Genomic DNA, 52689 nt, shown 5'->3' on the forward strand with positions numbered 1-52689 from the left:
GCAGGGGGGACCCTGTGGGAGAGTAGGACGCCGCCGAACAATCATTCACAAAGAACCCCCATCCGGGAAACCGGATGGGGGTTCTTTGCATTTCCAGACAATCTCAACAATCCGCCCGGGTTATGTCCACCCGCAGGTGGTGCTAGGACCACCTCGCAATTGGGGTGGCATGGCCAGTGCCTGGAGCGGGTCGTTCGTGAACACTTGTGGAGGACGATCGAGACCGGCATCAGGAGTTTCCGTGGCAACAGCGAGTCGAACGAGCGGCGCGACGGTGCGCGCGCAGACCGAGGCGGCCCTCGCGGCGGGCGGCCAGGGGCTGGCGCGGCTGGCTCTCCTGGCGGTGGGTGCGGTGCCGGGTCTGGCGGTGCCGGTGGGGGCGGCGCTGGCTGCGGGCGGGGCCACGGCCGCGGTCTTCCAGGACACCTATTACCCGGGGGTCCTGTTCGGCCTCGCGGTGGCGGCCGTCGCCGGTGTCCTCGTGGCGGCCCCGTTCGTGCGCCGTACGGCGCATCGGACGCGCCAGCAGCTGGAGCGCTGGTACGGCATCCGCCTGCCGGCCGTGTACCAGCCGCGGCCCGCGCTGGAGTTGGACGAGCGCGGACACTGGTGGACGGGTTACTCGTACCACCGCTCCCGGACGGTCGCGAAGTACGCGCAGCTGCTGCACTGGGGCGCCCGGGACCGGACCACCCGGTCGGAGGTGGCCTGGCTGGTCGTCAGTCCCGTCCTGGTGATGGCGCTGGCGGGCCCGCTGGCCGTGCTGATGCTGTTGGGCGCGGCCTACACCGTGACGGGGCCGCTGCCCGTGGACGGGATCGGGCCGCTGCCCTCGCGCGTGGTGTCGGTCCTGCTGAGCGCCGTGCTCGGGCTCGGCATGGTCGCGGTCGTGGTGTTCGTGGCGCCGTACGCGGTGCGCGGGTACGCCGAGATGGCCCGTCGGGTGCTGGACCAGGACGGCCGGGCGACGCACGCCCAGCTGACCAGGCGGGTGGCCGAGCTGACCGAGACCAGGGCGGACGCGGTCGGCGACCAAGCGGCGGAGCTGCGGCGGATCGAGCGGGACCTGCACGACGGTGCGCAGGCGCGGCTGGTCGCGATAGGGATGACGCTGGGCACGATCGAGCACCTGATGGACACCGACCAGGCGGCCGCCCGGGAACTGCTCTCCGAGGCGCGGCAGTCCTCGGCCCGGGCGCTCCAGGAGCTGCGGGACCTGGTCCGCGGCATTCACCCGCCGGTGCTCGCCGAGCGTGGACTGGGCGACGCCGTGCGTGCCCTGGCGCTGGACAGCGCCCTGCCGACCGACGTGTGCGTGAGCCTGCCGGACCGTCCGCCGGCGCCGGTGGAGGCGGCGGCCTACTTCAGCATCTGCGAACTGCTGGCCAACGCGGCCAAGCACTCGGGGGCGGAGCAGGTGTGGGTGGACATCCTGTACCGGGCCGGGCTACTGCGGATCACGGTGACGGACGACGGGGTGGGCGTGGCGGATCCGTCCCGGGGCACCGGCCTGCGCGGGATCGAGCGGCGATTGGGTACCTTCGACGGTGTCCTCGCCATCGACAGCACGTCGGGCGGTCCGACCACCATCACCTTGGAGCTGCCGTGCGAGTTGTCCTCGCCGAGGACCTCTACCTCCTTCGCGAAGGCCTGATCCGGCTGCTGGAAGCGCACGGTTTCACCATCGCCGCGGCCGTGGAGACGGGCCCCGAACTGCTGGAGGCGTTGCTGACCCACCGGCCGGACGTGGCCGTGGTCGACGTCCGGTTGCCCCCGACGCTCACCGACGAGGGGCTGCAGGCGGCGCTGAAGGCCCGCAAGGAGATCCAGGGCTTGCCGGTGCTGGTGCTGTCGCAGCACGTCCAGCAGCTGTACGCGCGGGAGTTGCTGGCCGACGGCACCGGCGGGATCGGCTACCTGCTGAAGGACCGGGTGTTCAACGCCGACCAGTTCATCGACGCGGTCCGCCGGGTGGCGGCCGGCGGGACGGCGATGGACCCGGACGTGATCGCGAAGCTGATGCAGACCACCTCTCGCCGGCCCGGCCCGTTGCTGCGGCTGTCCCCGCGCGAGCGCGAGGTGCTGGAGCTGATGGCCGAGGGCTGCTCCAACTCGGCGATCGCCGCCCGCCTGGCGGTCAGCGACGGCGCGGTGGCCAAGCACATCGCCAACATCTTCACCAAGCTCGAACTGGCCCCCGCCGAGGACGCCAACCGCCGGGTGCTCGCGGTGCTGACCTACCTCAACGGCACGGCAGGGCCGAAGGGCTGACGATCCGCCCAGTCCACGGCGGGCGGGTCGTCAGCCCCGGACGGTGACACACCAGGCTGCGGAAACGCTGAAACAGGTGTACGAGTAAACTCCGGTGGGCCGAGCCCGGAGGTCGCTCAGCCGTCCGGCGCCCCGACAAGCGGGAACCGGCAGCCGAGGCAGCGTACGGCAGCAGCCGACATCCAGGGGTTGATAGACGTAATGGCACGCCCAACGCTCACCAAGGCCCATCGGGGCCTGCTCGGCCTGGTCGCGGCCGGCGCCTGCATCATCTCGGGCATCGGCTTCGCGGGCTCGTACAACGCGGTGCGCGAACTGGCGCAGGAGAAGGGCTTCGGGGCCTTCTCCTACGCCTTCCCGATCGGCGTCGACGCCGGCATCGTCGTGCTCCTCTCGCTCGACCTGGTACTGACCTGGCTGCGGATCCCCTTCCCGATGCTGCGGCAGACCGCTTGGGTGCTGACCGTCGCCACCATCGCCTTCAACGCGGCCGCCTCCTGGGGCGATCCGCTCGGCATGGGGATGCACGCCGTCATCCCGGTGCTCTTCGTGGTCGTGGTCGAGGCCTCCCGGCACGCGGTCGGCCGGATCGCGGCGATCACGGCCGACCGGCACATGGACTCGGTCCGGGTGATGCGCTGGCTGCTCTCCCCGGTGCCGACGTTCAAGCTCTGGCGCCGGATGAAGCTCTGGGAGCTGCGCTCCTACGACGAGGTCGTCCGGCTGGAGCAGAACCGCCTGGTCTACCGGGCGCAGCTGCGCTTCCGGTACGGCCGCGGCTGGCGCCGCTCGGCGCCGATCCAGGCCCTGCTGCCGCTCAAGCTGGCCAAGTACGGGGTGCCGCTGGACCCGACGCTGTTCGACCGCCTGGACGAGGAGGCGCGCGAGCGCGAGGCCCGGGAGGCGCTGGCGGAGAAGGAGGCCCTGGAGCTCCAGCGGCAGGACGGCCGCGCCGCCACGGCCATCGCCCCGGTCGAGGCCGCCGCTTCCGTGGCCCCCGTGGCCCCCGTGGCCCCCGTGGCCCCCGTCGCCGCCGTCCCCGCTGCGGCCCGCCCGGAGCCGGCCCGGCAGCCGCAGCACCTCCAGCAGCCCCAGCCCGAACCGGCCGCGGTCCCGGCCGCGGCCCCGGCCGCCGTCGCGCCGATGTCCGCCGAGGTGGCCGCGCCGATGCTGGCGAAGCTGGCGGCCGTCCGGCTGCGGGCCGCACAGGAGCCGGACGGCGTGGCGGAGGTGGCCCCGCAGCCGCACCGCGAGGAGCTGAACGTGTGGACCGAGCGCCCGGTGCGCACCACGGGCCACCCGTCCGACGCCGCCCCCGGCGGGCGGGTGCCCGGCCAGGCCTCGCCGTGGTTCAAGCCCCCTCGTCCGGTCGCCGAGGAGCCGGCCCTCCCGCAGCAGCCCCAGGCCCAGGCCGCTCAGGAGACGGGGCCCGCCGCCGAGCCGCAGCCCCGCCAGCCCGGGCAGCCCGTTCCGGCTGGGCAGCCCGTCGTGCAGGTCGAGCAGTCCGTTCCGGCCGAGCGATCCGCCCACGGCGAGGAGTCCGCGCACCGCCCGGCTCCGTCCCGGCTGGACCCGGACCTGGCCTACGACGCCCTGGTCAGCTACATGGACAACCACGAGCACCAGCCCGACCCGCAGCGCCTCGCCGAGTGGCTGACCAAGCAGTACGGCGTCACCGGCAACCGCCCGGACGGCTCGGTCCACCCCAAGGACGTCGCCGAGCTCTACCCGCAGCTGCGCGACCGCTACGCCGCCGCCGGGAGGGACTGACCGGGCCGCCTCCGCCGAACGCTCCTCCGTCCACCGCTCGGTCGGCCATTGACGCCCGATCCGGCCGGAGCTACCTTCGCCTCAACAAACTGTTGAAGCGCTGGTTCGGCATGGAGGAGTGCGGATGTCGCAGGTCGAGGTCGACGGTAACGGACCGACGGGCGGGGCCTCCTTCTCCGCCGCCGCCCGCGCCGCCGTGGAGGCGCTGCTCGCCCCGGTCGACGCCGACCTGGCGCGCCGCTACCCCGGCGACACCGGGACCAGGCAGCCGGTGCACACCGTCTACGTCCCGGCCGACGCCTTCGCCGCCGACACCGTACGGGAGTGGGGCCGCCAGGCCCTGGAGGCCTTCGACACCCACGCCGGCACCCCCGCCGAGCTGGCCCGCGCCCTCGGCGTGGCCGACGACGAACTGCTCGCCGACGTGCACGCCCGGGTCCGCGCCAAGCTGGAGCGCGAGCCGGTCGAGGACCTGCGGATCGACTTCGAGGACGGCTACGGCCCCCGCCCGGACGCCGAGGAGGACGCCGCGGCCGTCCGTGCCGCCGAACTGGTCGCCGCCGCCGTGGCCGAGGGCGCCGCGCCGCCGTACCTCGGCATCCGGATCAAGTGCATGGAGGCGGCCGTCCGCGACCGCGGCATCCGCACCCTGGAGCTGTTCCTGGCCACCCTGCTGGCCAGCGGCGGCGGCGGCCTGCCGGACGGCCTGGTCCTCACCCTGCCCAAGGTGACCTACGCCGAACAGGTCACCGCGCTGGTCCGGCTGCTGGAGGACTTCGAGCGCCGCGCCGGACTGCCCGCGGGCCGGATCGGCTTCGAGATCCAGATCGAGACCACCCAGGCCATCCTCGGCCCGGACGGCCGGGCCACCGTGGCCCGGATGATCGAGGCCGCCGAGGGCCGCGCCACCGGGCTGCACTACGGCACCTTCGACTACAGCGCCTCCTGCGGCGTCAGTGCGGCCCACCAGAGCATGGACCACCCGGTCGCCGACCACGCGAAGGCGGTCATGCAGGTGGCCGCGGCCGGCACCGGCGTCCGGCTCTCCGACGGCTCGACCAACGTCATCCCGACCGGCTCCACCGACCAGGTGCACGCCGCCTGGAAGCTCCACCACGACCTGGTCCGCCGCTCGCTGGCCCGCGCCTACTACCAGGGCTGGGACATGCACCCGGCGCACCTGCCGACCCGTTACGTCGCGGTGTACTCCTTCTACCGCGAGGGCCTGGCGGCCGCCGCCGCCCGGCTGGCCGCGTACGTCGCCAAGGCGGGCGGCGACGTGATGGACGAGCCGGCCACCGCCCGGGCGCTCAGCGGCTACCTGCTGCGCGGCCTGGACTGCGGCGCCGTCGACCCGGCCGAGGTCACCGCGCTGACCGGCCTGGACCGCGCCCGGCTGGACGCCCTGGCCGGGCGCTGACCCCGCGTCCGTCCGACCAGGGCCTAGGCTGGCGGTGCCGCCCCGGACACCCGGGGTGCGCGCCGCCAGCCGTCGCCGTTCCCGGGAGAACCACCGCGCCATGTCCGCCACGCCGGAACCGACCGCCAGGCCGTACCTCACCATCCGGCGGGCCGGCAGCCACGAGACCGAGATCAAGAAGTCCCGGTTCATCTGCCACCTCGCCCGGGTCGCCGACGAGGAGGAGGCACAGGCGTTCATCGCCGGCATCCGCAAGCAGTACTGGGACGCGCGGCACAACTGCACCGCCTTCGTGGTCGGTGACGAGCAGCGCCGCGAGCGTTCCAGCGACGACGGCGAGCCCGGCGGCACCGCCGGGGTGCCGATGCTGGAGGTGCTGCGCCGGCGCGGTCTGACCGACACGGCCGCCGTGGTGACCAGGTACTTCGGCGGCATCAAGCTCGGCGCGGGCGGCCTGGTGCGGGCGTACGGGAACGCGGTGTCCGAGGCGGTGGACGAGATCGGACTGCTGGAGCGGCGGCCGGTGGCACTGCTCGCGGTGACGGCCGACCACGTGCGCGCCGGGCGGGTGGAGAACGACCTGCGGGCGGCCGGGTACACGGTGAGCGACCTGGCGTACGAGCCGGCCGGGGTGCGGATCGAGGTGGGCGTACCGCAGCCGGAGGTGCCGGCCTTCCACACCTGGCTGGCCGAGGCGACCGGCGGTACCGCCGTTGCGGTTCCGGCCGGCCGGACGTACGTCGAGGTGCCGGTCTGACGCCGGAGCAGGCGGGCGGCGGCGCTTTCGGCCACGTATTCGGTCAGATCGAGGCCGATCCGTTTCGGAGCCTCACGGGGCCTGCCTAGCCTGGTCCGGTCGTCGAGCAGGAAGCCGCCCCGAGATGCCCGTCGTCCAGACCGTCACCCTGCCGCCGGGCGCCAGCACCGGCTGGCACTACCACCCGGGCCGGGTGGACGTGGTGGTGCTGTCCGGGACGCTGACCCGGACCCTGCACGACGGCCGGGTCGAGGTCAGCCGGGCCGGGGACTCACTCGTCGAGGAGGCCGGACCGGTCCACGTCCACGTGGGGCGCAACCTCGGGGACGAGCCGGTGGTGCTGATCGCGAGCTACGCGGCCCCGGCCGACTGCCCGTTGGCGGTGCCGGTCGCGGAGCCCGCGTGGAGCCGCAGCGGCGCCGGGCCCGCCGAGGCCTGACCCGGGCCGCTCCGGCGCCGCCGCCCGCCGTCCCGGCGGCGAGGGCGTGTCGTGCCCAGCAGCCACGCCACGCGGTGCGTGGCTTGAGTAGATTCACCCGAACGTATTGACGTGGCCCGGAGTTGGAACTTCCGCTCCGGGCCGTGGCGTTTCCTGGGCAAGGATCCGGCCGAACCGGACGAATAACCCATCGATGGAGGACACCGGACCCCACCCCGCACCACGGAGGTATGCGCATGACCTCAGACCGCTTTTCGTCGCCCGCCGGCTCCGACCTGACCGGCCCCGCGACGCCCTACCGGATGACCGTCACCACCACCCTCCCGCACCGCGAGGCCGTCGCCCTGGCCGACGAGCAGCTCGCCGCCTGGCTGAAACAGGAAGGCTGTGAGGAGCCCCCGCCGGCCCCCCGCACCTTCGCCGGACCGCCCCCGACCGGACAGACCCCGACGGGGACGGCCCCAACCGGACCGAAGCCGCCCGGACCGAAGCCGCCCGGACCGAAGCCGCCCGAACCCGCGCGGTCCGGACCGAAGCCGCCCGGACCGAAGCCGCCCGAACCCGCGCGGTCCGGACCGAAGCCGCCCGGATCGACCCCCGCCGCCGAGCGCCTGCGCCTGGGCGACCGCGTCCTGCTCGACCGCGACCAGGGCCCGCTGCGCGGTGGCCCGGCCGCCGGCCGCTACGACCGCCGACGCCTGCGCACCCCGACCCCGCACGGCACCCAGCAGCTCACCCTGACCGTGGCCACCGGGGCCGACGGCCCCACCTGGGTCCGGCTGGAGGCCGAGACGCACAGCACCGGCAACGGCGTGCGGACCCCTTGCCGGGTGCCGGTGCCCGAACTCGCCCGCACCCTCCTGCCGCTGCTCGACGCCACCGACGGCCCGGCCGCCGTCCACCCGGCCCCCCGGGTGATCACTGCCGGCGAGGTCGACGGCCTGATCGACGAACTCTGCGACCCGGAGCGCCGGCTGCCCGTCGTGGTCGCCAGCGTCCCGGTGAACCTCCCGCTCGACCGCTGGGTCGAGGACGTCATCCGCCCGCTCTGCCACCAGCTGCCCGGCCTCGCCACCGCCTACGTCCTGGACCCGGGTGCCCGGACCGGGTTCAACGTCGCGCTGGAGTACCACAGCGTCTACGGCGGGGCGGTGCGCACCTACCTGCCCGAGGTCGACCCCGCCTCCCGGTACGACGCCGCCCGGCACCCGGTGCTCGCCCGGGGGCGAATAGAGCAGGACCTCCGCCGCGCCGCCGGGCTGCTCGCCCGCGAGCCGCGACGGCTCGCCGCCGACCTGCCACTGCCGCCCCCGCTGGCTGCCGTCCCGGTGCTGCGGGTCGCCCCGGCGCCGCCCCGCGCGGCCGTCAGCCCGGTCGAGGACCCGGCCGCCGTCCGCGCCGAGCTGGCCGCGCTCGTCCGGGAGGAGCAGCAGGACCGTGCCGAGCAGCAGGCCAGGGCCGACGAGCTGGAACGGGTCCGGCGCACCCTGCGCCATGAGCGCCGGGACAACCGCGTGAGCCGGGACAACCGGGACAACCAGGATGGCCGCGAGGGTCATGAGGGCCGCGACCGTCCGGAGCTCCACGAGCGTCACGACGGCCGGGACGGCCGCGTGCGGGCCGGCTCCCGCGCCCTCACCGGGCGCCACTGCACCCTCCAGAGCGCCGCCGGGCGCTTCGCCACCAAGCCGTCCGCCCGGCCTGGCAAACCGGAGACCTTCACCGAACTCATGGCCAGAATCGACGAGTTCGCGCTGCTGACCTTCACCGGCGACCAGAAGAACGCGCTCGCCCTGGACGGGCTCCGGTGCTCCGGCGCCGGCTGGGCCCGGCTCGCCTGGGACGGGCTGACCGCTCTTCAGGAGTACGCCGAGGCGGCGGTCCGCGGCGCGGCCGGTGGCGACTTCAAGCAGTGGTGCGAGCGCACCCCGGAGGGCTGCCACCACTTCCCGCCCCGCAAGGCGGTGCGCGGGGAGTCCCGGACGGTGTTCAGCCACACCAAGTGGAAGCGCGAACGGATGCTGCCCGTCCCGGAAAGCGTGGACGCCTCCCGGCGCGCCTTCATGGGCGCACACCTGCGGATCGGCGGCGGCCGTACCGCGCCCCGGCTGCACTACCTCGACGACTGCTCCGGCAGTGGCCGGATCTATGTCGGCTACATCGGCCTGCACCTGACCAACACCCGGACCAACTGAGAGGCTGGGCTGACCACTGCCGCCCGTTCGGTGGACAATGTCCGGCAGGGGCGGGCCGCAGGGTCGCCGGCCGCCCCGGGCAGGCGCCGGACGAGCATGGGGGAACGACGACCGATGCAGCACTCAGCAGACGGCCAGCCCGACGGCACCGCCACCGTCCAGTTCCCCCGGCCGGGCTTCCTCGCCTCGGTCTTCAGAGAGTTCAACGCCGACCAGGGCCCGGACCCGGACGGCTCCGCCCCCGGCCCGGCCGCCCCCGGGACGCCCGGTGACGGCGCCTCCGGTGACGGCGCGTCCGGTGGAGGTGCGTCCGGCGAAGGCCCGGCCGGCCCCGAGGAGTCCGTCGCCGCCCACGCCCGGGCCGCCGCCCTGACCCACCACCGCACGCTGACCGTCCAGGCCGAGCGCGACCGGCTGGCCGATCTGCTCCGGCGGGCCGCACTGCCCGTCTCGGCCATGGACTTCGAGAGTCAGCTGCGCCACTACGAGCCCCGCCCCTACTCGGCCGACGGGCCGGAGACCGGCAGCGAGGCCGAGCCCCGCTGGGCGGACTTCGCGCCCGCAGGGCCGGCCGCCGCCGACCCCGACGGCACCCCGGCCCGCCGCCTGCTCGACTCCGGCTACCAGCGCGAACTCGCCCAGGCCCGGTTGACGCACCAGCGCGCCCTGCGCGAGTGGCGCACCCGCCGGGCCGAGGCCGACAGCCCGGCCGTCGACGAGTCCCGGCGCGTCCACGAGGCGGCCGAGGAGGCCCGGGCCCGCGCCGTGCGCGAGTACAACGAGAGCCTGGAGGAGTGCCGGCGGGCCTACCGGCTGTCCGAGCCGGCCGCCGTGGAATCACTGCTGGAGCGGGCACTCGCCGCCGCCGAGACCGCGACCCAGGACCTGCCCGCCCCCTGCCGGGCGGTCTTCCGCCCGCTCACCCGCACCGCCGTGCTGGACCTCGACCTGCCGCCGCTCGGCCTGGTGCCCTCGCTCACCGGCTACCGGCTCGCCCCGGACGGCGACATCGTCCCGGTCCCGCGCCCGCCCGCCGACCGGGCCACCGACTACCTGCGCCTGGTCGCCCGGCTCGCCCTGCGCGCCCTCCAGGCGGCCGACGCCGTCGACACCGACGAGATACTCGCGGGCGTCGTGCTCAACGGCTGGCTGCGCGAGCCCGGCACCGCCGAACCGCTCTGCCTGGTCAGCGTGGACGCCGACCGCGACGCGCTGGCCCGCACCCGGCTGCTCCCGCCCGCCACCCCGTACGAGGAACGCGACGACGAAGGCGTCTACGCCGACGCCGAACAGGACGAGGCGCTCGTCCGGCTGCGCCAGCTCGGCGCCGCCGTCACCCCGGACCCGTACGGCCGCGTGGGCGTGCAGCCCGCCGCCCAGGCGGGGGCCGCCGTACCGGCCGCCCCCGACCTGTCCGCGAACGAGTTCGCCCAGCTGGTGCGCGACCTGCTCACCCGTGGTGGACTCGCCGAGTGGAGCGTGCGGCTGCGCGGCCCGGCCGGACTGGTCGCCACCGGCGAGGGGGCCCCGGGCAGCGCGCTGCCCGGTCGCTGGGTGGTCTGGGCCTCCCGGGGCGCCGCGCCGGTCAGCGCGGCGGAGATCGCCACCCTGGCCGAGGCCGTCCAGGAGGAGTCCGCCGAGCGTGGCCTGCGGCTGACCACCGGCCGCTTCGCCGACGAGGCCCTCGACCTCACCGGGGAGGAGGGCCACCGGCACATCCACCTGGTCGACGGCGACGGTGTCCGCGAACTCGCCCGCACCCACCTCGGACTGCCCCTCGCCGCCAGCCGCTGACCCCACCCCCGGTCCCATTCCCACCTCCGGGCCCATCCCTATCTCCGCAGCTCACCCCGACGGACCGCCCGGCGGGCGCGCCCCCGACCCCGACCCGAGGCTGGGAACCGGGCGCCGGCCGAGCAGCGGCACCCCGGGCGATCACCATCGAACGGTCGTCCGATACGGTCGGCGGTCGGCCCGGCCACGGGCGGATCCCAGGGGGAGAGGAATGGGCAGAGCGCCCGGCAGACCACACGGCGGGACCCGTCGGCGCCCGCAGGACGGATCGACCCACCCGGGGGCGGCCCGGTGACCGCCGTCCTGGTCGCCGCAGGGGCGTTCCTGATGACCCTGATCGGCGGATTCGTCGCCCAGCGCACCGGCGACCGCCGCCACCTCGTACTCGGCTTCGCCGCCGGCCTCATGCTCGGCGTGGTCGCCTTCGACCTGCTGCCCGAGGCCCTGCGCCAGGCACCGGACGAGGTGCACGGCGTGCCGCAGGCGCTGCTGATGTTCGCGGTCGGCTTCCTCACCATCCACGTGGTCGAACGCGCGGTCGCCATCCACCGCGGCCACGAGGGCGAGTACGCCGAGCACACCCACGGCCACCAGCACGCGCACACCCACCACGCCGGGCGCCAGGGCGTCGGCCTGACCGCCGCGCTGGCCCTGGTCGGGCACAGCGTGATGGACGGCTTCGCGATCGGCGCCGCCTTCCAGGCAGGCACCACGGTCGGAACGGTCGTCGCCATCGCCGTCGTCGCCCACGACTTCGCCGACGGCTTCAACACGTACACGATCACCCGGCTCTACGGGAACAACCGGCGCCGGGCGGTGGCCCTGCTCGCGGCGGACGCGCTGGCCCCGGTGTCCGGCGCCGCGATCACCCTGGCCTTCACCATCCCCGGACACCTGCTCGGCCTCTACCTCGGCTTCTTCTCCGGCTTCCTGCTCTACCTGGCCACCTCCGACATCCTCCCGGAGGCGCACAGCCCGCACCCCTCCCGCAGCACCCTGCTCTGCACCGTCGCCGGGGTGGGGTTCATGTGGTTGGTGATCGGCCTCGCCAGCTAGGGCCGGTCCGCTGGAGCAGGACCTAGCGCGCCGGGCCGTCCAGCGTCGCCCACCGTTCCCGCGTCACCGCCAGCGCCTCGGTGATCACCGACCGCCGCGAGGACTGGGCGCGCCAGAGCGCGTACACCCGGCCGGTCGGCTCCGGCACTACCGGCCGGGCGACCACCCCGGGCGGCAACGGGCCCCGGCCGAGCCGGGGCACCAGGCCGATCCCCAGCCCGGCCGCGACCAGCGCGATCCGGGTCTCGAACTCGCCGACCTGGTACCGCACGCCTGCGTGGTCGCCGCCAGCAGCTCCTGCGCCGCGTCGGTCGGCGCCACGCCCCGGCCCTGCCGCTCCAACGGCACCGTCCGGGTCTCCCGCTCCAGCTTGGCGATCTGCTGCGAGACCACCGAGGGCGTGAACCCGAGCGTGCTCGCTGCCCTGCCCCCGTCGCGCCTTACTCGCTGCTGGTGCCGGTGTCCGGGATGTCCTCGGCCTGGCTGCTGCTCGGGGAGCGGGTCAGCCCGGCGGCGGCTGGCGCCGGCGCTGCGCTGCCGGTGATCGCCGGGATCGGGATCACCGGGTTGCGCCCGGGGGCGCCGTCCGCGGTGGTGGACCGGCCGCGAGGAAGCGGGCCTCGGCGGCGCGCAGCACCCGCAGCAGCACCTCCTGCTCGTCGGGACTGACCTCGCCGAAGTACTCCTGGGCGACCTCGTGCCGGACCTGCCCGATCCGTTCCACCGCTGCGCGGCCCGCCTCGGTCAGCAGGATCCGGACCGCCCGCCGGTCGGCCGGGTCGGGCCTGCGCTCGACCAGGCCGGCTTCCTCCAGCGCGTCGACCACCGTGGTGGCCGAGCGCGGGGCGATGTGCAGCCGCTCGGCGAGGTCGCTCAGCCGCATCGCGTGGTCCGGCAACTCGCAGCCGGGCGCGTGGGCCAGGGTGTTCAGCGCCCGGGCCTGGCCGGGGGTGATGCCGTACGGCTCCAACCGCCACCCGGTCTGCCGGCGGATCCGCTTGATCGCCCTGGTCATCGTGTCGGCCAACTCGGCGGCGGTGTCCGGGGCTGCGGTGTCCGAGGTGGCGGTGTCCGGGGCTGCGGTGTCCGGGGCGGCGGTGTTGGAGGCGGCCGCCTCGGCAGGGCCGGGGGAGGGGTCCGCCGGGTCGGTCGGCGTGGTGGTCATCGGCGGTCTCCTCGGCAGGCGTCCGCCCAAGGGTATCGGCCGGTCCGGGGCCGGCGGCCGACAGCGGACGACGCCCGGAGAAAGATGTTGAGCTTGGCTCAGTATCTGGGTTAGCGTAGCCTCAACTGAGGGGACCCTAAGTTCTCTCCCCGGATCCTGGAGGGCCCGTGCCCCGCTCCGAAGCCCGCGTCACCACCGACCGCCCCGCCCGCTACGCCAAGCAGCTCGCCGCCCACATGGGACGCAAGGTCGAGGCCACCTTCTCCGAGGAGACCGGCCGCGGCACCCTGGTCTTCGGCGCCGGCACCGCCACCCTGGAAGCCCGGACCGACGCGCTGCTGCTCACCGTCGAGGGCGAGCGGGAGAACCTGCCCGGCCTGGAGGACGTCGTCGGCCGCCACCTCGTCCGCTTCGGCGCCCGCGACGAACTCGTCATCGAATGGCGCCGCGACAACGGCGAGGCCGGCCTCGTTCACCGCAACGACGACCCCGAGGCCTGACCGCCACCCCCGCCGCCCGGCCGGGGCAGCCACCGGGCCAGCCCCCACAGCACCAGGGCGGCCAGGCACCAGCTGGCCACCACGTCCAGGAGCCAGTGGAAGTCGCTCCACACCAGCCCCGCCCCGACGCCCACCGCCAGCAACACCGCACCCGCCGCCAGCAGGCGCGCCGCCCACGGCCCCGCCACCCGGGCCAGCAGCAGCGCCGCCACCCCGTACGAGAGCGACGCGGTGGCGGTGTGCCCGGACGGGTACCAGCCCCACTGCTCCGGCGTCAGTGGATCACCGAGCGGTCCCGGCCGGGCGAACGCCGCCTTGGCCGGCACCACCAGCAGCGGGATCAGTCCCGCCGTCAGCACCGCCACCGGCAGCGGCAGCCACCAGCACCCCGCCGCCTCCGCCCGGCGCCACCGCCACGCGGCCAGCACGCCGGCCGCCAGCAGCACCGGGATCGCGGGCACGCTGTCGCCCAGGTCGGACAGGACCTGGCCCAGCTGGTCCAGCAGTGCGCTGGGGTGGTCCCGGTGGGCGGTCCGGACGGCTCCACGGACCGCGCGGTCCCATCCGAGCAGCGGGCCGTCCACCGCCACCTGCCACGACACCAGCAGCAGGACGACCGCCAGCACCGGCGGCACGGCCACCGAGCGGGCCACCCGGCCCGGAACGCCGGACAGCCGCCCCGGAGCAGGGGGGAGAGCTCCGGGGCGGCTCTGATGATCGCCGTTCCGTGCGCCCCGGGGGGTGTGGGTCGGACGGTCGGTCGATCGGTCTTCGGTAGGCGCCACCCCTTCCGGGGTGGCCTGGTTGTCCTCGCGGCGCGCGTGCGGACCCGCCGCCGAGGGCGGTCCCGCAGGCGGCTCCGCCAATGGCTGAGGCTCGCTGTCCATCTGCGATGACACTACGTCAACAGCCTTTCCGCGCCGAGCGCCTTCAGCGATTCCCCACACCATCTTCACCCCGCCCCGGGCGGCCCTCCGGCCGCCCCGGCGACCGGGCCCGACCGGCCGACGGGCCCGTCCGACCGGCCGGCGACAACCGAACGGCCCGTGCGGACCAGAGGTCCCCACGGGCCGTTCAGCGCTGTCCGGACATCCCTCCGGAGGGGTTCACGACCTGACGGGCGACACCGCTCAGACGGCGGCGAACGCGCCCTCCAGGATGTCCAGGCCCTCGGCCAGGAGGTGCTCCGGGATGACCAGCGGCGGCAGGAAGCGCAGCACGTTGCCGTAGGTGCCGGCGGTCAGCACCACCAGGCCCTCGGCGTGGCAGGCCTTCGCGATGGCCGCGGTGGCCGCCGCGTCCGGCTCCTTGCCGCCCGGCTTCACCAGCTCGACGGCGATCATCGCGCCGCGGCCGCGGACCTCGCCGATGCGGACCCGGTCGGAGTGGGCGAACTTCTCCTTCATCGCCTGCAGGCGGCCCAGCATGATCTCGCCGATCCGCTGCGCCTTGCCGTTGAGGTCCTGCTCCTTCATCGTCTCGATGGCGCCCAGCGCGGCCGCACAGGCCACCGGGTTGCCGCCGTAGGTGCCGCCCAGGCCGCCCGCGTGCGCGGCGTCCATGATCTCGGCGCGACCGGTCACCGCCGCCAGCGGCAGACCGCCGGCGATGCCCTTCGCGGTGGTGATCAGGTCCGGGACGATGTCCTCGTCCTCACAGGCGAACCACTGGCCGGTACGGCAGAAGCCGGTCTGGATCTCGTCCGCGACGAACACGATGCCGTTCGCCTTCGCGTACTCCACGATCGCCGGCAGGAAGCCCTTGGCCGGCTCGATGAAGCCGCCCTCGCCCTGGATCGGCTCGATGATGATCACGGCGACGTTCTCGGCGCCGATCTGCTTGTTGATGACCTCGATCGCCTGCGCGGCGGCCTCGGCGGCGCAGTTCTCCGCACCCGTCAGCCAGCGGTACGGGTAGGCCACCGGCACCCGGTAGATCTCCGGGGCGAACGGGCCGAAGCCCTGCTTGTACGGCATGTTCTTCGCCGTCAGGCCCATGGTCAGGTTCGTACGGCCGTGGTAGCCGTGGTCGAACACCACGACGGCGGTGCGCTTGGTGTAGGCGCGGGCCACCTTCACCGCGTTCTCGACCGCCTCGGCGCCCGAGTTGAACAGCGCGGTGCGCTTGTCGTGGTCGCCCGGGGTCAGCTCGTTCAGCTGCTCGGCGACCGCCACGTAACCCTCGTACGGGGTCACCATGAAACAGGTGTGCGTGAAGGCGGCCAGCTGCTCGCTCGCCTTCGCCACCACGGCCTCGGCGCTGTTGCCGACGTTCGTCACGGCGATGCCGGAGCCGAAGTCGATCAGCGAGTTGCCGTCCACGTCCTCCAGTACGCCGCCGTTGGCACGGGACACGTACACCGGCAGGGTGGTGCCGACGCCGGCCGCCACCGCACCCAGCTTGCGGGCCTGCAGCTCCTGCGACTTCGGACCGGGGATCGCGGTGACCAGGCGGCGCTCCTGCGGGAGCGGCGTTGCGGCGCTCATGGGGTTCTCCAGACTTCTCGGCTCGGTGCTTCGCAGGCTACGGCCGCCCTCCCCGGCCGGGCATGCGCCACTCGGTAGCACTGAGCCGTCCGACTTGTCCGGCACGGCCAGCGCGGGTGGTGCGACTGCCCGCAGGCCTCACTCCACTACATTGAGCGCGGGCGTGTCGCCGGTACGGCGGCATGGGTATGGCGGCACCGACGGTGATCGGGCCGGGCGGGAGAGGGAGCGGGGCCGTACATGGCACAGGACGGGGCACACCACCACACCGATCGGACCACCACCAGACCCCCGGCCCCCATGCCCCGTCAACGGCCCGGCACCCGCACCGACGGGCCCCCCGCCTTCGACCTCCCCACCTGGGCCACGGCCCCGCGCCCGGAAGCCGAACCCGGCGTCTACCGGCTGGGCTACCGCCCGATCGACCCGGAACGGGCGGAGGCGGCCAAGGTCGCGGCCTGGCCGCTGCTCCTGCGGGCGGGGCTCAACGCGGTGGTGGGGTGGTTCGCGTTCCTGTACGGGACCCAGTTGGTGCTCCGCCTGATCGTGCTGACGGTCTGGGTGAAGAATCCCACCGATACCGAAGTGACCGTCGTCGGCGTGTCCGTGAACCTCCTGGTCGCCGCTCTCGTCATCAAGCTCTTCGGCCGGATGGGCCGTTGGCCCGAGGTGTGGCGCCGGTACGCGGCGCCGTTGCTGTCGCGGGCGGTGACGCAGGAGCAGCCCGCCGAGGAGGACGTGGCGGCGGCGCCGGTGGTGCGGCGGCTGGACCCGTGGGACGGGCTGCGGCAGGGCGGGGCGGCCGAGGCGGCGGGGCGGCTGGAGCGGGAGGCGGTCGGGGACGTCGACTACGTGCGGATCCAGCGGGCGTGGGAGTCGGCGCAGGCGGATCCAGCGTTCGTGCCGGCCTTCGTCGAGCAGGTGGCGGCGCGGGGCGGGGCGGCCTTCGCGCATCCTTCGGAGTCGCGGGAGCTGGCGGACCGGGGTGAGCGGCACGATCTGCTGCTGGGCCAGGTCTGCCTCGGGACCGCCCAGGACGTGCCGAAGAATCCGCTGAGCCACCGGGCGGCCGGGTTCGCGCTGGATCCGGCGGTGCTGGGCACGTCGCTGCTGGCGGTGGGCCCGGCGGGGACGGGGAAGACGGCGCGGTTGGCGCGGCCGGTGGCGGAGGCGCTGTGCCTGCAGGCGCTGGCCGGTACCGCGTGCGTGGTGGTGGTGGGGGCGGCGGACGCCGACCTCGGCCCGGACGCCTGGTACGACGTGGTGATCGCACCCGGTGATCCGGCCTCGGTGTACGGGCTGGACCTCTACGGTGCGGCGCAGGATCCGGACGAGGCGGCTGCCCGGCTGGCGGAGGCGTTGCTGCCGGACGAGTTGACGGCGCGCGCGGAGAACGCCCGGACGGCGCTGCAGCAGGTGGTGGGCCCGTTCCACGCCGCGTACGGCCGCTATCCGGGGGTGCGGGAGCTGCGGGCGCTGCTGGCCGGTGAGCCGGACGTGCTGGCGGCTCTGGTGAAGGCGCTCGGGGTGGCGGGCCGGCTGGCCGTGTACGAGCGGGACCTGGAGCACCGGGAGCGTCAGCGCGGCCGGGCGGACGACCCCGGGGCGCTGCTGGCGGACCGGCTGGCGCTGTTGGACCGGCCGGCCTTCGAGGGTGCTTTCGCGACGGACGGCACCGGGCGGCCCCCGTTCGCGATGCGGGTGCTGGACCATCCGCTGCGGGTGCGGGTGAAGCTGCCGGAGCGCAGTCATCCGGAGGCCGCGCGGATGCTGTCCCGGCTGGTGGTGGGTCAGTTCGTGCAGGCGGCGGGGGCCCGTACGGACCGTTCCCTGTTCGCCGGTCTGGTGGTGGACGACGCCTCGGCGGCGCTGGACGCGACCGCCGTGCGCGGGGTGCAGCGGATGCGGGGGGTGAACGCCGGCGCGGTGTTGCTGCTGCGCACGCTGGTGGACCTGCCGGAGGCGCTGCGGGCGCCGCTGTTCGGTGCGGTCGGCTGCCGGATGGCGTTCCCGGGGATCGCGCCGTGGGACGGCCGGCTGTTCTCGGAGGCCTGGGGGACGCACCTGGTGCAGGAGACCGCGGTGACCCACACCCCCGACACCTCGGGTGGCGTGGTGCGGCGGGCCGGGCGGTTGGGGCGGCGGGCGTTGTCGGGGACGGCGGCGCAGACGGAGTCGGTGACGACGCGGGACGTGGAGCGCCTGCGCTGGTCGCCGTCGGATCTGGCGCACGCGCTGCCGGCGGGGTACGCGGTGGTGTCGTTGACCGCGGTGTCGGGGGAGCAGGTGCCGCCGTTGCTGGTGGATCTTCGGGGCTGACGGGGGGCGCGGGCGGAAGCTCGCCTTCGCGGTGGATTCGGCAGTGCCGGTTGTCCGGAGCGTCCATAATGAAGGGGAGAGACCCTCACTTGTCCCATTGCCCTCTCCTCGCCCGGCCGCAACGGCGCGGTCAGGTCGATCCCCCGAAGGTGCCATGCCCCCCACACTCGCCTCCGTTGTCCGCAACAGTTCGCTCCATCTGACGGTCCTCGCCGGCGCGGACCATCTGGAGCGGCCGGTCCGCTGGGTGCACACCAGCGAGCTGGACGACCCGACGCCGTTCCTGGAGGGTGGCGAGCTGCTGCTCACCACCGGGATCAAGCTGGGCCGTACGGCAGCCCGGTTGCAGGCGTACGTGCACCGGCTGGCCGATGCCGGGGTGGTGGGGCTGGGCCTGGGGGTGGGGCTGTCGCACACGGAGGTGCCGCAGCCGCTGGTGGACGCGGCCGCGCAGCGGGGGCTGCCGCTGCTGCGGGTGCCGGAGCCGACGCCGTTCATCGCGATCAGCAAGGTGGTGTCGGCGGCGCTGGCCGCGGAGCAGTACGAGGCGGTGACGACCTCCTTCGAGGCGCAGGAGGAGCTGACCCGGGCCGCGCTGGGCAAGGACGGCACGACGGCGGTGGTGCGCCGGCTGGCGGCCCGGCTGGGCGGCTGGGCGGCGCTGTACGACGGGTCGGGGGCGCTGTCGGTGGTGGCGCCGGACTGGGCGGCGCGCCGGGCGGGGCGGCTGGCGGCGGAGGTGGACCGGCTGCGCCGGCGTCCGGCGCCGTCGAGCGCCGCGTTGCAGGGGCGGGCGCCGGGGATCGACACGGCGGACGAGGACTACGTGGTGGTCCAGTCGCTGGGGGCGGACCGGCGGGCCCGGGGCTTCCTGGCGGTGGGCACCGAGGACCGGATCACCCCGACCGAGCGGTACGTGCTGAACGCGGCGGTGGCGCTGCTGACCCTGACGCTGGAGCGCTCGCGCGAGCTGCGGCAGGCGGAGGAGCGGATGGGCGCGGCGCTGCTGCGGATGGTGCTGGCGGGCGAGGTGGCGACGGCCCGCCAGGTGGCGGTGGGGCTGTTCGGCGGCCTGCCGGAGGGGACGATACGGGTTCTGGTGGCCGGGGCCGGGCCGAACGCGGAGGCCGCGGAGGCGCTGGGGGAGTTGGGGGACCGGGCCGAGCAGGCGGGTGCCCGGGTGGGCGAGAAGCTGCTGGTGGCGCGGGAGGACGGTGCGCACGGGCCGCGGTTGATGGTGCTGGCGCTGGACAACGGGGCGGTGCACCGGGCCTGTCTGGGCGTGGTGGAGGAGCACGAGGGCCTGTCGCTGGGCGTGTCGGCGCCGGCCGCGCTGGAGGAGGCGGGGACGGCGCACGCGCAGGCCGAGCGGGCGCTGGCGGTGGCGCTGCGCGGTGGCCGGCGGTCGGTGGACCACGAGGAGGTCGGCGCGGGGTCGCTGTTGCCGCTGCTCGGTGAGGACGCGGTGACGGCGTTCGCCGAGGGGCTGCTGCGGCCGTTGCGTGACCACGACCGGACGGCCCGCGGCGATCTGGTGGCCTCGCTGCGGGCGTGGCTGTCCAGGCACGGGCAGTGGGACGCGGCGGCGGCCGATCTCGGGGTGCACCGGCACACGCTGCGCTACCGGATGCGGCGGGTCGAGGAGCTGTTGGGGCGTTCGCTGGACGACACCGACGTGCGGATGGAGCTGTGGCTGGCGCTGCGCTCCGGCGAGGAGTAGCCCGCACCCGGGCCACACCTCGGCCACATCCAGCCCGCACCCGGCCCGCACCCGGGCCACTCCAAGGCCACATCCGGCAGGGCCCTGGACGGGATGGAGCAGCGTGGGGGGCGAACGCTCCTAGTCGGCCAATCCGGTCGGTGCGCCGCCCCACCTACCCTCGGGTTCGGGTCCCACACCCGTGGGCCCGATGACGACGAGGAGAGGGCCGGTACCACGGTGACCACCACGTACGATTTCTGGCTGGCCGGCCGCCGGGCGAGCGGCGACGCCGACTTCGAGGTGCACAACAGCTGGGACGGCCGTCTGGTCGGCAAGGTGAGCATCCCGACCGAGGCCCAGGTCGAGGAGGCGCTGGACGCCGCCGTCGCCGCGCTGCCGGTGTTCGCCGCCACCCCGGCGCACGTGCGCTCCGCCGCGCTGGACCACGTGGCCAAGCGCCTGACCGAGCGCACCGAGGAGATCGCCCAGCTGATCACCGCGGAGAACGGCAAGCCGATCAAGTGGGCCCGTGGTGAGGTCGGCCGCGCGGTGTCGGTCTTCCGCTGGGCCGCCGAGGAGGCCCGCCGGACCAACGGCGAGACGATGCGGCTGGACACCGACCCGGGCGGCGTGGGCCGTTTCGCGGTGGTGCGCCGCTTCCCGCGTGGCGTGGTGCTGGGGATCGCCCCGTTCAACTTCCCGCTGAACCTGGTCGCCCACAAGGTCGCCCCGGCGATCGCGGTCGGCGCCCCGATCATCCTGAAGCCGGCCCCGTCGACGCCGCTGTCGGCGCTGGTGCTGGGCGAGATCCTGGCCGAGACCGAGCTGCCGGCCGGTTCGTGGAGCATCCTGACGGTGCCGAACGACCGGATGCCGGCGCTGGTGCAGGACAAGCGCCTGCCGGTGATCTCCTTCACCGGTTCGGACCGGGTCGGCTACCAGATCATGGACTCGGTGCCGCGCAAGCACTGCACCCTGGAACTGGGCGGCAACGCCGCGGCCGTGGTGCTCGCCGACTGGTCCTCGGACGCCGACCTGGACTGGGCCGCCACCCGGATCGCGATGTTCGCCAACTACCAGGGTGGCCAGTCCTGCATCTCGGTGCAGCGGGTGATCGCCGACGCGTCGGTGTACGACGCGCTGGTGGAGAAGGTCGTCGCCAAGGTCAAGGCGCAGGTCACCGGTGACCCGAACGACGACGCGACGGACGTCGGCCCGCTGGTGGACGAGAACGCCGCGAAGCGGGTGGAGTCCTGGGTGGACGACGCGGTCGCCAAGGGCGCCGAGGTGCTCGCCGGCGGGGGCCGCGAGGGCGCGACCTACGCGCCGACCGTGCTGGCGGAGCTGCCGGAGGACGCGATCCTGGCCAAGGCCGAGGTGTTCGGCCCGGTCCTGTCGCTGCACCGGGTCGAGGGCGTCGACGAGGCGTTCGCGGCCGTCAACGACTCGCCGTTCGGCCTTCAGGTGGGCGTGTTCACGCACGACCTGCAGACCGCCTTCCGCGCCCACCGGGAGCTGGAGGTCGGCGGTGTGATCATCGGCGACGCGCCGTCCTACCGCGCCGACCAGATGCCGTACGGCGGCGTCAAGGACTCCGGCGTCGGCCGCGAGGGCGTCCGGTACGCGATGGACGACTACACGGTCGAGAAGGTCCTGGTCCTCAGCGGCCTCGACCTCTGAGCGAACCGTGAGTGAAGGGCCCGGTCCGGTGACCGGGCCCTTCACCCGTTCCCGGGCCGGGTCGGCTCAGCGGTCCTGCCCGGCCGCGACGTCGACGGCCTCCTCGACCGCGGTGTCGCCGGCGACCAGCTCCAGCGTTCGCCCGGCCGTGCCCGGTTCGCGCAGCAGTGCGGCGAGGACGGCGGCGACGTCGGCCCGGTCCACGGCGCCGCGCGCGACCGAGGGGGCGAGCCGGACCAGGCCGGTGCCGGGCCCGTCGGTGAGGCGGCCGGGGCGCAGCACCGTCCAGTCCAGCGCGGTCCGGGCCCGGACGGCGTCGTCGGCGGCGCCCTTGGCCCGCAGGTAGGTCTCGAAGACCTCGTCGGCGGGGTGGTGGGCGTGGGCGTCGGCGCCCATCGAGGAGACCATCAGGTAGCGCCGGACGCCCGCGAGTTCGGCGGCGTCGGCGAGCAGCACGGCGGCGTCGCGGTCGACGGTGTTCTTGCGGCTGGCCCCGCTGCCCGGCCCGGCGCCGGCGGCGAAGACCACCGCGTCGGCGCCGACGAGGAGTTCGGCGAGTTGCGGGGCGGTGGCGGACTCCAGGTCGAGCAGCAGCGGTTCGGCGCCGGCGCCGGCGAGGTCCTGGGCCTGTTCGGGGCGGCGGATGATTCCGGCGGGCCGGTCGCCGCGCGCGGCGAGCAGCCGTTCGAGTTTCAGCGCGATCTGTCCGTGGCCCCCGGCGATGACGGTACGCATGGCTCCGACGGTAGCCCGGGACGAGCACCGGCGTCCTGTCGGGAGCCGTCCTGCGCAGGGCTCCGGGCAGGACACAATGGGCGCATGACTTCGCTCGCCCACCCGCAGCTGCGGTTCACGCCCATCGTGCAGGACCCTTCCGGCCCCCGGGAGCTGGTGATCCTCGGTTCGACCGGGTCGATCGGCACCCAGGCCATCGACGTGGTGCTCCGCAACCCGGACCGGTTCCGGGTGGTCGCCCTGTCGGCGGCCGGCGGCCGGGTGGAGCTGCTCGCCGAGCAGGCGCTGCGGCTGGGCGTGCACACGGTGGCGGTGGCGGACCCGGCGGCCGAGCCGGCGCTGCGCGCGGCGCTGGCGGCGAAGGCGGCGGGCGCTCCGCTGCCGGCGGTGCTGGCCGGGCCGGACGCGGCGACCGAGCTGGCCGCGATGGAGTGCCACTCGGTGCTGAACGGCATCACCGGGTCGATCGGGCTGCGGCCGACACTGGCCGCGCTGAGGGCGGGCCGGGTGCTGGTGCTGGCCAACAAGGAGTCGCTGATCGTCGGCGGCCCGCTGGTGAAGGCGGTGGCGCGGCCGGGTCAGATCGTGCCGGTGGACTCCGAGCACGCGGCGCTGTTCCAGGCGTTGGCGGGCGGCACCAGGGCCGAGGTCCGCAAGTTGGTGGTGACGGCCAGCGGCGGTCCGTTCCGCAACCGGACGCGTGAGCAGCTGGCCGGGGTGACGCCGCAGGACGCGCTGGCGCACCCGACCTGGGCGATGGGCCCGGTGGTCACGATCAACTCGGCGACCCTGGTGAACAAGGGCCTGGAGGTGATCGAGGCGCACCTGCTGTACGACGTGCCCTTCGACCGGATCGAGGTCGTGGTCCATCCGCAGTCGGTGGTGCACTCGATGGTGGAGTTCACCGACGGTTCGACGCTGGCGCAGGCCAGCCCGCCGGACATGCGGATGCCGATCGCGCTCGGTCTGGGCTGGCCGGAGCGGGTGCCGGACGCGGCCCCCGGCTGCGACTGGACCAAGGCCGCGACCTGGGAGTTCTTCCCGCTGGACGACGAGGCCTTCCCGGCGGTGGAGCTGGCCCGCGAGGTGGGCGCTCTGGGCGGTACCGCGCCGGCGGTCTTCAACGCGGCCAACGAGGAGTGCGTGGAGGCGTTCCTGAAGGGGCGCCTCGCTTTCACGGGAATCGTGGACACTGTTGCCAAGGTCGTCGCCGAGCACGGCACGCCCGTGCCGGGAACTTCCCTGACGGTCGAGGACGTCCTGCACGCGGAGGACTGGGCCCGCGCCCGGGCCCGCGAGCTGGCGGCGGGCTGACGGCGGCGGGTTGACGGCGTGGGCCGTTTCCGGCCGGGTGCGCCCGTACCGGGTGTCCGGTCGGGCGTGACTGCGGTAAGACAAGACGACGAGCGGAGCGGCATGACGGAGGGCCAGCGGTGGCAATGGTTTTGACGGTGGTCGGCATCCTGGTCTTCGCGGTCGGGTTGCTCGTCTCGATCGCGTGGCACGAGCTCGGCCACCTCTCGACGGCCAAGCTGTTCGGCATCCGGGTGCCGCAGTACATGGTCGGCTTCGGCCCGACCGTCTGGTCGCGGAAGAAGGGCGAGACCGAGTACGGCTTCAAGGCGATCCCGCTGGGCGGCTACATCCGGATGATCGGGATGTTTCCGCCGGGTGAGGACGGCCGGATCACCAAACGCAGCAGTTCGCCCTGGCGCACCATGATCGAGGACGCCCGGGAGGCCTCCTACGAGGAGCTCCAGGAGGGCGACGAGCACCGGCTGTTCTACACCCGCAAGCCGTGGAAGCGCGTCATCGTCATGTTCGCCGGGCCGTTCATGAACCTGATCCTGGCCTTCGGGCTGTTCCTGACCGTGCTGATGGGCTTCGGCGTCCCCAAGTCGGTGCCCACCATCGGCACCGTCGCCCAGTGCGTGGTCAAGGCGGGCCAGCCCACCGACACCTGCCCGGCGGACGCCCCGGCCACCCCGGCGGCCCAGGCCCAGTTCCGGGCCGGCGACAAGGTGGTCTCCTTCGACGGCGACCGGATCCGCGACTACGACCAGCTCCAGGCGGACATCCGCAAGTCGGCCGGGCGCACCGTCCCGGTGGTGGTCGAACGCGGCGGGCAGCAGCTCACCCTCACCCCGACCATCGCCGTCAACGACGTCCAGAAGTACGACGGCAGCGGCCGCCCGGTCAAGGGCGAGACCGTCAAGGCGGGGTTCCTCGGATTCACCCCGACGAGTGGCGTCGTCCAGCTGGGCTTCGGCCAGTCCGTGGACTGGATGTACAACGCGGCCAAGGGCGGCATCTCGTCCCTCGTCGCGCTGCCGGGCAAGATCCCCGGGCTCTGGCACTCGGTGGTGGACGGCGCCCCGCGCGACGCCGACTCCCCGATCGGCATGGTCGGCGCCGCCCGGGTCAGCGGCGAGGTGTTCTCCCTGGACCTCCCGGCCAGCCAGCGGATCGCCACCTTCGTGAACCTGCTGGCCGGCATCAACCTCTCGCTCTTCCTGTTCAACATGCTGCCGCTGCTCCCGCTGGACGGCGGCCACATCGCGGGCGCGGTCTGGGAATCGGTCCGCCGCCGATTCGCTCAGCTGTTCAAGCGGCCCGATCCCGGCCCGTTCGACGTCGCCAAGCTGATGCCCGTGGCGTACGTCGTGGCCAGCATCTTCGTCGGCTTCACCCTGCTGGTGATGGTCGCCGACCTGGTGAACCCGGTGAAGATCAGCTAGAGCGTTCGGGTACGGCTGGTGTGCTGGGGTCCGGCGCCGTGCCGTACCGTGGAGGCCGGGTGCGCGATCGAGGCGCGCCCGGCCTCGGCCGTCCCACTGGCCGGGCGGTCGACCACACCTCAACCCCGGGGAACCCTGCGCACATGACCGCGATCTCGCTCGGTATTCCGTCCCTGCCGCTCAAGCCGCTCGCCAAGCGCCGTGTATCCCGGCAGATCATGGTCGGCAACGTACCGGTCGGCGGCGACGCCCCCGTCTCGGTGCAGTCGATGACCACCACCGTGACCGCGGACATCAACGCCACGCTGCAGCAGATCGCCCAGCTCACCGCGTCCGGGTGCCAGATCGTCCGGGTCGCCGTCCCCACCCAGGACGACGCCGACGCGCTGCCGATCATCGCCAAGAAGTCCCAGATCCCGGTGATCGCCGACATCCACTTCCAGCCGAAGTACGTCTTCGCCGCGATCGACGCCGGCTGCGCCGCGGTCCGCGTCAACCCGGGCAACATCAAGGCCTTCGACGACAAGGTCGGCGAGATCGCCAAGGCCGCCAGGGACGCCGGCGTGCCGATCCGGATCGGCGTCAACGCCGGCTCGCTCGACAAGCGCCTGCTGGAGAAGTACGGCCGTGCCACCCCCGAGGCCCTGGTCGAGTCCGCGCTCTGGGAGTGCTCGCTGTTCGAGGAGCACGACTTCCGCGACATCAAGATCTCGGTCAAGCACAACGACCCGGTCGTGATGATCAACGCCTACCGCCAGCTGGCCGCCGCCTGCGACTACCCGCTGCACCTCGGCGTCACCGAGGCCGGCCCCGCCTTCCAGGGCACCATCAAGTCCGCCGTCGCCTTCGGCGCACTGCTCGCCGAGGGCATCGGCGACACCATCCGGGTCTCCCTCTCCGCCCCGCCGGCCGAGGAGATCAAGGTCGGCAACCAGATCCTGGAGTCGCTCGGCCTGCGCCAGCGCGGCCTGGAGATCGTCTCCTGCCCGTCCTGCGGCCGCGCCCAGGTCGACGTCTACAAGCTGGCCGAGGAGGTCACCGCCGGGCTGGAGGGCATGGAGGTGCCGCTGCGCGTCGCCGTCATGGGCTGCGTCGTGAACGGCCCGGGCGAGGCCCGCGAGGCCGACCTCGGCGTCGCCTCCGGCAACGGCAAGGGCCAGATCTTCGTCAAGGGCGAGGTCATCAAGACCGTCCCCGAGTCGAAGATCGTCGAGACCCTGATCGAGGAGGCGCTCAAGCTCGCCGAGCAGATGCAGGAGGCGGGCGTCGAGGCCGGTGCGCCGACCGTCGTCGCCGCCGACTGACCACGCGGGGTCCGCGCGGGTGTGCCGCGCGCAGTCTTCCGGAAGCGGGGCCGTCCGTTCGCGGACGGCCCCGCGGCCGTAGCCGGGTGGGGCCACGGAGTAGGGTGCGGCCAGATTCGTCTCAGTGAGGTGCTGTCTCGATGCTCGATCGAGGTGTGATGCTCCCCGGCTCGTTCCAGGCCGCCCGCGCCCTGGCCACCACCCGCGTGCTGGAGCCCCCCGACCTCGCGGACGCCCTGGAGATCCTCCACCGCGACCCGGTCGCCAACTCCTTCGTCGCCACCCGGGTCGAGGCCGTCGGCCTCGACCCCTGGCGGCTCGGCGGCGAGATGTGGGGCTGGTACGACGGGGACGGGGCCTTGGCCGCGCTCTGCTACGCCGGGGCCAACCTCGTCCTGGTCGGGGCCGGGCCGGAGGCCGTCGCAGCCTTCGCCGAGCGGGCCCGCCGACAGGGCCGCCGCTGCTCCTCGATCGTCGGCCCGGCCGGGGCCACCGCCGCCTTCTGGGCGCTGCTGGAACGCAGTTGGGGCCCGGCCCGCGAAGTCCGCGCCCACCAGCCGCTGTTGGCCACCGCCGTGCCCTCCGCCGAGATCGCGCCCGACCCGCTGGTGCGGCGGGTGCGGCGCGAGGAGATCGACGCGCTGATGCCCGCCTGCGTGGCGATGTTCACCGAGGAGGTCGGGGTCTCCCCGCTGGCCGGTGACGGCGGCCTGCTCTACCAGGCCCGGGTGGCCGAACTCATCTCCGCCGGGCGGTCGTTCGCGCGTTTCACCGCGGACGGCGAGGTCGTCTTCAAGGCCGAGATCGGTGCCGTCACCGAGGGCGCCTGCCAGGTCCAGGGTGTCTGGGTCGCCCCGGAGTACCGGGGCCGGGGCCTCTCCGAGACCGGCATGGCGGCTGTCCTCGACCTCGCGCTGCGCGAGATCGCCCCGGTGGTCTCGCTCTACGTCAACGACTACAACCTGCGGGCCCGGGCCGCCTACCGGCGGGTCGGCTTCCGCGAGGTCGGCGCGTTCATGAGCGTGCTGTTCTGAGCCCGTTCCCGGGGCGTTCGGTTCCGATCTTCGCCCGCGCCGACGGCTCACGGGTAGTAACGTCCGAGGCATGGATCAGCTGACCGGGGTGACGATCGAGGCCATCGACCTTGCGGCCTGGGCGCCGCAGGCGCTGGAGGTCCAGGCGGTGGCGTTCGGCCTGACGGCCGAAGAGGTCGCCGTCCGGCTGCACATCGTCGGTCGGCACGCCGGCCAGCCCGGGGTGATCGCGCTCGGCGCGATGAGCGGCGGCCGGCTGGTCGGCTTCGGCTACGGGATGCCCAACCAGCGCGAGCACTGGTGGAGCACGGTGATCGAGCCCTACCTGAGCGCGGGCGGCCACGACGACTGGCTGGACCACGTGTTCGCCGTCACCGAACTGCACGTGCTGCCCGAGTACCAGGGCCAGGGCGTCGGCTCCCGGCTGATCCGCACCCTCTGCGAGCGCTCCGGGCTGGAGCGCAGCATCCTCTCCGCGATCGACGCGGAGACCCCCGCGCGACGGCTCTACCGGGCGCTCGGCTACCAGGACCTCGCCCGCGCGGTGCGCTTTCCCGCGACGGACCGGCTGTACGCGGTGATGGGGGCTCGGCTTCCGCTGCGCACGCCCTAGGCGTAGGGCCCGCGCTACAGCGCCCCGGCGAACTCCAGGTAGAGCTCGGCGTCCTCCCGGCGGCCGGCCGCCAGGGCCCGCAGGGCGAGGTCGACGGCCCGGAACAGGGTCCAGCCGCGCAGCCGTTCCCGGTCCACCTCCAGCGCGTCCGCGAGCTGGTGCAGCCGGCGGCGGACGGCCGCGGCCACGCCGGGGGAGCCGACCAGGGTGTCCGCCCGGTCCAGGGCCAGCCGGGCCAGGTCGAAGGCGCGCTCGCCGGCCAGCGGGCGCGGGTCGATCGCCAGCCAGGGCGCCCGGTCGGCGGCGAGCACGTTGCCGTGGTGGAAGTCCCCGTGGAGCAGGAGGGTCTCGGCGGCGGAGCCGGCCAGGCCGTCGGCCGTGTCCAGCGCCTCGGCGATCAGGGGCTCGGCCTCGGCGGCGCCGGGCAGGGCGCGGTGCCCGCGCAGCCGCTCCGCGGTGTCGGCGGTCCGGGCCGCGAGCGTCGGGAACGGGTGGTCCTCCGGAAGGGCGGTCCAGAGCCGGTGCAGCAGGCTGGTCGCCTCCAGCATCGCCTTCGCCTCGGCGAGCGAGCGCAGCGGGATGTCCCCGTGCAGCCGCTCCAGCAGCAGGACGCCCTCGGCGGGGTCGGCGTCCAGCAGCAGGACGGCCCCGCGCCCGGCCCAGTGGGCGAGCGCCGCGTGCTCCAACGCGGTCTCGGGGGTGCGCAGGCCGGTCTTGAGGACGGCGGGGGAGAGGTCGTCGCGGTGGACGTAGGCGACCAGGCTCAGGCTGCCGCCTGGGTCGAGCACCCGCTCCAGGGTGAGGTCCCAGCGCGCCAGGTGGGCGGCCACCCGCGCGGGGAGCCCGGCCAGCCACTGGCGGCCCGGTTCGCCCTCGCTCGCGGCGACGCCGCGCGCCAGCCAGGCGGGGACGGTGATCTGCGGTGCTGCTCCCGACATGCCCGGCCTTCCGGTTGACGCTCCCCCGTTGGTGTTACCCGTCCATTGTCGGCCATGGACGGGAAACCGCAGGTCAGCGCCGCGGGCCCTAGGGAGTGGCGGCCGTGGGGGTGGGGAGGGGCTCGGGGATACCGGGGAAGGCGGGGTCGGCGGCGCCCCAGCGGTGGGCGCGCAGGGCGCAGTCGCGCAGGGCGTCGGCCGCGGTGGCCCGTTGGGGACCGGGGACGGCGGCGACCAGGTCGGCGTAGACGGTGGTGAGCCGGGTTTCGAGGTGGGCGGCGAGCTTGGTGGCGCCGGCCGAGTCGGTGACGGCGAACGGGAGCTGGTACCCGCCGGCGGCGGCGGTCGGGGTGGCGCCGAGGGAGCCGATCAGCCGCTGCCAGGCGTCCCGCCGGGCCTCGTGGGCGGCGTAGGCGGTGCGGGCGTCGGTGCGCTGCTGGTCCTCGGGGAGGCGGGCGCCGACCACGCCGTAGCCGTAGACGGCGGCGTGTTCGGCGCCGAGTGCGCCCTGGAGGGCGGTGACCGCCGCAGCGGCGGAGGGGGCGGCCGACGGACCGGGGGAGGGGGAGCCGGTGGGCTGGTCGCTCGGGGGTGTGGTCGGCGCCTCGGCGGGGGTGCCCGGCGGGATGGTGTCGCCGAGGGCGACGGCGTGCAGCACGTCGGAGGCGGCGACCGAGGCGAGCAGCCGGGCCAGCGGCGGCCGGGCTGCGGCCAGGTCGGCGAGGCGGGCCTGGGCGGTCTGCCGTTCGAGTGCGGCGAGTGCGGCGGGGGTGCCGACCGGCGTTCCGGACGGCGTTCCGGACGGGGTGGCCGAGGGCGTGGCCGGGGGGATCGAGGCGGCGGGCAGGCCATGGGCGAGGGCGGCGCGGTGCTGGGCCACCTCGGCCCGGAGCGGCTGCAGCACGGCGGCCTGGGCACCGCCCGGACCGGCGAGCAGGCTGTCGTAGCCGGCCAGCAGGGTGTCGGTGGCGGCGATCGAGCGCAGGACGACCGGTTCGTCCGGGCTCGGCTGCGGGCCGCGGTTGCCGGGAGTGGCGTCGTTGCCGCCGTGGGAGCCGGTGCAGGCGGTGAGGGCGGTGAGGGCGAGCAGCCCGAGAGCCAGGAACGTCCGTCGGCTGGGCGGCTGCATGGGTGTCACTCCGGGGCGTGTGCGGGAGGGCGGCCTCCCCGCCTGCCCTTCGTAGGCGTGAATGATTACAGAATCCCCACGATTCCGGGCGGGGATTCGGATCCGGGGACGCCCCGGGAGCGGGTGTGAGCTTGCTCGCAGTGGGTGGCGTGTGCCCGGTCGGGGGTGGTCCGGAATCGGTGGTTCGCGGCTTCACCGGCTAGGCTTTGGGCCGAGCTGCCGCGACCCGGTGTGCGCCGGACCGGCGCCGGAGGGCGCGGAGCGACCTTCTGACAACAGCAGACGCGGCCGAGGAGTCCACCCGGATGAGCACCACCCACACCGACCGGCTGCGCGCGTTGCTGGAGCCGCTGGTCGTGCAGGCCGGTCTGGACCTGGAGGACGTCAAGGTCACCAAGGCCGGCAACCGCCGCCAGGTGCAGATCGACGTCGACACCGACGGCGGCGTGGACATGGACGCCATCGCCGAGTTCAGCCGGGTGGTCGGTGAGGCCCTGGACGAGTCGGACCTGATGGGCGACGAGCCCTACCTGCTGGAGGTCGGTTCGCCGGGCGCGGAGCGTTCGCTGGACCTGCCCCGGCACTGGCGGCGCGCAGAAGGCAGACTGGCCAAGATCCACCTGGTCGACGGCGGGGAGATCGTCGCCCGGGTGCTGGAGGCGGACGAGGACGGCGCGCTGGTCGAGGTGCAGCCGGTGAAGGGCCGCGGCCGTCCGAAGGAGCGCCGGCTGGCGTACGCCGAGGTGGATCGGGCGCGCGTGCAGGTCGAGTTCAACCGCAAGGACGACGAGCTCCTCGACGAGGCCGCGGACTTCGCGGACGACGACGCCTCCGAGGAGGGGGACGACGGTGCGCTGTGACCTGCGCACCGCCCGGACCATGACGAACGTGACGAAAGACGAGGAGGCGTAGCCGTGGACATCGACATGAGTGCCCTGCGCACGCTGGTCAACGAGAAGAACATCCCCTTCGACCTGCTGGTCGAGTCCATCGAGTCCGCCCTCCTCACCGCGTACCACCGCACCGAGGGCTCGCGCCGCCGCGCCCGCGTGCACCTGGACCGCAAGTCCGGCCACGTCACCGTGTGGGCGACGGAGGACCCGGCCGAGCTGGACGAGGGCGTCGAGCCCAAGGAGTTCGACGACACCCCGAACGGCTTCGGCCGGATCGCGTCCAGCATCGGCATCCAGGTGATGATGCAGCGCCTGCGCGACGCCGCCGACGACCAGACCTTCGGCGAGTACGCGGGCAAGGAGGGCGACATCGTCACCGGTGTCGTCCAGCAGGGCAACGACCCGAAGAACGTGCTGGTCGACATCGGCAAGCTGGAGGCCATCCTGCCGCCGCAGGAGCAGGTCCCGGGCGAGGACTACCGGCACGGCACCCGGCTGAAGTGCTACGTCGTGGCGGTGCGCCGCGGTGTGCGCGGGGCCTCGGTGACGCTGTCGCGGACGCACCCGAGCCTGGTGAAGAAGCTGTTCGCGCTGGAGGTCCCGGAGATCGCGGACGGCAGCGTGGAGATCGCGGCGATCGCCCGTGAGGCCGGCCACCGCACCAAGATCGCGGTCTGGTCGCGCCGGGCCGGGCTGAACGCCAAGGGCGCCTGCATCGGCCCGATGGGCAGCCGGGTGCGCGCGGTGATGGGCGAGCTGCACGGCGAGAAGATCGACATCGTCGACTGGTCGGAGGACCCCCGGGAGATGGTCGCCGCGGCGCTGTCCCCCGCACGGGTGACCAGCGTGGAGATCGTCGACCTGGCCCAGCGTTCCGCCCGGGTGATCGTGCCGGACTACCAGCTGTCGCTGGCGATCGGCAAGGAGGGGCAGAACGCCCGCCTCGCCGCCCGCCTCACCGGCTGGCGGATCGACATCCGGCCGGACACCGAGGGCCAGCCCGAGGACGGCGGTCGGGACACCGACCGCTGAGCGCGGCGCTGACCGGCCGTTCGCCCCGTCAAAGCCCCCCGCCGTTCCGCCCGGGATCGGCGGGGCGGCGCCATGTCCCTTCGGAGGGGTAGACTTGCCTTCGTCTGGCCGGACGCACGTCCGAGCACGCCCGGAACGCACCTGCGTGGGCTGCCGCAAGCGAGCGGCCAAGCACCAGCTGTTGCGTGTCACGGCGGTCGAGGGCGTCTGCGTCCCCGACCCCCGTGGCGCACTGCCGGGCCGGGGCGCTCACCTGCACCCCGATCCGGCCTGCCTCGACCTCGCGGTCCGCCGTCGGGCGTTTCCCCGGGCCTTCCGCCTCCAGGGGACGCTCGACACGGAGCGGCTCCGCGAGTTCATCGGGGAGCGGACCGTCGACACCCCGGCGCCCTGAGTCCCTCAGGCCGCCCGGTGGGGCGACGCCCGCAACGGCCGCCGCTCAGTGCGGCGGGAGAACCACCGCAACAAGCACGGTTCGCGGGCAGCCGCGTGCCGTGCCACCAGTCAGGTACCTCGCGATGTGGAAGTAGGTCGAGATTGCGATGAGCTCTCGATGAGTACGCGATGAGTACGCGATGGGTACGCCCATGAAGTAGCGACGGTCCGGCGGACGAGACACCCCGGACTCATAGACAGGAGTGAAGTGGCTAAGGTCCGGGTTTATGAACTCGCCAAGGAACTTGGCTTGGAGAGCAAGGCCGTCATGGCCAAGCTCACCGAGCTCGGTGAGTTCGTCCGTTCGGCGTCCTCGACGATTGAGGCGCCGGTCGTACGTAAGCTGACTGACGCGCTTGGTGTGGCCCCCACCGGTGGTGGTTCCGCTGCCAAGCCGGGCCCGCGCAAGAGCGCGGCGCCCCAGCCCGCGGGTGGCTCCGCCGCCGCGGGTGCACCCAAGCCGGGTGCTCCGACCCCGGGTCCGCGCCCCAGCGCGACCCCTGGTCCCCGTCCCACCCCGGCCGCGGCTCCCGCGGCCCCTGCGGCCCAGGCCGCGCCCGCCGCCCCGGCGGCCCCCGCCGCCGCGAAGCCGGCGGGTGGCCCGACCCCGGGCCCGCGCCCGGCGGCGCGTCCCGCCGCTCCGGCGGCCCCGGCCGCGCCCGCGGCCGAGTTCTCCTCGCCGGCTCCGGCCGGTGACACCCCGCGTCAGGCTCCGCAGGCCTCGCAGGCCCCGCAGGCCTCGCGTCCGGCCGGTCCCGCCGCCGGCGGTGCCCGTCCGGGTCCGCGTCCGGCCGGTCCGCGTCCGGGCAACAACCCGTTCACCTCGGGCAGCGCGACCGGTATGGCCCGCCCCGGCGACCGCCGTCAGGGCGCGCCGGGTGCGCGTCCGGCCGGTCAGGGCGCCCCGGGCGGCGACCGTCCGCGTCCGGGTGGCGACCGTCCGCGTCCCGCCGGTGCTCCCGGTGCTGACCGTGGCGCCCCGCGTCCGGGTGGCGACCGTCCGCGTCCCGCCGGTGCTCCCGGTGCCGACCGTGGCGCCCCGCGTCCCGGTGGCGACCGTCCGCGTCCCGACGGCATGCCGCGTCCGGCCGGTCCGCGCCCCGGCGCCCCGTCCCCGTCCGGCATGCCGCGCCCGAACCCGGGCATGATGCCGCAGCGTCCGGCTCCGGGCCCGCGTCCGGGCCCCGGCGGCCGTGGCCCCGGTGGCCCCGGTGGCCGTCCGGGTGGTCCGGGTGCCGGTGGCGCCCGTCCGGGCTTCCAGGGTCGTCCGGCCGGTCCGGGCTCGCGTCCGGCCGGTGGCGGCGGCTTCGGCGGTCCGCGTCCCGGTGGCGGTGCCCCCGGTGGCGGCGGCGGCTTCGGCCCGCGTCCCGGTGGTTTCGGTGGTCGTCCCGGCGGCCCGGGTGCCCGTGGTGGCACGCAGGGCGCCTTCGGTCGTGGCCCGGGCGGTCGCCCGGCGCGTGGCCGCAAGTCGAAGCGGGCGAAGCGCCAGGAGTACGAGGCCATGCAGGCCCCGTCCGTCGGCGGTGTGATGCTGCCTCGCGGCAACGGCCAGACCGTTCGCCTGTCGAGCGGCGCCTCGCTGATGGACTTCGCGGAGAAGATCAACGCCAACCCGGCCGCGCTCGTCTCCGTCATGTTCAACCTCGGTGAGATGGTCACCGCGACGCAGTCGGTCTCCGACGCGACCCTCGAGCTGCTGGCCGGCGAGATGGGCTTCATCCTGGAGATCGTCAGCCGGGACGACGAGGACCGCGAGCTGCTGGAGTCGTTCGACATCGACTTCGGTGCGAACGAGGGCGACGAGGACCAGCTGGCCCCGCGCCCGCCGGTCGTCACCGTCATGGGTCACGTCGACCACGGTAAGACCCGCCTGCTGGACGCCATCCGCAAGTCCAACGTGGTGGCCGGCGAGGCCGGTGGCATCACCCAGCACATCGGTGCCTACCAGGTCGTCACCGAGGTGAACGGCGAGCAGCGCCCGATCACCTTCCTCGACACCCCTGGTCACGAGGCGTTCTCCGCCATGCGTGCCCGTGGTGCCAAGTCCACCGACATCGCGATCCTGGTGGTCGCGGCCAACGACGGTGTCATGCCGCAGACGGTCGAGGCGCTGAACCACGCCAAGGCCGCGGGTGTGCCGATCGTGGTCGCCGTCAACAAGATCGACGTCGAGGGCGCCGACCCGACCAAGGTCCGCGGTCAGCTGACCGAGTTCGGTCTGGTGGCCGAGGAGTACGGCGGCGACACCATGTTCGTCGACATCTCCGCGCGCCAGGGCCTCAACATCGAGCAGCTGCTGGAGGCCGTGGTCCTCACCGCGGACGCCTCGCTCGACCTGCGGGCCAACCCCGAGCAGGACGCGCAGGGTATCGCCATCGAGGCCCACCTCGACAAGGGCCGCGGCGCCATGGCGACCGTGCTCGTGCAGCGCGGTACCCTCCGCGTCGGCGACTCGATCGTGGTCGGCGACGCCTACGGCCGCGTCCGCGCGATGCTGGACGAGAACGGCAACAGCCTCGCCGAGGCCGGCCCGTCCCGCCCGGTGCTGCTGCTCGGTCTGACCTCGGTGCCCCGCGCCGGCGACAGCTTCATCGTCGTCGACGAGGACCGCACCGCCCGTCAGATCGCCGAGAAGCGCTCGGCCCGCGACCGCAACGCCGCCTTCGCGCAGCGTCGGGTCCGGGTGTCCCTGGAGGACCTGGACAAGGCCATCGCCGCCGGCGAGATCGAGCAGCTCAACCTCATCATCAAGGGTGACGTCTCCGGTTCGGTCGAGGCCCTCGAGGACGCCCTCGTCAAGCTGGACGTGGGCGAGGAGGTCGAGCTCCGCATCCTGCACCGCGGTGTGGGTGCGATCACCGAGTCCGACGTCAACCTGGCGATGGGTTCGGACGCCATCATCATCGGCTTCAACGTGCGCGCCGAAGGCCGTGCGCGTACCGCGGCCGACAAGGAAGGCGTGGACGTCCGGTACTACTCGGTCATCTACCAGGCGATCGAGGAGATCGAGAACGCCCTCAAGGGCATGCTCAAGCCCGAGTACGAGGAGGTGCGCCTCGGCTCCGCGGAGATCCGCGAGGTGTTCCGCTCCTCCAAGTTCGGCAACATCGCGGGTGTCATCGTCCGCGAGGGCCTGCTGCGCCGCAACGCCAAGGCCCGCCTCATCCGCGACGGCAAGGTCGTGGCGGAGAGCCTCACCATCGAGGGTCTGCGCCGCTTCAAGGACGACGCGACCGAGGTCCGCGAGGGCTTCGAGGCCGGTGTCACCCTGGGGTCGTTCAACGACATCAAGGTGGAGGACATCATCGAGACCTACGAGATGCGCGAGAAGCCGCGCTCGTAGTCGGTGAAAGCCGGGGCCGGTCGACGGGTGGTATTTCCGTCGACCGGCCCCGGTCTCGCTGTGTAGGGTCCGGGGTAGTTGAGATGTGGCAGCGTCGAGATGTAACAGCGTCGAGATGTGGCAGCGTTGAGATGCAACAGCGTCAGCCCGGTTCCGGGCTGCTCCCCCCGAGGCCTTCCAGGTCGGCGAGACCTGTCATACATGTTCGTGGGAACACTCACCTTCGACCTGCTGCTGGGCGACGTCCACTCGCTCAAGGAGAAGCGTTCGATCGTGCGGCCCATCGTGGCCGAACTGCAGCGCAAGTACAGCGTGTGCGCTGCTGAGACCGGGAACCAGGATCTGCACCGCAGGGCCGAGATCGGCCTCGCGGTGGTGTCCGGCGATGCCGGATACGTCACCGAGGTCCTGGACAGCTGTGAGCGGTTGGTCGTCGGCCGCCCCGAGGTGCAGCTCCTCTCCGCGAGGAGGCGGTACCACAACGACGACGACGAATGAGAGCCGTGGAGGCGGTCGGCGGAAGTCGCCGTTCTCACACGGATCAGGACCCAGAGCGCCCGCAAGGCCGGGCGCGGGCCGGTACTTTGGGGCGTGGGCCCCGACGGGTGCGCAGCTCACCCGGAAGCCGGACCCACTGCACGAGGAGGCAACGTGACCGACACCGCAAGGGCGCGCAAGCTCGCCGACCGCATCCAGGTGGTCGTCGCCCAGACCCTGGAGCGGCGGGTCAAGGACCCGCGACTGGGGTTCGTGACCATCACCGACACCCGGGTGACCGGGGACCTGCGCGAGGCCACCGTCTTCTACACCGTCTTCGGCGACGAGACCGAGCGCGAGGCCACGGCCGCCGCGCTGGAGAGCGCCAAGGGCGTGATCCGTTCCGAGGTCGGCAAGATCGGGGTGCGCTTCACCCCGACGCTGACCTTCGTCGCGGACGCGCTGCCGGACAACGCCCGGAACATCGACGACCTGCTCGACCGGGCCAAGGCCATCGACGCGGCGGTGCGCACCACCGCCGCGGGTGCGACCTACGCCGGCGACGCGGACCCGTACAAGGTTCCGGCGTCCGAGCGTGACGACGAGGACGAGTAGTCATGGCGGGTGAGCCGGCGAAGGCCGCCTCGCGAGCCGGTTCGACCACGGGGGCGTCCTCCACCAGCACGGTGGAGGGTGCCCTCGCGGCGCTCCCCGGGCCGCGCACCGAGGAGAGCGGTTTCGAGCTGCTCTGGCAGCAGGTGGTGGCGGAGATCGGGCGGGCCCGTTCGATCGACCTGATCTGCCACATCTGCCCGGACGGCGACGCCCTGGGCTCCTCGCTGGCGGCTGCGCTGGCGCTGCGCGGGCTCGGCAAGCGGGTGCGGGTCTCCTTCGGCGACGACCCGCAGATCGTGCCCGAGTCGCTGGCCTTCCTGCCCGGCCAGGAGCTGATCGTGCCGGCCGCCGAGGTGCCGGACGTCCCCGAGCTGGTGCTCTGCTTCGACGTGGCCGCGGAGAGCCGGCTCGGCCTGCTGCACGACAAGGCCTTCGCCGCGCCGGTGCTGGTGGTGATCGACCACCACGCTTCCAACCCGGGCTTCGGCACCCACCAGCTGATCGACCCGACCGCGCCGGCCACCGCCGTCCTGGTCGACGAACTGCTGCGCCGGCTCGGCGTCGAACTCGACCAGGACCTGGCGACCTGCCTGTACACCGGCGTCGCCACCGACACCGGCTCGTTCAAGTACCGGGCCACCACGCCCGCCACCCACGAACTCGCCGGGCGGCTGCTGGCCACCGGCATCCGCCACGACCTGATCTCCCGGCAGCTGTGGGACACCTCCTCCTTCGGCTACCTCAAGGTGCTCGCGGGCGCGCTCGACCGGGCCGTCTACGAGCCGGACGCGGCCGGCGGGCTGGGCCTGGTGTGGACCTGGGTGCCGTACCAGGACCTGGTGCTGTTCAGCGTCACGATCGAGGAGATCGAGGGGCTGATCGACATCCTGCGCCGCCCGGCCGAGGCCGAGGTGGCGCTGGTGCTCAAGCAGGACCCGGACGGCACGCTGCGGGGCTCCTCGCGTTCCAAGGGCGCGGTGGACGTCGCCGCGGCCTGCGCCGAACTGGGCGGCGGGGGGCACGTCTTCGCGGCCGGGTTCAGTGCCCGGGAGGACGTGGCCGCGGTGGTCGAACGGTTCCGGAGCGCGCTGCGACCGGTACGTTGATCATTTCTTGACCGCTTTTTAGAGAAAGAACTTGATGAAGCGCAAAGGCACCGGCCCGGACGGCCTGGTGATCGTCGACAAGCCCGAGGGCATCACCTCCCACGGAGTCGTCGCCAAGCTGCGATGGCTGGCCGGGACGCGGAAGGTCGGGCACGCCGGCACGCTCGACCCGATGGCCACCGGCGTACTGGTGATCGGCGTCGAGCGGGCCACCCGGCTGCTCGGCCACCTGATGCTCACCGCCAAGACGTACGAGGCGACCATCCGGCTCGGCCAGACCACCGTCACCGACGACCGGGAGGGCGAGGTCACCGCGTCCGCCCCGGCCGACGGGGTGAGCCGGGAGGCGATCGACGCCGGGATCGCCGCGCTCACCGGCGAGATCATGCAGGTGCCCTCCAAGGTCAGCGCGATCAAGATCGACGGCAAGCGGTCGTACGCGCGGGTGCGCGAGGGCGAGGACTTCGAGCTCGCGGCCCGGCCCACCACGATCCACTCCTTCACCGTGCACGGGCAGCGCGCGGCGGTCGCCGAGGACGGCACGCCGGTGATCGACCTGGACGTGACCGTCGAGTGCTCCTCCGGCACCTACATCCGGGCGCTGGCCCGTGACCTGGGCGCCGGGCTCGGCGTCGGCGGCCACCTCACCGCGCTGCGGCGCACCAGGGTCGGGCCGTACTCGGTGGAGTCGGCGCACACCCTGGAGCAGCTGGAGGCCGCGGTCACCGGCGAGTCCCCGACGGGGCTGCAGGTGCTGCCGATCGGGGAGGCCGCGGCCGCCGCCTTCCCGCGCTGGGACCTGGACGAGTCGGCGGCGGAGAAGCTGTCGCACGGTGCCCGGCTCAAGGCGCCCGGGCTGGGCGTGGACGGGCCGATCGCGGTGTTCGGGCCGGACGGGCGCTTCCTCGCGCTGGTCGAGGAGACGGGCGGGCAGGCGAAGCCGGTCGCGGTCTTCGTCGGCTGACGCCCCGCAGCGCACGCGTCACCCCCGTCGGGAGTCTTCCGGCGGGGGTTTCGCTCGTTCGGGGGGCGTCCCGGGAGGGGCTTCGCTCGTTCAGGGGGTGTTCCGGCGAGGTCCGGGGGTTCGTTCCGGCGAGGGAGGGGTCACCCGCTCGGGGGAGCGCGCGAGGTGAACGCCCGTGGTGAGCGGCGCAGGCGCGGTGGGGCCGCCTCCCGGGCGGGCAGGCTCCCCGGCGGCGAGCAGGTCGCCGTGACGAGCCCGCTCCCGGGCCGTCCGGCCTGCGGGGAGGGCAGTGCGAATGCCGGGATTCCTGGACGGCGACGGCGTGGCGGGAGATCCCGGGCGGTACCTGCTGCGGATCCGCGACCTCAACGGGCGACTGCACGGCTTAGGGTTCGTCGCCGACCCGCAGGGCACCGTCCTGACCGCCCACGAGAGCGTCACCGGCCTGGACCGGATCGTCCTGCACACCCCCGGCGGGCAGACCAGAGTGCTGGGCCCGGACGCCGTACTGCCGCTGCCCGAGCACGGGCTCGCCCTGCTGCGCACCGACGCGGTCGGCGGGCTGCCCGTGCCGCCGCTGCCCGTCGCGGCCCTCGGGACGGGGCACGAGGTGCTGCTGCCCGCGCTGGCCGGCGAGGACGGGCGCGCGGTGGCGCTGCGCTGCGGCCTGCTGGGCATCGGCGGGGCCGGGTACGCCGGGGCGGGCGGGGTGCTGCTGCTCGACCCGCCGGTGGTCGGCGGCGTGGTGGTGCCGGCCGGCTCGCCGGTGCTGGACGCCCGCAGCGGCGCCGTGGTGGCCCTGGCCGTGCCCGCGCTGCGCGGGCCGCAGCACGGCGGCGCGCTCCCGGCGGTGCCGGCCGGCGGCGGCGCGGTCGTGGTCGCCCCGCCGCTGGCCGAACTGCTGGCGCGCAACGGCGCGGCCGTGCCCGGCTACGGGCCCGCGCTCAACCTGGCCGGTGTGCTGCGGCTGACCGCCGCCCAGCTGGCCGCCGCCGGGGCCGGTCCGGACCGGGTGGCCGGGCTCGCCGCCGACCGGGTCGACCGGCCCGACGGACTGGTCGGGGACGAGCCGCAGGCCACCGTCACCGCGCTGGTCGGCGCCCCCGGTAGCGGGCGCTCCACCGAACTCGCCGCCCTCGCCGCCCGCCGCACCGGCGGCGCCCGGCCGCTGCCCACCCTCTGGCTGCGCGGCGCCGACCTGCGGGCCGAGGACCGCTCGCTCGCCGCCCCGGTGGAGCGGGCGCTGGCCGCCGCCGCGGCCGAACTGGGCACCCCGGCGCCCGCGCCGGAACCGGTGGCGGCGCTGTGCGCGGCGGCCGGGCGGCCGCTGCTGGTGGTCCTGGACGGCCCCGAGGAGGCCCCGGCGCCGCTGGACCCGCGCTGGCTGCGCGGCGCGGGGGACTGGCTGACCGGCTGCGGGGCGCGGCTGCTGACCGCCTGCGGCGAGGAGGCCTGGGCGCGGCTGGCGGCCGAGAAGTGGGGCGGCGGCACGGACCGCGCCCGGTACGCGGACCCGCCGGAGCCGGCCGGCGACCTGGCCAGCGCCCCCACCGTCCGGATGGACGGCGGCGGCCCGGGCGCCCCCAGCCTCGCCGGGCACCGGCTCGGCCCGCTCCCCGCCGAGGCGGCCGAGCGGGTGCGCCGCCGCTACGGGCTGCCGCCGGGCTGGCCGGCCGACGCCGACGCGCGGCACCCGCTGGCCGTCCGGCTGGCGGGCGAGCTGTGGGCGGAGGGCCTGCGCGGGGAGCCGGCGCGCCGGGGCGAGCTGTTCGCCGCCTACCTGGACCTGCGCTGCCTGCGGGTGGCCCGGCGGCTGGCCGAGGACGGCCGGCAGCGCCGCCCGGGCGCCCATCGCCGGGGCTCCGCCCGGTCGGCCGGGCCGTCCCAGGGGCGGGTGCGGCGGCTGGCGGCCGCGGTGGCCGGACGGGTGCACGAGGCGGCCCGGCGGATGCTCGGCGCCGAGCCGGGCGGGCTGGGCCGGGCCGCGTTCGAGGAGCTGTTCCCGGCGGCCGGCGGCTGGGCCACGGCCGTCCTCGCCGAGGGCCTGTTCGTCCCGGCCGGGCCCGGATTCCGGTTCGCGCACGGGGAGTTCGCGGACTGGCTGCAGGGCCTGCACCTGGACCTGGACGCCGCGCTGCGGCTGCTGCTCGGCGAGGCCGAGGACACGCCCTCCTCGCCGACCGGCGGGCCGGCGGGCGTGCCCCCGGCAGGCCGGGGGCGCGGCGTCCCCCGGCACCGGATCGGCCCGGTCGCCGCCGCGCTGCGCCGACTGGCCGAGGCCTGGGGCGCGCCCGCCCTGGACCCGTGGCTGCACCGGCTCTGGCGCGCCCTGGACCTGCGCCCGCCCGGCAGCGAACCGGCCTGGTGGGCCGGCCGGCTGCTCACCGCCGGGCTGTTCGCCAGCCCCGATCCGGCCGAACACCGGGCGCTGCTCGACCAGTTGGCCGGGCGGATCGCCGAACGGGCGGCCGCCGAGGGCGGATCGGACGCGCTCCCGGCGGACGGGCTCGGCGCGTTCGGCCCGGCGTTCTGGACCGGCCTCGGCCTGCCCGTCGAGACCGAACTCGCGCTGCTGCGCCGCCTGGTGACCGCGGACGGGCCCGGGCAGCCCTTCCTCGGCGCGGTGGCCGAGCGGCTGCGCGCCGACCCCGTCGCGGTGTTCCCGCTGCTCTGCGCCTGGTTCGACGATCCGCGCGGCCTGCCCGGCCGCCCCGGGCACACTGTCGCCGACCTCGCCCACGACCTGCTGTACGCCCACCGCCGGCTCGCCCTGGACGAGTTGGCCGACACCCTGGCCGGCGCCGCGCACCCGAGGGCGGACGCGCTGCTCACCGTGCTCGCCACCGAGGAGCCCTCCGCGCTCTGCCGGGCGGTGGACCGCTGGAGCCACGACCGGCGCCCCGAGCGGCACGTCGCCGCCGCCGTGCACGCCCTGCGCGCCGCCCCGCACGCCGCCGGCGCCGCCGCCGGACTGCTGCGGTTCACCGCGCTGACCCTGCTCGCCCGCGAGGACGAACCGGGCCTGCACGGCGCCGCCCTCGCCCTGCTGGTCGGCGACCCGGCGACCCGGGCCCAGCACCTCCCCGCCGCGCTGGCCCTGCACCGGGCGGGCGGCGATGCCTTCCTCACCCCCCGGGCGCTGGCCCCCGCGCTGGAGAGCGACCCGGAACCCGTCCTGGCCGCGCTCGCCGACCGGCTGGCGGCCCCCGGCGCGGCCGCCGCCGAGACCCTGCGGGTGCTCGCCGACGCCCGCACCCCGGTGGCCACCCGGCGGGGCGCCGAACTGGCCGCCCGGCTGCTGCGCGAGCACCCGGCGCTGGCCGGCCCGGTCGCCGTCGACTACCTGGGCCGCCGCCTGGAGCGCGCCGCGACCGGCGGCCCGGCCGCCCGGCTGGAGCTGCGGGTGCTGCTCGGCGGCGCGCTGGCCGCCCGGACGGCGGGCGTGCGGCGGCCGTTCGCCCAGGTGCTGTCCGTCCCGGTGGCCGACCCGGCGGCGGACGCGCTGCGCTGCGAACTGCTGGACACCCTGCTCGCCATCGAGACCGACCCGGCGGTGCTGACCGCGGCCGTGGAGCGGCTGGCCGAGCACTGCGCGGCCGAGAAACCGGCCCGGGCCCGCGCGGTGCTGGCCCGGGCGACGCCCGGCCTGCCGGCCGCCGACGAACTGCTGGTGCGCTGGGCCGGCCGCTCGGCGGCGTTCGCGCAGCTGCTCGCCCAGTGGCCGCGGGACGCCGCCCCGCCCGCGCCGGACGGGCCCCGGCTGGCCCGGATGCGGGCCCTGGCGGCGGCCGGCCGCGACCCCCAGTACGCGGCCGCCGAGGCGGAGCGGACCGCGCCCGGGCGGGCCGTACACCCGCCGGTGCGCTCAACCCGTATTCCGGTGCCGGAGCAGGAGCAGGCGCATGGCACGCTATAGGGGTTCGGGTTTTGAGCGTTTGAGCGTACAGAGGGTACGCGCCGTAGGGAACAAGGAGCGGTCAGGGTGCAGCGCTGGCGTGGCCTGGAGGAGATCCCCGCTGACTGGGGACGCAGCGTCGTCACCATCGGCTCGTTCGACGGGGTGCACCGCGGGCATCAGCTGATCATCGGTCGGGCGGTCGAGCGGGCCCGCGAACTCGGTCTCCCCGCAGTCGTGGTGACCTTCGACCCGCACCCGCGCGAGGTCATCCGCCCGGGCAGCCACCCGGCCCTGCTCGCCCCGCAGGCGCGCCGCGCCGAGCTGATCGCGGGCCTCGGCGTGGACGCGGTGCTGGTGCTGCCGTTCACCCCGGAGCTGTCCCAGGAGTCGCCGGAGACCTTCGTCCAGCAGGTCCTGGTCGACGCCCTGCACGCCCGGGCCGTCATCGAGGGCCCCAACTTCCGCTTCGGGCACCGGGCTGTCGGGGACGTCGCGCTGCTCACCGAGCTGGGCCGGTCGGCCGGCTTCGACGTCGAGGTGGTCGACCTCCAGGTGAGCGGCACCGCCGGGGCCGGCGAGCCGTTCTCCTCCACCCTGACCCGGCGGCTGGTCGAGACCGGGGACATGGCCGGCGCCGGCGAGGTGCTGGGCCGCCCGCACCGGGTCGAGGGCGTGGTGGTGCGCGGCGCGCAGCGCGGCCGCGAACTCGGCTACCCGACCGCCAACGTCGAGACCGTGCCGCACAGCGCGATCCCGGCCGACGGCGTGTACGCGGGCTGGCTGACCGCGGACGGCGAGTGCATGCCCGCCGCCATCTCGGTCGGCACCAACCCGACCTTCGACGGCACCGCCCGCACCGTCGAGGCGTACGCCATCGACCGGGTCGGCCTGGACCTGTACGGGATGCACGTGGCCGTGGACTTCCTGGCCTACCTGCGCGGGATGGAGAAGTTCGACTCCATCGACGCGCTGCTCGACCGGATGGCCGACGATGTCAAGCAGGCCCGCGAGCTGACCGACGGCATCTAGGGCTGAGCACTGCCGCAGCACGGGGAAGGGCCCGCCGAACCTGGTCGGCGGGCCCTTCGGCGTCACTGCTGGGGTTGCTGCGGGTGGCCGTAGCCGGGGGGCGGCTGGTAGCCGTCCGGCGGGGACGGCGGGGCGGGCTGCGGCGGCTGGCCCTGGGCGGGCGGGTAGCCGTAGCCCGGGCCCGGCTGCGGGGCGGGCGGCTGCTGGGCACCCGGCTGCGGCCAGGCCGTGGGGGCGGGCGGCTGCTGCGGGTAGCCGTAGCCGGGCGGCGGCGGCGGGGCCTGGCCGGGCTGCGGCGCCCACGGCGCCCCGGGGGCCGGCTGGGCGGCCTGACCGGCCTGACCTGGATACGGCTGCGGCTGGGGCTGCGGCGGGTACGGCGTGGCCTGCGCCTGCTGCTGCCACCCGGACTGCTGGGCGGCGGCCTGCTGGGCCCGGACGATGTCCTCCCCGACCAGGGTGGCCAGCTCGAAGTAGGCCTCGCGGACCTTGGGCCGCATCATGTCGAGGTTGACCTCGGCGCCGGCCGCCAGGCTCTCGTCGAACGGCACCACGACCACCCCGCGGCAGCGGGTCTGGAAGTGCGCGACGATGTCCTCGACCTTGATCATCTTGCTGGTCTCGCGCACTCCGGAGACCACCGTGATGCTGCGCTGCACCAGGTCCGCGTAGCCGTGCGCGGAGAGCCAGTCCAGGGTGGTCGAGGCGCTGGAGGCGCCGTCCACGCTGGGGGTGGAGACGATGATCAGCTGGTCGGCGAGGTCCAGCACCCCGCGCATCGCGCTGTACAGCAGGCCGGTGCCGGAGTCGGTCAGGATGATCGGGTACTGGCGGCCCAGCACGTCGATGACCTGGCGGTAGTCCGAGTCGTTGAACGTGGTCGAGACCGCCGGGTCGACGTCGTTCGCCAGGATCTCCAGACCCGAGTTGAGGTCCTGCGAGGTGAACTGACGGATGTCCATGTAGCTGCGCAGGTGCGGGATGGCCGTCACCAGGTCGCGGATGGTCGCGCCGGTCTGGCGCTTGACCCGGCGGCCCAAGGTGCCGGCGTCCGGGTTGGCGTCGATCGCGATCACCTTGTCCTGGCGCTCGCTGGCCAGGGTCGCGCCGAGCGCGGTGGTGGTCGTGGTCTTGCCGACACCGCCCTTGAGGCTGATCACGGCGATCCGGTAGCAGCTCAGCACCGGGGTGCGGATGATCTCCAGCTTGCGCGACTTCTCGGCGGCGGCCGCCTTGCCGCCGAACTGGAACCGCGGCTGCTGGCGCTGCTGCTTGGGCTGGCTGCGCAGCAGCCGGTCCGAGGACAGCTCGACCGCGGCGGTGTAGCCGAGCGGCGCGCCGTGCGCGACGGGCGGCTGCGGGGCGGTGGAGTGCGGGAACGCGACGGGGGGCGGCGCGGCTGCGCCGTGCGGCGACCACGGCTGCGCCCCGCCGGACTGCTCGTGCGGCGAGCCGGGCTGCAACGGCTGGTACTCGTGGGGCTGGGGCTGGGGCTGGGCCGACTGCGGGTAGGCGGGGGGCTGCGGCCAGCCGCCCTGGCGCGGATCCACCGGCGAGGGCTGCGGGGCCGGGACCGGCTGCTGCGGCTGCGCGGACTGCGGCCGGGCGGCGGCCTGCTGGGCGGCCCACGCGGCGGCCTGCGGGTCCTGCGGCGGCAGCGGCTGCTGCGGGGGCAGGTGCTGCGCGGGCGGCTGCGCGTAGGTCTGCGGCGGGACCGGCGGGGCGGGCTGCATCGGCGGCGGGACCGGGCTCGGGTACAGCGGCTGCGGCTGCGGTGGCGACTGCGGGGCCGGGACGGGCTGCGGCTGCGCCAGGGCCTCCGCCGGCCAGCCCGGGGCGGCGGTCTGGGGCTGCTCGACCGCGGGGGCCGGGCCAGGGGCGGGGGCGGGCGCCGGGGCAGGGGCGGGCGCCGGGAACGGGACGTGCTGGGCCTCGGCCTGGACGGGCTGCGCGGGCACGGGCGCCTGAGTCGGCGTCGGGGCCGGAGCCTGGCCGGGCACCGGCGTCGGAGCGGTCGCCTGCGGAGCCTGCACCACCGGGGCCGGGGCCGGGGCCGGCGTCTGGGCCGCCGTCTGGGCCGGGGCCGCCGCGGCGTCCGTCTGCACGTACCAGGACGGGGGAGTGTAGTCGGGCGCGTCGGAGGACCAGTCGTCGTCGTCCTCCGCCGCGTTGTCGCCGACGTAGACGCCGTCCCGATCGCTGCTCACTAGGGCTCCCTCGTGTTCGCCGCCGCTTGTTCAGCGGTGCCGTTGCCGCATCAAAGACTAGGCCGTGCGGCAACCCCCGTTGAAGGCGGCGTCGGATCCGGAGCGGACCCCCGGGCCCGGCGCCGCCGCTCAGTCCATCCGGCGCGGACCGCCGAGAACCTGCTGTTCGGCCTGCCCGGCCACGGCCCGCACGTACTGGCGCCGCATCCGGGTGGTCCACAGCGTGAGGTCGTCGCCGAGGGTGGGCAGCGCGGCGACGTCCTCCGGCGGGAGCGACAGCACCCGGCCGGTCAGCTCCGCCTCCTGCGGGGAGACCCGCTGCACGCCCACCAGGTCGGCCGCGTTGAGCACCCGGGACGCGTTCGGGCCCAGGTACGGCAGCAGGGTCAGGGTGGTCTGCCAGGGCGCGGCGGAGAGCCGGCTGCGCGGCGGGCGGGCACCGAGGTCGCGCACCACCAGGACCGGCGAGGTCACCGAGGCGCCCTGCGGGCCGAGCCGGCCGACCTGGTGGACCGTCACGCACGGCTGCCCGCCGCCGGCGGCCTGCGCCAGCGGGCCCCACAGCTGCCCGCGCGCGGTCTCCACCGCGACCCGGGCGCCGATCGCGGCCGCCCGCAGCGCGATGACCTGCGCCGTCCACACGCCGCCGATCAGCACCAGGTCGTACGCGCTGGGCCGGAACAGGCCGAGCACCGCGGGCAGCCCCTGCGGGTCGACGCCGATGACCACGCCGTCGTCGCCGACCGGGAAGGCCAGCGCCCCGAGGTCCGCGGCGTCGAGCACGTGCTTCTCCCGGCGCGGGCCGCGCAGCCCGAAGCCGGGCAGGATCCGCGGTCGTGCCCGGGGCCGTTCGGCGCCGTGCTGCGGGCCGGGGGCCGGATAGGTCTGGTACGCCATCAGGACGCTCCTCCCAGCGGCAGGGTGGCGAGCACCCCGGGGGCCTGTTCCAGGTCGAGCCGGACCAGGCCGAGCCCGGCGCCCTGCGCCCGCGTCTCCACCTGGCGGCCGACCTGCGTCACCTCGCTCTCGCTGCGCCCGGTCACCCGCAGGTGCCCGCTGACGGTCACCGAGCCGCCGGTGCCGCGCCCGGCGGTCAGGCTGAAGGTGCTGGCCAGCGCGGGGGAGCCGGTGACCAGGTTGACCAGGTCGGGCGCGGCGATCCGGCCGGGCGAGCCGCCGGGGCGGCTGAGCTGCGGCCAGCGGGAGATCCAGTAGGTGCTGTGCCAGCGGTCGTCGATCCGCCAGAACCGGCTGCCCTCCTGGGTGCGGCGGGTGGTGCCGCCGCCGCTGCCGGTGCCCTGGCGCCCGGCCACCGCGAGCGGGTTGGCGCAGGTGGAGATGGCCAGCGCGGCGATCAGTTCGCGCTCGTCCAGCACGGTCGCGTTGAACCCGGCGCTGTTGAGCCGCCCGGCCAGCTGGTCGGTCACCCGTTGCAGCGCCTTGCGGGCGCCCTCCTCGCCGCCGCCGCGGGCCCGGACGGCGGTCGCGGCGCGCTCCGGGTCGAGTTTGAGCGCCACCCAGGTCAGCCGCAGCCCGGGGGTGGCGGTGCCGTCCGGCAGCTCCCGGTAGGCGCGGGCGGCCAGCGACTGCTCGGGCAGGTGCGGGGCCGGGGCCGGCTGGGTGTGCTGGACGAGCTGCACCGACTCCAGGGTGATGTCGTCGACCTGCAGCGCCGAGCAGATCACGTCCAGGGGCAGCGGCAGCGCGGTGCGCACCGGGCGCAGCGGCTGGTCCTTGGCCTGGACGAGCAGCACCGAGCTGAGGAAGGTGCCGTCGCCGACCATGCCGGTCTCCCGGCGGACCGGGCGGCCGCCGAAGTCGGCCTCGGTGGCGTGGGTGCAGGTGCGCAGCGCCGGTTCGAGTTCCAGGGCGGGGGCCAGCGCCGGGTCGGTGCCGGCCGGCGGCAGCGTGCTGCGGGCCTGCCGGCGGCGGGACTTGAGGGCGGCGCGCACCCGCAGCAGCTCGGGGATGGTCCGGCCGCGCAGCGGGATCACGGCGAGCACCACGAGGACCAGCGCGACGGCGCCGAAGCCGGCGGCGACCGGCCGGCTGATCGTCCAGCCCACCGCGACCAGCGCGGCCGCGACCTCGACCAGGACGAGCTGTTGGAGCTTCAGCCGGCCGCCGAGCAGTCCGGGCCGGGGGTTGACCCGGACCAGGACGGGCCCGCCACCTCCGGCGGCGGGCGGCAGCGGCTGTCCGGGCGCGGTCTCGGGGGCGGGGCCGCCGCGCTGCGCCCGGCCGGAGCGGCGCGACCTCCCGCCCGTTGCCGATCCGCGGCGTCCTGGAGCGGTCTGGCTTGGCATCCCCCGGGTGACCCTCTCTGATCAGTTGCCGCGGCCCGGCTGGCTGGTTCGCGGACCGTACCCGTACCGTACTCACCGTCTGCTGCCGCATCGTAGAGGGTTCGCGCGGGTTCCCGCCCGGCGGGTGCGGGGGACGGGGCAGGCCGGTCCGACAATGTCTGACGAGGGGGACGACGAGGATGGCATCGCGCCGGGACGAGCTGAACGCGTACACCTTCGCCCGCAAGCGCACGGTGGGGGCCTTCCTGCTGCCCGGTGGCGGCGGCAGCGACGAGGACGCGCCGCGTCCGGTGAAGGCGGTGCTGCCGAGTGTGCTGGCCGGGGCGGTGATCGTCGCCGGGTTCGGGCTCTGGGGGGTGTTCAAGCCGAGCGCGCCGCTGCACTGGGACGACGGCAAGAACGTCGTCCAGGGCAAGAAGTCGACCACCCGGTACGTGGTGCTGACCGACCCGGACGGCAGGACCAAGCGGCTGCACCAGGTGCTCAACATGTCCTCGGCGCGGCTGGTGCTGCCGGCCGACGCCAAGGTGGTGGTGGTCGACGACGGGGTGCTCGACAGCTACCCCAACCACGGCCCGACGATCGGCATCCCGTACGCGCCGGACAAGCTGCCGACGAGGGACAACGCGGGCAAGCCGATGAAGTGGTCGGTCTGCGACCGCCCGGGCTCGGACGACAAGCAGGAGACCGTCAACCAGGCGGTGTTCGTGGCGGCCGGCCCGGACGCGGCGGCGTTGGCGGCCAAGGACCGGATGCTCGGCCAGGACCAGCTGCTGCTGGTGCAGCAGGCGGACGAGCAGCAGGTCTCCGCGCAGCCGGCGCCGGGTCAGCCCGCGGCCAAGTCGGGTGGCGCGAACGTGTTCCTGGTCGACGCGCAGGGCCGCAAGCACGGCATCGGCTCGGCGCAGGCGGACGACAAGGAGCGCAAGTCGCTGATCACCGCGGTCTTCGGGCCCAACGCGGTGCCGCAGCGGGTCAAGCGCGAGTGGCTGGACACCCTGGTGACCGGCAGCCCGATCGCCTTCCCGAAGGTCGACGGGGTGGCGGACAACCCGAACCCCAACTCCTCGGTGGAGCTGGGCAACCAGGCCGACCGCCGGATCGGCCGGCTGGTGCACTACCAGGACCGCCACTACGTGGTCGGCAAGGACCGGCTCTACCTGGTGACGCCGTTCCAGGCGGAGCTGATCCGGCAGAACCCGGACTACCAGGACCTCTACAAGTACGACGCCGACAAGCGGCCGCGCAGCGACGAGATGACCCCGGCCGACCACGCCAAGCTCGGCAACGACATCCGGCTGCCGAACACCGGGGACGACTGGCCGTTGAAGTCCGGTGCGCCGGCCAACAACTGGCAGGACCGGCAGGACGCGCGCCTGGTCGTGTGCAGCACCTTCGACGGCGTCGCCGAGGACGGCCGCACGCCCCGGCGCAGCGTCTGGGCCGGGACGTCCTACCCGGCGCCGTACAACAACGGCGCGGGCGCCGCGTACGTGACGCCCGGGCACGGCCTCTTCTACCGCGCGCTGGACAACGCGGCGGGCGGCTCCGGCACCGACTTCCTGATCACCGAGACCGGTCTGCGCTACTCGGTCCCGGCCAACGGCGACGGCGGCCGCGGCGCCACGCCCACCCCGCAGCCGGGCCGGAGCGGAGCCCCGAAGACGCCCACGCCCACCCCGCAGCCGGGCACCACCGCACCGGACCAGGAGCAGCCTCCGCAGGACGAATCGGGCGCCAACCAGGCCCGGTTGGGCTACAAGGAGCTCCAGCCGCTCCCGGTGCCGCACGAGTGGTCGGACCTGGTCCCGGCGGGCCCGCCGTTGACGGCGAAGAGTGCCGCCCAGCCGCAGAACGCCTGATCGGCCAAGCCCGGCAACGGAATTGGCCTCAGTGTCATGGTCTGGTAACTGCACCGCATTCGGTGTTGGGTGAGCTGCGTGTGCCGACTACAGTGCTCCTGGACATCACTCGGGTGATGCGACGGGCGGGCCGCGCTGCCCTCCGTACACGCAATGTCTGTCTCATGGGGGATGGTGGAGCATGGCTCAGGGTCAGTTCACGATGACCGCTCAGGAGATGCTGGCTTTCGCCAAGCGGATCGAGGACGCGATCGGCAAGATCGAGGCCGAGCGGCAGAAGCTCATCAGCACGGTCGATGGCATCACCGGCGGCTGGCAGGGCCAGGCGGCGACCGCCTACAAGGCCCTGCAGGACCAGGTCAACACCGACATCGCGAAGCTGAAGGAGTCGCTGACCGCGATCCAGCACGCGATCGAGCTGACCACCAAGCACTACGCGAGCACCGAAGAAGAGCAGAAGGCGCTGTTCTCCAACGCCCAGGGCTGATCGACCGCACCGCGCTGATCACCGTTCTGTTCCGACCTTCCGCTCGGTGGGGCGCCCGCGGCTGAGCGCGGGGTGCTCCGCATCCTCGTCAAGGGAGACATCGTGTCCGACCACATCCTCGTCAACTTCGAGACCGTCCACCACGCGGCGGAGGAAGTGCGCGCCTCGGCCGGCCGCATCGACCACCTGCTGAACGACCTCAAGGGCGACGTCAACCGCATCGCGTCCAGCTGGCAGGGCGCGGCCCAGCAGGGCTACCAGGCCCACCAGGCCCAGTGGGACGCGCGCGCCTCCGACCTGCAGAAGGTCTGCACGCAGATCGCCACCTCGCTGGACAACGCCGCGCAGAGCTACAAGACGACCGAGAACAACAACGCCAAGCTGTGGGGGAACCACTGACCACGCGTTCCCCAGCGGGAACGTGAGGGGGCGGGTGCTCGGACTTCCGGGCACCCGCCCTTCGGTGCGCGGCACGGGTGGACGACATGAGGGGTGGCAGGGTGTCCGGACGCGGGTACCGGAAGGCGGCCGCGGCACTGGCCGCGCTCGCCGTGCTGGGCGGCCCGCTCGCCGCCCCGGCGTACGCGGACAGCGGCCCCGGGCTGGCCGCCGCGGGCGACTGCCCGAAGAACGCGCCCGACGTGCCGACCGTGCCGTGGTCGCTGCAGCGTCTGCTGCTCGACGAGCTGTGGCAGGGCGGGCGGACCACCGGCGTGGGGGTGACCGTCGCGGTCATCGACACCGGCGTGGACGTCCAGAACCCGCAGCTGGCCGGCAAGGTCGTCGAGGGCGGCAACCTGCTGGTCAACCGGGAGACCAAGGAGAAGATCCGGGGCAGCTCCCTGGAGGACCCGGTCGGCCACGGCACCAAGGTGGCCGGCATCATCGCCGCCCGCCGCTCCGACAGGACCGGCTTCGTCGGGCTCGCCCCCGACGCCACCATCCTGTCGATCCGCCAGAACGACAGCGACGGCAACGGCGACGTCTCCACGCTGGTCCAGGCCATCAACGACGCGGTCAAGGCCAAGGCCAAGGTCATCAACATCTCCCAGGACGTCCGCGGCGCCGGCGCCGCCGGCTTCGGCGGGTACCAGGAGCTGAAGGCCGCCGTCCAGGCCGCCGAGGACAGCGGGGTCGTGGTGGTCGCCTCCACCGGCAACGACGGCAAGGAGGGCGACACCTACCCCGGCGCGTTCCCGACCGTGCTCGCCGTCGGCGCCTCCGACCGCAACAACGAGCGCGCCCCGTTCTCCCAGTACGGCTCCTTCGTGAAGGTCGCCGCACCAGGCGTCGACATGCTCTCCACCGTCCCCAGCGGCGGCCAGTGCGTCGACAACGGCACTAGCTTCTCCGCCCCGTACGTGTCCGGGCTCGCCGCGCTGCTGGTCGGCGCCCACCCGAACTGGAAGCCGGCCCAGGTGCGGGCCTGGATCGAGCAGACCGCCCAGCGCACCCAGCGCGACCCGAACCAGTTCATCGGCTGGGGCGTGGTCGACCCGGTCAGGGCCGTCGCCAAGGCCCCCGAGAGCGCGCCGTTCACCGCCACCCCGGACGCCCCGGTCCAGCTCGCCGCCGCCCCGATCGTGCCCCGGCCGGTCGGCCTCGGCGAGACCCAGGCCGACCGCGACGGCCGCACCGCGACGTACGTCCTCGGCATCGGGGCGCTGCTGGTCTCGCTGCTCATCGGCGGCGGCGTCGTCCTGCGCGACCACCGCCGCAGGTCCGCCGACTGATCCGGGTGCACGGCACCTGTCCGGTGCCCGGGGCCCGGGAGTGCGCAGGAGACGGCTGTCCGGACCAGAGACTCGTCCGGTACGACGCCTGCACCGGGAGCTGACCCGAAAGACCTGACCCGGAAGAGCGAACGCGAACACGGCAGTGCCCCGAGCCAGGGGGGCGGGTTCTATTGATCCCCGCAACACCCTGGAGTTCAGGGAGTTGCGGGGATCGTGGATTTCGAGGTGCTGAAGGCGAGGTTCTTCGAGGCGCT

Annotated in this window: 42 protein-coding genes and 1 pseudogene; 32 read left to right on the top strand and 11 right to left on the bottom strand. The window is 74.6% G+C overall.

Annotated elements, in window-relative coordinates; genetic code table 11:
* Positions 1-241 precede the first annotated feature (241 nt).
* The 9 genes from ACIPLC_RS32970 (at position 242) to ACIPLC_RS33010 (ending at position 11702) form a co-directional block, all read left to right on the top strand.
* Positions 242-1654 carry a sensor histidine kinase gene (locus tag ACIPLC_RS32970; protein ID WP_400476707.1) on the top strand — a complete coding sequence of 471 codons (1413 nt, stop codon included), beginning with the start codon at positions 242-244 and terminating at the stop codon, positions 1652-1654.
* Entirely contained in the window at positions 1606-2271 is a 666-nt protein-coding gene (locus ACIPLC_RS32975; RefSeq protein WP_371516994.1) for a LuxR C-terminal-related transcriptional regulator, read from the top strand. The genes ACIPLC_RS32970 and ACIPLC_RS32975 overlap by 49 nt, the downstream gene beginning before the upstream one ends.
* A 201-nt stretch (positions 2272-2472) precedes the next feature.
* Positions 2473-4041 carry a DUF2637 domain-containing protein gene (locus tag ACIPLC_RS32980; RefSeq protein WP_400476708.1) on the top strand — a complete coding sequence of 523 codons (1569 nt, stop codon included), beginning with the start codon at positions 2473-2475 and terminating at the stop codon, positions 4039-4041.
* A 124-nt stretch (positions 4042-4165) separates the two neighbouring features.
* Positions 4166-5461, top strand: coding sequence for a DUF6986 family protein (locus ACIPLC_RS32985; RefSeq protein WP_400476709.1), 1296 nt, complete (start codon positions 4166-4168; stop codon positions 5459-5461).
* A 100-nt stretch (positions 5462-5561) separates the two neighbouring features.
* Positions 5562-6218: a YigZ family protein gene (locus ACIPLC_RS32990; protein ID WP_400476710.1), complete on the top strand. Its 657-nt coding sequence runs from the start codon at positions 5562-5564 to the stop codon at positions 6216-6218.
* A 124-nt stretch (positions 6219-6342) separates the two neighbouring features.
* On the top strand, positions 6343-6657 hold the full coding sequence (locus ACIPLC_RS32995; RefSeq protein ID WP_400476711.1) for a cupin domain-containing protein: 315 nt from the start codon (positions 6343-6345) through the stop codon (positions 6655-6657).
* A gap of 236 nt (positions 6658-6893) precedes the next feature.
* Positions 6894-8852 (top strand): hypothetical protein, encoded by a 1959-nt coding sequence (locus ACIPLC_RS33000; RefSeq protein ID WP_400476712.1) that lies wholly within the window; start codon positions 6894-6896, stop codon positions 8850-8852.
* A gap of 114 nt (positions 8853-8966) precedes the next feature.
* Positions 8967-10646: a restriction endonuclease gene (locus tag ACIPLC_RS33005; protein WP_400476713.1), complete on the top strand. Its 1680-nt coding sequence runs from the start codon at positions 8967-8969 to the stop codon at positions 10644-10646.
* 327 nt (positions 10647-10973) lie between these two features.
* Positions 10974-11702 carry a ZIP family metal transporter gene (locus ACIPLC_RS33010; protein WP_400476742.1) on the top strand — a complete coding sequence of 243 codons (729 nt, stop codon included), beginning with the start codon at positions 10974-10976 and terminating at the stop codon, positions 11700-11702.
* Positions 11703-11724: 22 nt separating this feature from the next.
* Here the strand turns inward: ACIPLC_RS33010 and ACIPLC_RS33015 are convergent.
* From ACIPLC_RS33015 to ACIPLC_RS33025, 3 genes and pseudogenes are all read right to left on the bottom strand, one after another.
* Positions 11725-12158: pseudogene (locus ACIPLC_RS33015) on the bottom strand (LysR family transcriptional regulator); the annotation flags it as partial.
* Positions 12143-12265, bottom strand: coding sequence for a hypothetical protein (locus ACIPLC_RS33020; RefSeq protein ID WP_400476714.1), 123 nt, complete (start codon positions 12263-12265; stop codon positions 12143-12145). The pseudogene ACIPLC_RS33015 and the gene ACIPLC_RS33020, both read right to left, overlap by 16 nt.
* A complete protein-coding gene (locus ACIPLC_RS33025; protein ID WP_400476715.1) occupies positions 12262-12867 on the bottom strand; it encodes a MarR family winged helix-turn-helix transcriptional regulator in 606 nt (201 codons plus the stop codon). The genes ACIPLC_RS33020 and ACIPLC_RS33025 overlap by 4 nt, the downstream gene beginning before the upstream one ends.
* 167 nt (positions 12868-13034) lie before the next feature.
* Between ACIPLC_RS33025 and ACIPLC_RS33030 the strand changes: the two genes are divergently transcribed.
* The gene (locus ACIPLC_RS33030; RefSeq protein ID WP_400476716.1) at positions 13035-13367 is read left to right on the top strand and encodes a DUF2218 domain-containing protein; all 333 of its coding nucleotides are present in this window, start codon (positions 13035-13037) and stop codon (positions 13365-13367) included.
* Here ACIPLC_RS33030 and ACIPLC_RS33035 read toward each other — a convergent pair.
* Together ACIPLC_RS33035 and gabT are read right to left on the bottom strand one after the other, a co-directional pair.
* Positions 13340-14008: a phosphatase PAP2 family protein gene (locus ACIPLC_RS33035; RefSeq protein WP_400476717.1), complete on the bottom strand. Its 669-nt coding sequence runs from the start codon at positions 14006-14008 to the stop codon at positions 13340-13342. The two genes, ACIPLC_RS33030 and ACIPLC_RS33035, sit on opposite strands and share 28 nt — an antisense overlap.
* Before the next feature lie 489 nt (positions 14009-14497).
* On the bottom strand, positions 14498-15853 hold the full coding sequence (gabT, locus tag ACIPLC_RS33040) for a 4-aminobutyrate--2-oxoglutarate transaminase (RefSeq protein ID WP_400476718.1): 1356 nt from the start codon (positions 15851-15853) through the stop codon (positions 14498-14500).
* A gap of 300 nt (positions 15854-16153) precedes the next feature.
* Between gabT and ACIPLC_RS33045 the strand changes: the two genes are divergently transcribed.
* The 3 genes from ACIPLC_RS33045 to ACIPLC_RS33055 all read left to right on the top strand — a co-directional run bounded on the left by ACIPLC_RS33045 (position 16154) and on the right by ACIPLC_RS33055 (position 21554).
* Positions 16154-18172 (top strand): ATP-binding protein, encoded by a 2019-nt coding sequence (locus ACIPLC_RS33045; RefSeq protein WP_400476719.1) that lies wholly within the window; start codon positions 16154-16156, stop codon positions 18170-18172.
* 154 nt (positions 18173-18326) lie between these two features.
* Positions 18327-19892, top strand: coding sequence for a PucR family transcriptional regulator (locus ACIPLC_RS33050; RefSeq protein ID WP_400476720.1), 1566 nt, complete (start codon positions 18327-18329; stop codon positions 19890-19892).
* Between the two features lie 219 nt (positions 19893-20111).
* A complete protein-coding gene (locus tag ACIPLC_RS33055; RefSeq protein WP_400476721.1) occupies positions 20112-21554 on the top strand; it encodes an aldehyde dehydrogenase family protein in 1443 nt (480 codons plus the stop codon).
* Positions 21555-21620: 66 nt separating this feature from the next.
* Here the strand turns inward: ACIPLC_RS33055 and ACIPLC_RS33060 are convergent, their stop codons facing one another.
* Positions 21621-22289, bottom strand: a complete 669-nt coding sequence (locus tag ACIPLC_RS33060) for an NAD(P)H-binding protein (protein ID WP_400476722.1) — start codon at positions 22287-22289, stop codon at positions 21621-21623.
* An 84-nt stretch (positions 22290-22373) separates the two neighbouring features.
* Here ACIPLC_RS33060 and dxr point away from each other — a divergent pair, with 84 nt between their 5' ends.
* The 5 genes from dxr to ACIPLC_RS33085 all read left to right on the top strand — a co-directional run bounded on the left by dxr (position 22374) and on the right by ACIPLC_RS33085 (position 27978).
* Positions 22374-23603 carry a 1-deoxy-D-xylulose-5-phosphate reductoisomerase gene (gene dxr, locus ACIPLC_RS33065; RefSeq protein ID WP_400476723.1) on the top strand — a complete coding sequence of 410 codons (1230 nt, stop codon included), beginning with the start codon at positions 22374-22376 and terminating at the stop codon, positions 23601-23603.
* A 119-nt stretch (positions 23604-23722) separates the two neighbouring features.
* Entirely contained in the window at positions 23723-25027 is a 1305-nt protein-coding gene (locus ACIPLC_RS33070; protein WP_400476724.1) for a M50 family metallopeptidase, read from the top strand.
* Positions 25028-25170: 143 nt separating this feature from the next.
* On the top strand, positions 25171-26331 hold the full coding sequence (gene ispG, locus ACIPLC_RS33075; RefSeq protein ID WP_400476725.1) for a flavodoxin-dependent (E)-4-hydroxy-3-methylbut-2-enyl-diphosphate synthase: 1161 nt from the start codon (positions 25171-25173) through the stop codon (positions 26329-26331).
* A 158-nt stretch (positions 26332-26489) separates the two neighbouring features.
* Positions 26490-27365, top strand: a complete 876-nt coding sequence (locus ACIPLC_RS33080) for a GNAT family N-acetyltransferase (RefSeq protein ID WP_400476743.1) — start codon at positions 26490-26492, stop codon at positions 27363-27365.
* Between the two features lie 70 nt (positions 27366-27435).
* Positions 27436-27978, top strand: a complete 543-nt coding sequence (locus ACIPLC_RS33085; RefSeq protein ID WP_400476726.1) for a GNAT family N-acetyltransferase — start codon at positions 27436-27438, stop codon at positions 27976-27978.
* Positions 27979-27992: 14 nt separating this feature from the next.
* Here the strand turns inward: ACIPLC_RS33085 and ACIPLC_RS33090 are convergent, their stop codons facing one another.
* Positions 27993-28916 (bottom strand): aminoglycoside phosphotransferase family protein, encoded by a 924-nt coding sequence (locus tag ACIPLC_RS33090; RefSeq protein ID WP_363376682.1) that lies wholly within the window; start codon positions 28914-28916, stop codon positions 27993-27995.
* An 88-nt stretch (positions 28917-29004) separates the two neighbouring features.
* Positions 29005-29544, bottom strand: a complete 540-nt coding sequence (locus ACIPLC_RS33095) for a ferritin-like domain-containing protein (RefSeq protein WP_400476744.1) — start codon at positions 29542-29544, stop codon at positions 29005-29007.
* A gap of 806 nt (positions 29545-30350) precedes the next feature.
* Here ACIPLC_RS33095 and rimP point away from each other — a divergent pair.
* The 10 genes from rimP to ACIPLC_RS33145 all read left to right on the top strand — a co-directional run bounded on the left by rimP (position 30351) and on the right by ACIPLC_RS33145 (position 43837).
* Positions 30351-30905: a ribosome maturation factor RimP gene (gene rimP, locus ACIPLC_RS33100; RefSeq protein ID WP_400476727.1), complete on the top strand. Its 555-nt coding sequence runs from the start codon at positions 30351-30353 to the stop codon at positions 30903-30905.
* Positions 30906-30959: 54 nt separating this feature from the next.
* A complete protein-coding gene (nusA, locus tag ACIPLC_RS33105; RefSeq protein ID WP_063347626.1) occupies positions 30960-31970 on the top strand; it encodes a transcription termination factor NusA in 1011 nt (336 codons plus the stop codon).
* Positions 31971-32115: 145 nt separating this feature from the next.
* On the top strand, positions 32116-32364 hold the full coding sequence (locus ACIPLC_RS33110; protein ID WP_063347625.1) for a YlxR family protein: 249 nt from the start codon (positions 32116-32118) through the stop codon (positions 32362-32364).
* Between the two features lie 249 nt (positions 32365-32613).
* The gene (gene infB, locus ACIPLC_RS33115; RefSeq protein ID WP_400476728.1) at positions 32614-35748 is read left to right on the top strand and encodes a translation initiation factor IF-2; all 3135 of its coding nucleotides are present in this window, start codon (positions 32614-32616) and stop codon (positions 35746-35748) included.
* Between the two features lie 201 nt (positions 35749-35949).
* Positions 35950-36246, top strand: a complete 297-nt coding sequence (locus tag ACIPLC_RS33120) for a DUF503 domain-containing protein (RefSeq protein ID WP_400476729.1) — start codon at positions 35950-35952, stop codon at positions 36244-36246.
* 153 nt (positions 36247-36399) lie between these two features.
* Positions 36400-36840 carry a 30S ribosome-binding factor RbfA gene (gene rbfA, locus ACIPLC_RS33125; RefSeq protein ID WP_400476730.1) on the top strand — a complete coding sequence of 147 codons (441 nt, stop codon included), beginning with the start codon at positions 36400-36402 and terminating at the stop codon, positions 36838-36840.
* 2 nt (positions 36841-36842) lie between these two features.
* Positions 36843-37946, top strand: coding sequence for a bifunctional oligoribonuclease/PAP phosphatase NrnA (locus ACIPLC_RS33130; protein ID WP_400476731.1), 1104 nt, complete (start codon positions 36843-36845; stop codon positions 37944-37946).
* Between the two features lie 34 nt (positions 37947-37980).
* Positions 37981-38910, top strand: coding sequence for a tRNA pseudouridine(55) synthase TruB (gene truB, locus ACIPLC_RS33135; RefSeq protein ID WP_400476732.1), 930 nt, complete (start codon positions 37981-37983; stop codon positions 38908-38910).
* A gap of 295 nt (positions 38911-39205) precedes the next feature.
* A complete protein-coding gene (locus ACIPLC_RS33140) occupies positions 39206-42826 on the top strand; it encodes a serine protease (protein WP_400476733.1) in 3621 nt (1206 codons plus the stop codon).
* A gap of 66 nt (positions 42827-42892) precedes the next feature.
* Positions 42893-43837, top strand: a complete 945-nt coding sequence (locus tag ACIPLC_RS33145) for a bifunctional riboflavin kinase/FAD synthetase (protein WP_400476734.1) — start codon at positions 42893-42895, stop codon at positions 43835-43837.
* Between the two features lie 62 nt (positions 43838-43899).
* On the opposite strand, the gene ACIPLC_RS33150 is transcribed toward ACIPLC_RS33145, so the two are convergent.
* From ACIPLC_RS33150 to eccE, 3 genes are all read right to left on the bottom strand, one after another.
* Entirely contained in the window at positions 43900-46044 is a 2145-nt protein-coding gene (locus ACIPLC_RS33150; RefSeq protein ID WP_400476735.1) for an AAA family ATPase, read from the bottom strand.
* Positions 46045-46173: 129 nt separating this feature from the next.
* A complete protein-coding gene (locus tag ACIPLC_RS33155) occupies positions 46174-46941 on the bottom strand; it encodes a hypothetical protein (protein ID WP_400476736.1) in 768 nt (255 codons plus the stop codon).
* Complete coding sequence (gene eccE / locus ACIPLC_RS33160) at positions 46941-48350, bottom strand: type VII secretion protein EccE (protein ID WP_400476737.1); 1410 nt, start codon at positions 48348-48350, stop codon at positions 46941-46943. The genes ACIPLC_RS33155 and eccE overlap by 1 nt, the downstream gene beginning before the upstream one ends.
* 179 nt (positions 48351-48529) lie before the next feature.
* Between eccE and ACIPLC_RS33165 the strand changes: the two genes are divergently transcribed.
* The 4 genes from ACIPLC_RS33165 to mycP all read left to right on the top strand — a co-directional run bounded on the left by ACIPLC_RS33165 (position 48530) and on the right by mycP (position 52432).
* Positions 48530-50212, top strand: coding sequence for a type VII secretion protein EccB (locus tag ACIPLC_RS33165; protein ID WP_400476738.1), 1683 nt, complete (start codon positions 48530-48532; stop codon positions 50210-50212).
* Positions 50213-50393: 181 nt separating this feature from the next.
* Positions 50394-50699 (top strand): WXG100 family type VII secretion target, encoded by a 306-nt coding sequence (locus tag ACIPLC_RS33170; RefSeq protein ID WP_400476739.1) that lies wholly within the window; start codon positions 50394-50396, stop codon positions 50697-50699.
* Between the two features lie 102 nt (positions 50700-50801).
* Positions 50802-51098, top strand: a complete 297-nt coding sequence (locus ACIPLC_RS33175; RefSeq protein ID WP_400476740.1) for a WXG100 family type VII secretion target — start codon at positions 50802-50804, stop codon at positions 51096-51098.
* Positions 51099-51199: 101 nt separating this feature from the next.
* Positions 51200-52432 carry a type VII secretion-associated serine protease mycosin gene (gene mycP, locus ACIPLC_RS33180; protein ID WP_400476741.1) on the top strand — a complete coding sequence of 411 codons (1233 nt, stop codon included), beginning with the start codon at positions 51200-51202 and terminating at the stop codon, positions 52430-52432.
* The last annotated feature ends 257 nt before the right edge of the window (positions 52433-52689 follow it).

Origin of the sequence: Kitasatospora sp. NPDC086801 (genome assembly GCF_044745805.1) — a bacterium.
GTDB lineage: Bacteria > Actinomycetota > Actinomycetes > Streptomycetales > Streptomycetaceae > Kitasatospora.

Bases quoted from the DNA above. Each gene is read 5' to 3' on its own strand.
- ACIPLC_RS32980 (WP_400476708.1), top strand. From the start codon at position 2,473: ATGGCACGCCCAACGCTCACCAAGGCCCATCGGGGCCTGCTCGGCCTG.
- ACIPLC_RS32985 (WP_400476709.1), top strand. From the start codon at position 4,166: ATGTCGCAGGTCGAGGTCGACGGTAACGGACCGACGGGCGGGGCCTCC.
- ACIPLC_RS32990 (WP_400476710.1), top strand. From the start codon at position 5,562: ATGTCCGCCACGCCGGAACCGACCGCCAGGCCGTACCTCACCATCCGG.
- ACIPLC_RS32995 (WP_400476711.1), top strand. From the start codon at position 6,343: ATGCCCGTCGTCCAGACCGTCACCCTGCCGCCGGGCGCCAGCACCGGC.
- ACIPLC_RS33000 (WP_400476712.1), top strand. From the start codon at position 6,894: ATGACCTCAGACCGCTTTTCGTCGCCCGCCGGCTCCGACCTGACCGGC.
- ACIPLC_RS33005 (WP_400476713.1), top strand. From the start codon at position 8,967: ATGCAGCACTCAGCAGACGGCCAGCCCGACGGCACCGCCACCGTCCAG.
- ACIPLC_RS33010 (WP_400476742.1), top strand. From the start codon at position 10,974: ATGACCCTGATCGGCGGATTCGTCGCCCAGCGCACCGGCGACCGCCGC.
- ACIPLC_RS33025 (WP_400476715.1), bottom strand. From the start codon at position 12,867: ATGACCACCACGCCGACCGACCCGGCGGACCCCTCCCCCGGCCCTGCC.
- gabT (WP_400476718.1), bottom strand. From the start codon at position 15,853: ATGAGCGCCGCAACGCCGCTCCCGCAGGAGCGCCGCCTGGTCACCGCG.
- ACIPLC_RS33045 (WP_400476719.1), top strand. From the start codon at position 16,154: ATGCCCCGTCAACGGCCCGGCACCCGCACCGACGGGCCCCCCGCCTTC.
- ACIPLC_RS33050 (WP_400476720.1), top strand. From the start codon at position 18,327: ATGCCCCCCACACTCGCCTCCGTTGTCCGCAACAGTTCGCTCCATCTG.
- ACIPLC_RS33060 (WP_400476722.1), bottom strand. From the start codon at position 22,289: ATGCGTACCGTCATCGCCGGGGGCCACGGACAGATCGCGCTGAAACTC.
- dxr (WP_400476723.1), top strand. From the start codon at position 22,374: ATGACTTCGCTCGCCCACCCGCAGCTGCGGTTCACGCCCATCGTGCAG.
- ispG (WP_400476725.1), top strand. From the start codon at position 25,171: ATGACCGCGATCTCGCTCGGTATTCCGTCCCTGCCGCTCAAGCCGCTC.
- ACIPLC_RS33080 (WP_400476743.1), top strand. From the start codon at position 26,490: ATGCTCCCCGGCTCGTTCCAGGCCGCCCGCGCCCTGGCCACCACCCGC.
- ACIPLC_RS33085 (WP_400476726.1), top strand. From the start codon at position 27,436: ATGGATCAGCTGACCGGGGTGACGATCGAGGCCATCGACCTTGCGGCC.
- ACIPLC_RS33090 (WP_363376682.1), bottom strand. From the start codon at position 28,916: ATGTCGGGAGCAGCACCGCAGATCACCGTCCCCGCCTGGCTGGCGCGC.
- rimP (WP_400476727.1), top strand. From the start codon at position 30,351: ATGAGCACCACCCACACCGACCGGCTGCGCGCGTTGCTGGAGCCGCTG.
- ACIPLC_RS33120 (WP_400476729.1), top strand. From the start codon at position 35,950: ATGTTCGTGGGAACACTCACCTTCGACCTGCTGCTGGGCGACGTCCAC.
- ACIPLC_RS33130 (WP_400476731.1), top strand. From the start codon at position 36,843: ATGGCGGGTGAGCCGGCGAAGGCCGCCTCGCGAGCCGGTTCGACCACG.
- truB (WP_400476732.1), top strand. From the start codon at position 37,981: ATGAAGCGCAAAGGCACCGGCCCGGACGGCCTGGTGATCGTCGACAAG.
- ACIPLC_RS33140 (WP_400476733.1), top strand. From the start codon at position 39,206: ATGCCGGGATTCCTGGACGGCGACGGCGTGGCGGGAGATCCCGGGCGG.
- ACIPLC_RS33155 (WP_400476736.1), bottom strand. From the start codon at position 46,941: ATGGCGTACCAGACCTATCCGGCCCCCGGCCCGCAGCACGGCGCCGAA.
- eccE (WP_400476737.1), bottom strand. From the start codon at position 48,350: ATGCCAAGCCAGACCGCTCCAGGACGCCGCGGATCGGCAACGGGCGGG.
- ACIPLC_RS33165 (WP_400476738.1), top strand. From the start codon at position 48,530: ATGGCATCGCGCCGGGACGAGCTGAACGCGTACACCTTCGCCCGCAAG.
- ACIPLC_RS33170 (WP_400476739.1), top strand. From the start codon at position 50,394: ATGGCTCAGGGTCAGTTCACGATGACCGCTCAGGAGATGCTGGCTTTC.